Source organism: Salinicoccus jeotgali, assembly GCF_039538805.1.
In the GTDB taxonomy this organism is placed as follows: domain Bacteria; phylum Bacillota; class Bacilli; order Staphylococcales; family Salinicoccaceae; genus Salinicoccus; species Salinicoccus jeotgali.
On sequence record NZ_BAABCK010000023.1, the window covers coordinates 56,886 to 114,556 of the forward strand.

Genomic DNA, 57,671 nt, shown 5'->3' on the forward strand with positions numbered 1-57,671 from the left:
TAACCGTTTCATTCTTTATCATTCTAATTCTAATTACACCATATTTCAATTAAATTAAATATTTGGCCTAATAATACAACCATGGTCGTATTAGGCCACAGACCAGCTCTTTAAATTAAAATGAAAACATATTATACTTACATTGAGAAATATTGAAGTTCTGAGGAGAATGTATATGAAAGACGATTTCTATAAAGATATAAACCATAAGCGGACCCCCGATGAAAAGAAGGATGGAAAGCAGGAAAATGGACATAATGAAAAAAAAGATGCACCCCGATTAAGCCGTGCTGAGCGTCATAAACAAAAAAATAAAACTGATGCAAAAACCAAGCGGCAACCACTTGGAAAAACTATCGGCAACTACATCAACCGCGAAAGTATAGACAAACAGAAAACATTCTTCCTAGATAAATTTTCTTCCTATAAAGAAAGATTCAGAGATGAAATCAATGTCTCTAAAAAGAAATTTGGAGAGTTGAAAAGAAAACGTCCAAATGTCCCTAAAAATAAAAAGCAAGATGAGAATACGCATAATGAGCGCCGCCTATGGCCCATCATTGTGGCTGGTGTCTTCATACTGCCCATAACCATTGCCCTCGGCATTATGATCACAAGCAACTTCTGGCCTGATGACCCGTCAACCCAGATAGCTGATCAATCAGAAGAAAACAGCGAAGAGACTGCGCCTGAGGCACGTAAAGAATTGGAAAAGAAAAAGACACAAAAAGAAAAAGAGGTTGCCCAGGCCCAAAAAAGTGAAAATGAAGATGATGGGCAAAGTGAAGAAAAGAAAGATGACTTGGGCACAGGCACATCGGACTTCTCCTACTCAGAAGAACAGCAGTCTGAACTCGATGACGCCGCTGATGCAGCGATAGAAGAAAAAGAATCAGGGAATGCCAGCGACACCCCGGACAGCCCGGTCACACCACCGGAAGAGGAGTCTCTCGAGCAACCTGAAGAAGCGACACAGGAAACAGATGAAGAACAGTCTTCCGTAGAAGAATCGGCACAGGAAACTGAGCAGGGGCAATCAGGTTCAATCGGCACTTATACAGTAAGGCCCGATGATAACCTGTACCGCATTGCACTCAGATTTTATGGCGATAATAGCCAGGAAAATATAGATAAAATACTCGAGGCCAATGGCATTAATGATTACAGAGAATTATCGGTCGGTCAGGAACTGACCATACCCGAATAGAAAGGTGTAGAACATGAAACAGATTGACACGATTATAATAGGAGCTGGGCCCTGCGGCCTTTCCGCAGCCATAGAGCTGCACAAGCAAGACATGGATTACCTGGTCATAGAGAAGGGGAATGTCGTTGAAGCGATCTACAACTATCCGACACATCAAACATTCTTCTCGTCCAGTGAGAAGTTATCCATCGGGGATTTCCCGTTCATTACCGAGCAGCACAAACCCCAGCGGAATCAGGCACTCGTCTATTATCGGGAAGCAGTTAAACACTTCAATTTGAAGATCAATACTTATGAAGAGGTGACTTCAGGGCGTAAATCTGGAGACCAGTTCATTCTTGAGACCTCCAAAGGACAGTATGTATGTAATCATCTCATCGTCGCTACAGGCTATTATGGCCAGCCGAATCATCTTGATATACCAGGTGAGGATAAGCAAAAGGTGTTTCACTATTTTAAAGAGGCACATCCATTCTTCAATCAGAAAGTACTGGTGATCGGCGGGAAGAATTCTAGTGTTGACGCTGCCATCGAACTCGAGAAGGCAGGTGCTGAGGTCACGGTCGTCTATCGGCGCGATGCGTATTCGAAAAGTGTAAAGCCATGGATCTTACCGCAATTCGATTCACTCGTTAAGAATGACATGATCGATATGCATTTCAGTACTGAAGTAGTGGACATCAAAGATCAGAGCGTGGTGCTTGAGAAGAATGGGGAAACATTCGAACTGCCCAACGATTTTGTCTTTGCGATGATCGGCTATCATCCAGACTATCGCTTCCTGAGCTCATTTGGCGTTGAGTTGAATGAGAATGAATATGGTACTGCTCCTAACCATGACCCGAACACCATGGAAACGAATATTCCAAATTTATATATTGCCGGTGTCATAGCAGCTGGCAATGACGCAAATACGATTTTTATAGAAAATGGCCGTTTCCACGGTAAAATAATTGCTGATGAAATCGCAAAACAGCATTCAGAACGATAGGTTAAAATTTGTTGAAATAATAATAAAACAACTTGGAAATCCTGAATTCAATGGATTTCCAAGTTGTTTTTCTGTAACATCAGCATGCTGGCTGTCAATGCCTGAATACTTCTTCCAGGGCCTCATGGCCATAATCATTACATAGCGCAAGCAATAATTTTATGCGTGCTTTCTGCCCGTTTAGACCATTCGAGAAAATCACGCCCCTTTGTTTCAAATCATGGCCGCCTCCTTCGTAGTCATAATAGCTTCCGACGATACCGTTAAAGGAGCGGGAGACTAGAATGACCGGAATGTCCGCATCAAGTGCAGATTGGAGGCCTTCCAATGCTGTTGGTGGAATATTGCCTTGACCGAGTGCTTCCAGAACCAGGCCATCGTATCCAGCATCCACCAATGCTTTAAAGAATGTATCATCCAGATCTGCATGGGCTTTGATGAGTGCTACCCTTTTGCCTAAATCGACGGAATTGAATTGATCTTGCTTGTTGATGTAGTGATGGTAATGGATGTCGTCCTTTGTCAAGAAGCCGATGGGGCCATGGTTCGGACTCTGGAATGTCGCAATATTTGATGTATGGGTCTTCGTCACATTACGGGCTGTGTGGATTTCATCATTGAAGACGACAAGTACACCCCTCGCAGCAGATTCCGGGGTCATCGCAGTCTTCAGGCTTGATATATAGTTATATAATCCATCAGACCCTATTTCATTTGAGGACCGCATTGCCCCTGTGATGACGACAGGTTGATCGATATCAAGCGTGAGATCTAAAAAGTAGGCCGTCTCCTCTAAAGTATCGGTGCCGTGGGTAATGACGAACCCATCATGCCTGCCGTCATCCTGTAGAATGATGTCACGGATTATCATCATATCTTCTAGAGTCATATGCGGCGATGGCTTCTGCACCGGGTAGATTTCATCCAACACAATCCCAAGTGCGCCTGCACCATCCGTCTCCATCCTGAGTGGATTTTCAGAAGTTGGAGTGACGATGCCATCTGTTGATGACATGCTGATGGTGCCGCCAGTATGTATCGCTAAAATTTTATTCTGCACATGACTTCCTCCTAAACGAATTTATAAATCTATGATAGAATATACTGGAACAATGAACAAGGCGGGTTTATATGAAAAATAAAATTAATATCGCAATTGACGGCCCTGCGGCGGCAGGCAAGAGTACCATTTCAAAACGTGTTGCCAAAAAATTAGGCTACATATATATCGATACAGGTGCAATGTACCGCGCCATTACACTTCATGTTATAAGACATGGCGATGCAGTATTGGATCATCTAGAAGATGTGGACATACGGTTTGGTGCTTCTGGCACATCTGTATTCCTGAACGGGGAAGACGTTTCCCAAGACATCCGTAGCCAAGAAGTGACCCAACGTGTCAGTGAGGTCTCTAGTCAGCACCAGGTGCGCTCTTACCTCGTTTCAATGCAGAGGAAAATCGCAGAAGAAAAAGGTGTGGTGATGGATGGAAGGGACATAGGATCTACCGTTCTGCCCGAGGCTGAGTTGAAAGTCTATATGAAAGCTTCCGCTGAAATCAGAGCCAAGCGCCGCCTGGAGGAAGAAGAAGCGCGTGGAGTCAAGATTGACATCGACACCTTGACTGAGCAGATCATCCGCCGGGATGCCCTTGATATGAACAGGGAGATTTCGCCGTTGGTCAAAGCACCAGATGCGGTGCTTTTGGATTCCAGTTATATGAGCATCGATGAAGTTGAGGATAAAATCATAAAGCTGGCAGAAGACCTGATTAGGAGTTGAAGAGATGTTTTACAATGTAGTCAAATCTTTGGTGAAAGGCTTTTACTATTCCCGTTTCAAGGTAAGGGTAATTGGAGAAGACAGGATACCTGCTACAGGTCCGGTTCTGATATGCAGCAACCACTCTTCAGAATACGACCCTCCCCTCATAGCCATCAATGTAAAGCGAGAGATGTCGTTTTTCGCCAAATCTGAATTATTCAAGATACCTGTGCTCGGTTTTCTGATCAGCCATTTGAATGCTATTCCAGTCGATCGAGGAAAAGGGGACAGGGCAGCGTTGAAGAAATCTGTCGAGAAACTGAAGGAAGGCAATATGCTCCTCATCTTCCCTGAAGGGGGCAGAAACAAATCCGGCACTTTGAAAGATCTTCAACAGGGTGCCAGTTTCATGGCAGTCAAATCCGGAGCTGCCATTGTACCCGCGGCAATCAAAGGCAACTATGACAGAAAAAAGGGGATTACACTTGTTTTTGGCAAGCCGATCGATACGAAAGCACTAACGGAAGAAGGTAAAAACCGTAAGGAAATTACTGAAATCCTCAGGGAAGATATCAACAATCTTCTGATTTCAGAGACAATCACTTGACAAATTGTGATATTTATAAGAAGTTAGAGGTATACTTTTTAGTAATGTAATGGAGGCAGGCACATGACGACAGATAATTTTAAAGAACAAGAGAACAACGAAGAAGTAAACGAAACACAAGTGGACGAAGTGACAGAAGGCAACGTAGAAACAACCGACAGTCTTCCTGAAGAGAACACAACAGATTCTGTAGGTACATTCGAAGTTGGTGACGTTGTCAAAGGCACCGTCTACAAAGTAGAAGACAAATTTGTCAAAGCACACATTGAAGATTCTGATTTTGAAGGCATCGTACCAATCAGCCAGTTGACCAACAAGAGGATTGAACGCCCTGAAGAAATCGTGTCGGAAGAAGACACTATCGAGGGTGTCGTCATCAAGGTGGAAAACGAAGAAGATCGCAAGAATGTCATTTTCTCAATCAGGAAACTGGATGAGGCGAATGCCTACGAAAAATTGCAGGAAGCCAAAGACAATGATGAGACGATTACCGGGAAGGTCATGGAAGTCGTCAAAGCAGGTCTTGTCGTCGATGTGGGAGTCAGAGGATTTATACCAGCTTCTCTTCTGTCAGACGCTTATATTGAAGATCTCGATCAATTCGAAGGACAGGACCTTGAAGTCAAGGTTGAAGATATCGAATCTGAAAAGAATCGTGTCATCCTAAACCGTAAGCGCATCGTAGAATCTGAAAAGGCCGAAGAACGCAAAAAGCAACTTGAATCACTGGAGGCGGGAAGTATCGTCGAAGGTGAAGTAGTGCGCATCACTACATTCGGTGCTTTCATTAATCTGGGCGATGTTGATGGACTCGCACACATTTCTGAGCTGGATTACAGCAGAGTCGAAAAAGTCGAAGATGCAGTTAACATCGGCGACAAAGTCCAAGTGAAGATACTCGACGTTGACCCTGAGCAGGAAAGGATCAGCCTATCCCTTAAACAGGCAAAAGCTAGTCCTTTCGATTCCTTCATTGAAGAACATTCAGAAGGGGAAGTGCTTGAAGGGGAAGTTAAACGCCTCGTCGATTTCGGTGCTTTCGTAGAAGTAACTCCAGGAGTAGAGGGTCTCGTACACGTTTCTGAGATCAGCCACGAACACGTAGCGACTCCTTCCGATGTTCTAAAAGAAGGTCAGACCGTATCAGTCAAAATCCTTTCCCTGGACGAAGATTCCGAAAAAGTATCATTGTCCATCAAAGAAACATCGGAAAAGCCTGCTCGCGATCCTGAGCCAAAAGTCTATCGTGACGATACAGACGATGACGCACCAACACTAGGTGATGTATTCGGAGATCGTTTCAAAGATCTTGATATCTAAACGTTCAAAATAATATTGGATACGACCAGATAAAGAGCGATACCATCGCTCTTTATTTTTATTTTTGTGTTAAAATAAGCTTAAATATAGGAGGTTACTTATGTATAAACCGACAATTGCCGTAGTAGGTAGGCCCAACGTTGGGAAATCCACATTATTCAACAGAATAATAGGCGAAAGAAAAGCAATAGTTGAAGATACTCCCGGCGTTACAAGAGACCGTCTTTACGCTACAGGCGACTGGTTAAACTATGAATTCAACGTCATTGATACCGGAGGGATAGAGATCAAAGACGAACCCTTCCAGGAACAGATTAAAATGCAGGCGGAAATAGCCATTTTAGAGGCGGACGTCATAATGATGATCGTCAATGGCAGGGAAGGTGTTACGAATGACGACCTTTTCGTAGCCCGCATTTTGCAGCAGTCCAAAAAACCCGTTGTTTTGGCGGTCAATAAAATCGATAACTTCGAAATGAGAAGCGATATATACGAGTTCTACGAGCTTGGTCTCGGTGACCCCTACCCGGTTTCTGGCTCACATGGCCTTGGATTGGGTGATGTTCTCGACCAGGCGGTAGAGCATTTTAAAAATATTGAAACCGACGTGGCGGAAGATGACTCTGTCCGGGTCTCATTGATAGGGCGGCCGAACGTCGGCAAATCAAGCCTTGTGAATGCTATTCTTGGAGAAGAACGTGTCATCGTTTCCGACGTGGCAGGTACAACTAGGGATGCGATTGACACCGACTACCATTATGATGGAGAACATTATAAACTGGTTGACACTGCCGGAATGAGAAAACGTGGCAAGGTTTACGAGGCTACAGAAAAATATTCTGTTCTTCGTGCCAATCGTGCCATTGAGAGATCTGATGTTGTCCTTGTCATATTGGACGGGGAAGAGGGCATAATCGAGCAGGATAAACGCATAGCCGGATTGGCTCATGAAGCGGGACGAGCTATACTGATTGTCGTCAATAAGTGGGATGCAGTGAAAAAGGACGATAATACTATGAAGAAGTTTGAAGATCAGGTGAGACAGGAATTCCAATTCCTTGACTATGCACCAGTAGCTTTCGTATCAGCCCTTAAAGGATCACGGTTACCCACGCTATTCCCACTCATCCGACTGGCTAATGAATCCCATAAGAAGAGGGTGCAATCAAGCACACTCAATGAAGTGCTGGTCGATAGTGTGAGCATGAACCCCACTCCGACAGATAAAGGCCGCAGATTGAACATTTTCTATGGTACCCAAGTCAGTGTCGGACCACCTACTTTTGTACTTTTCGTCAATGACGTAGAACTGATGCATTTCAGTTATCGTAGATATTTGGAGAACCAGCTGAGGAAGGCTTTTGATTTTACGGGTTCCCCGATCCACATCATCAGCAGAAAAAGAAATTAGGAGGTTTGATTGACTTATGAAAATTTCATTGATCGGTACCGGCAGTTTCGGCACCAGTTTATCATTGGTACTTGCAGATAACGGCCACGATGTCATCATCTATGGCCGGAACAGCGAAGTCGTTGAAGAAATTAATACAAAACACACCAATTCTTCATATCTGAAGGAAGTAGAACTCCCTTCAAGCATCAAGGCAACTGTGGATTTAAACGAGGCATTGACCCATGCACAACTGGTGGTTTTGGCTGTTCCTGTCAAGGCTATACGGCTTGTCACTCGGGATATGCATAAGCTGTTGGAATCTTTGGGTAAGAAAGTTCAAATAGTGCATGTCGCCAAAGGACTCGAACTCGGCACCCATCTTAGAGTATCTGAAGTCATTGCTGAGGAAACCACTGCTGATACCGTTAAAGATATTTCAGTACTGAGTGGCCCGAGCCATGCGGAAGAAGTTGCCAAAAGATCACCTACGACCGTTAGTGTGGCATCTGCGCAGCCGGAATATGCTAAAATCGTCCAGGATGTCTTCATGAACAACTATTTTAGAGTCTACGATAATGATGATATGGTGGGTGTTGAAATCGGTGGTGCCCTAAAGAACATCATTGCCCTTTCCATAGGCGTCATCCATGGGTTGGGATTTGGCGACAACGCGAAAGCTGCAGTCATCACACGCGGACTTCAGGAGATTGCCCGCCTCGGGACACGTATGGGTGCTGATCCACTCACATTTACAGGGCTTGCTGGCATGGGGGACCTCATCGTCACAGCAACAAGCATGCACTCCAGGAACTATAGATGTGGCATAATGCTGTCTGAGGGCAAGAGTGTAGAGCAAGCCCAAGAAGAGATGAACATGGTCGTTGAAGGCGTCAATACGACACGTGCCGCTTATGAACTTGCTGCAGAATACGAAGTCGAGATGCCGATAACAAAAGTGCTTTATCAGTTCCTATTTGAAGAAATGAGCGAAGAAGAGGCGATTTATGCCCTGATGCTCCGTGAGAGGACTGGAGAGACAGATAAGCTGAAAGAAGTTATGGGAAAACAAAACAAAGAATGGACTAGAGAGTGATCAAATGTTTGATATATCAAGAATGGATCTTATGTGGATATCTTTCTATTCAATAGGTGCGATGGCCCTGGCGGCTGTCCTCATTTATTTAGCGAGGTATAAAATGAATCAAGGGATTTTCAGTTTCATCATCTCAATGATTGCATGGGCCCTTCTGATCATTGCATTTCTGTTGATGATTCCTGTACTGGGGGGTAGTACCCATGCATAGATGGAGATTGATGGTGATGATCATCATCAGTACCATACTCATGGCCGGTTGCCTTTATCCGGAATCCGAAAAGGCAGAGCGCCAAATGCCTGATGAAGCACAGATCCAGATGGTACAGAACGCAGTGGATCTATTCAGTCAGGATTCCGGAGGACTTTTGCCCATTAAAACTAAAGAAGGTCAGCGCGAATACTTGGAATACCAAATCGACTTTGAGAAACTCGTTCCGGATTATTTGGAGAAAAGACCGGAAAATTCCTATGAAATGGGTGGACACTATCAATATGTCGTCATCGACGCTGAAGATGACCCGAAAGTTAAGCTTGCCGACCTGAGAATCACCGAGGAAGTACGTTCTCTACGTCTGCGGTTAAATGCAATGGGAGAACATGTTGAACTGGATGAACAGATTGGTCCGAATGTATACCCACTCGATTTGAAATTCTACAACTTGGAATCAAACCCTACGATAAAAAGCCCTTATACTGGAGCGGCATTGAATGTTTACTATAACGGTGGGGAGGAATTCATTGTAGACTACAGGGAGGACGTCGGAAAGATAATCAAGGAGAATGATCTCTCTTTTGAAACCGGAGAAGATGTACGCAGTGTATTGTACGAATACACACCCATAGTTCCGGTCTATTCCCCAGAAATCACAGTTGATGAGAATAATAACCCAATCTTCATGACAAACCGGTCAAAAGGTGATTAATACGCCTTTTTTTGGCCATAAAACTTCCAAATGCGTTGCAGTGCCCCAGTCACTGTGTTAAAGTCAAAACATAATGATAATGAGCATTATCATTATAGTTATATAAGGAGGTGGACCTAATGAACAAAACAGATTTAATCAATGCTGTCAGTGATCAGGCTGACTTGACTAAAAAAGAAGCAGGTGCTGCTGTAGATGCAGTATTTGACACTATTCAGGAATCACTTAAAAATGGTGAGAAAGTACAACTGATTGGTTTCGGTAACTTCGAAGTACGTGAACGTTCTGCAAGAAAAGGACGCAATCCACAATCTGGAGAAGAGATTGAAATCGCAGCATCGAAAGTTCCAGCTTTTAAAGCAGGTAAAGCACTCAAAGATGCAGTAAAATAATTAATCATTTTAGGCCTAACATATGGTTAGGTCTATTAATTTATAAGGTGATATTTTTCATGGATGCTCTAAGAAAAGAACTCATATCAGACCTCGGTTACCATTCACATATACTTGATATACATAATGATCCTTTCTTCGATTTCTTTTCAGATAATGCTCATACTTTCCGAAACCCCCATGTGAATCAAGCGGTCCTCTTCTTTAATACTGCTCTCAATTTTCTGGACACACCATCTGACGACAGTAGGGAACTTGGTGTGCTCGTAGGAGACTATCTCTTCAGTAAATTTTATTTGAAGCTCGCTGAGCATGAGGAATATGAAGTGCTCCATGATATGATGAACATGTCGAAGTCTTTGAGTTCTACAAAGTCAGAAGTGGCGCTCAAGGAGTCCAGCCCTCAACTTGAAGAGCTTAAATGGCTCCTGTATGGTCCGATGCTGTACTTGATCAAGCATGGCTATGCGGATGATTCACTCAATGATGTCATTGATGAACAGATTGAAAATCTGGACATCACTTCATTGCCATACATAAATCATAAGTAAAGGTGAGGTCAATGGATAAAGAGAAAAAAGTACAAAACATATTCAACACCATCTCAGGCGACTATGACAGGATGAACGATATCATCAGCTTCAACCAACATAATATCTGGCGCAATCGCACAATGAAAGAAATGTTCGTTAAAAATGACCACCGGGTGCTCGATGTCTGCTGTGGCACCGGCGATTGGACCATACAGCTTTCTGAAGTGGCCCCAGGTGCCCAGATTACCGGCTTGGATTTCAGCGAAAAAATGCTTGAAGTTGCTGCGCAAAAAGTTGAAGGGTATGAAAATATAGAATTGATCCAAGGCAATGCCATGTCACTGCCTTTCGATGACGATTCTTTCGATTACATCACCATCGGTTTCGGTCTGAGAAATCTGCCTGACTACTATAAAGCAATCACGGAATTTTATCGCGTACTCAAACCTGGCGGCAAATTGGTGATACTAGAGACATCCAATCCTGAAAATTATCTCATCAACAAAGGCTTCAACCTATATTTCGGTAAGGTGATGCCAGTATTGGGCGGAATTATTGCAAATCGTACTAAGGAATATGAATGGCTTTACGAATCGACAAGCACCTTCCTTACAAAGGACGAACTAAAAGCATTGATGGCTGAGAACGGTTTTGTAAATATAAAAGTTATCAGGCACACTTTGGGCACAGCAGCTACCCATATCGGATATAAGCCCATCGAATGGACGGGGTCGCTGTGAAAACAGTTAAAGAGTACCTTTCCTCAGATTTCGAGGAGATAAATGCATTGATTAAAAAAAGCCTGGCTCCAAGTGATGTGCTTGTCAATAATAAGAGTTATGAGCTTTTTATGTCGGGCGGAAAAAAAATTAGGCCCACGTTCACACTTCTCGCAGGAAAGCTTGGCGATCCGGGTAAATTTGGAGATGTGCTAAAAGCGGGTGCTAGTCTGGAACTCATCCATATGGCCAGTCTGGTGCATGATGACATCATCGACAACAGCAAAATGCGCAGAGGCAAAACGACGGTGTACTATGAACATGGTTATCTTCAGGCCATAAATACGGGTAACTATCTGCTGTCCACTTCAATCTCGCTCGTCAGCACGATAAAACATAAAGAATTGCATAGATCTTTTTCCGAAACGATAAGAGACCTGGTCGATGGAGAACTATTTCAGCTTGACCAGCAGTTCAATGCGCAACAGACGCTTGATGACTATTATCGAAAAATATACCGAAAAACTGCACTTCTCATCGAACTCAGCATCAAAATGGGCGGATATGCTTCTGGCTTATCTTCTTACACACTCAATCATCTGATCGAATACGGTTATCATATAGGGATGAGCTTCCAGATTATAGATGACTGCCTCGATTTCACGGGGGATGAAAAGAATCTGGGGAAACCGAAGTTTTCGGATATGGAGAATGGCCATTATACACTGCCCGTCCTTTTGCATCGGAATCGTGATGCCTCTTTCAGGGATAGGCTTGAAGCATTCAGTAAGGATGGAAAGCACCTTGAAGATTTGATAGAAACGCTACTTGCCTCAGACGCAATTGAACAATCCTTGTCAATCAGCTCCCAACATATTGAGAAAGCCCGGGAAGCCATAAGAGATATTGACTCCCCAATCAAGGAATATTTGATGGAAATAGCAGAAAAGCTTGCGAATCGTCCAAATTGAATTGAAATAACAAAAATAATAGTGTTAAAATGATGAAGAATAGAAAAAAAGGAGTTTTTGAATAATGGAAAAGACATTTCTAATGATCAAACCTGACGGGGTACAAAGAAATCTTATCGGTACCATCGTCGAACGCCTCGAAAACAAAGGTTTTAAAATTGCTGGTGCTAAATTGATGCATGTATCTGAAGATCTTGCGAAGACACACTATCAGGAGCATGCAGATAAACCATTCTTTGGAGAGTTGGTGGACTTCATCACTTCAGGTCCAGTTTTCGCCATGGTACTCGAAGGTGAGAATGTAATCGATACTGCTCGCCTTGTGGTAGGCTCCACAAACCCTCAACAAGCAGCACCGGGCACAATCCGTGGAGATTTCGGCCTTACAGTCGGCAAAAACATCATCCACGGTTCTGACTCAAAAGAGAGTGCAGAACGAGAAATTTCTCTATTCTTCAACGACAGTGAAGTATTGGATTACAACTTGTCCAACACTGACTGGATCTACTAGTAGATCTTAATACAAGCTGGGTAATCTACTCAGCTTTTTTTAGTATAAAAAATTAAATGGGAGGCTATTTACATGAGATTTTTAACAGCAGGGGAGTCGCACGGCCCAAAATTATCCGCAATAGTTGAGGGTTTTCCATCCAATCTTCCGATTGATAAGGAGAGGATGACGCAAGAATTGCTCAAACGTCAGGGTGGTTACGGCAGGGGACGTCGCATGCAGATCGAAAAGGATACCTTCCAGTTCGGAAGTGGCATCAGACACGGCAAAACACTCGGCAGCCCGATAATGATTGAAATCATCAATGATGACTTCAAACACTGGAGTAAAATCATGGGAAGTGAGCCTCTCACTCCAGAAGAACAGGAATCGCTGAGGCGTGTCATCACCAAACCGCGTCCCGGTCATGCAGATCTGGTTGGCGGGATGAAATACAATGTACGGGACCTCCGCAATATACTTGAGCGGTCTTCCGCCAGGGAAACTGCTGCACGTGTAGCGGTAGGCGCGTTGAGTAAGGAACTGCTGCATGCACTCGATATCCGCATCTACAGCCGCGTCAATCAGATCGGCAGCGTCGAGGATTCAGGCGACTACAGTATGGAAGAGCGCCGCGACCGTCCAGCCGAATCATCAGTCCGCATGGTGTCAGAAGAGAAGACCAAGGAAGCGGAAACTCTGATAGACGAAACAAAAAAACAAGGGAACTCGATCGGCGGTATAGTGGAAGTCATTGTTGAAAATCCACTTCCTGGGCTTGGGAGTCATGTCCATTATGATCGTAAACTCGATGGCAAGATTGCAGGCAGCATCATCAGCATAAATGCCTTCAAAGGTGTAGAATTCGGCATCGGCTTCAGGGCAGGGTCCACTCCAGGTTCTGAAGTCCAGGATGAGATCCTCTATACCGAGGAAAGAGGGTACCATAGACGCACCAACAACCTCGGCGGTTTTGAAGGCGGCATGACAACAGGAATGCCGATTATCGTAAAAGCTGTAATGAAGCCTATTCCAACATTATACAAGCCTCTATTCAGTGTAGACATCAACACTAAGGAACCATTCAAAGCAACGATAGAACGTAGTGACGCTTGTGCAGTTCCTGCTGCATCTGTAGTGTGTGAACATATGGTGGCCATTGAAATGGCACGCGCTGTGCTCGAGAAATTCCCTCATGATGACTTCAGCGAACTCCTCGCTGCTGTAGAACGATACAAGGAAAGAACAAAGGAGTACTAGATGGATATAGAGACCACCTATAATGACAACAACTATACGATTCATATAGGCTGGGGGATATTGGAAGAGAAACTTTTGAAGTACACGGCGCACTATGGAACAATCCACACATTGGTGGACCAGAGCGTCTACACCCTCTACTCCAGCACCATTGATGCTTTGGTCTACCAACCCATTATATTGGAAGGTGGCGAAAAATCCAAAAACTTCCAATCCTATGCCCATGTTATGGAAACACTCCTCTCTAAAGGCATCCACAGAAATGATCTGATCATTGTGATTGGCGGCGGTGCTTCTGGTGACGTTGGTGGTTTTATTGCATCTACTGTATTGAGGGGCGTAGACTATATCCAGATACCGACAACGCTTTTGGCACATGATTCATCAATAGGCGGAAAGACTGCTATAAACAGTGCCCACGGCAAAAACTTAATTGGTACATTCTATAGGCCTCAAGCAGTCATATATGATTTGAGTTTCCTGAAGACATTACCCCAGGAAGAACTGAGAAGCGGATTTGGGGAAGTCTTCAAGCATGCATTGCTCGACGGAGAGGACACTGTTCATTCATTGATGTCAAAAACCACCGAAAACATCCAGTTAGAGAGTCTGGAACCGTATATCATAAGTGGTATAAGAACGAAGATGCGGCATGTCACACAGGACGAAAAAGAGGCAGGTATAAGAAGATACCTTAATCTTGGACATACATTCGGCCATGCAATAGAATACAATGACAAGCTACCCCATGGCGTAGCGGTGGTACTTGGCCTCTACATCATGATGCATGTGTCAAATTCAAACTCAAACGCTCAAGTGTTTGAGCTATCGTCCTATTACAGGTACTTCAAACGGCTCGGTTATCCGATGGATACTCTAAAGCATATGGATGTCGAAAAGCTGATCGCCCTTATGTCGAAGGACAAGAAAAATCAGGATGACACGAGCATCGGTTTCATCTTAATGACGGAGATAGGGGTATGCCACTATCAACAAATCGCAAAGGAGCACCTGATCCAGCTTCTTGAAGAGTTAAAGGAGACATTATGAAAACATTGATGAACAGCCGGTTTTACGGCACCCTGAAAGTTCCAGGCGACAAATCGATCACCCATAGAAGCCTTATGTTCGCTTCATTGGCGAAGGGGACCTCTCATGTGAAAGACCCCCTCCTCAGCGAAGACACATATGCTACGAAAGCATGTATGGAGTCTCTGGGCGTCGAAATAGTGACTGAGGCCGAAGGGTGGAGAGTCGATTCTCCAGGAAGAAAGCACCTCCACTCCCCTAGTGCACCATTATATGCCGGTAATTCCGGAACTACCGCCAGGTTGTTGACTGGAATGATTGCCGGAATTGGACTGGAAGCTGAAATAATAGGGGATGCCTCCATATCGAAGCGCCCGATGGACCGCATTAAAGAACCCCTTGAACAGATGGGCGCACGCATTGCCCTGAAGAATGACAAATATCCTCCAATCGAGATAAGCAAGGCTGGGCTGTCACCCATCTCATATACTATGCCGGTCGCAAGTGCACAAGTTAAAAGTGCACTGCTTCTTGCGGGATTGTTTGTTGAGGGCAAAAGCGTCATAACCGAACCCTCGCCGTCCAGGAACCACAGTGAGCTCATGTTGGAGGAATTTGGGGCCGACATCTCGGTTGATGACCAAGTAATCACATTGGATGGTGGTAAAGAGTTGAGCCCTGCCGATGTAGTAGTACCTGGAGATATATCTTCGGCGGCGTTCCTACTGGTGTTGGCAATTCTCAAACCAGGTTCCGACATCACCATCGAGAACGTTTCCCTCAATGAAACACGTTCTGGCATTATAGATGTGTTGGAGATGATGGAAGCTGACATCACCGTTGAACCCACTTCGATGACAGGTGAACCCATTGGAAACATCCGCGCTATCTATACCCCCAAATTGAAAGGCTTTGAAATCTCAGGAGCACTCATCCCAAGATTAATTGATGAAATTCCGATCCTGACACTACTGACCGCCCATAGTGATGGACCATGCACGGTAAGGGATGCTGTAGAGCTCAGATATAAAGAGACAGATCGGATTCGCGCCGTCATCGATGAGTTATCAAAATTCGGATTCGAATTTACGGAATACAATGATGGATTTACAGTTTCCCTAGAAAAAATTCACCTGGCTGAGGGAGTGTCCATGAGAGGATATGACGACCATCGGATCATCATGATGCTGATTGTGTTGGGAATCGTGATGGACCAACCACTTGATATAGATGATATGACGGCCATAGATATTTCCTATCCGGATTTTATGGCAGACCTCGAGGCGTTAAGAAAGGATGCATAGCATATGCAAAATCAGATTTATGAAGTAGTTGACCTTTTGAGGAAAGGGGAACACCCGGAATCAAAATTGAATGAGGTATTGGCTGAAGTTCCCAAGCTGACGGAAGAGGAAGACCTGGAAGCCTTATTCATACTTGGCGATGCCCTCATGTCATTAGGTCTCCATAAAGAAGGGGAGACCGTATTCACCCATTTGAACGCGCATGTTGGGCATGATGATGAAGTGTTGTCTTACCTTATAGACATCATGATAACTGACGGCCGACTGGATGAGGCTTTGAGCTTGGTGAACAGCGCTGAGAAGACGCCTGCTATCCTTATATTGAAAGCTGAAATATTCCAGCAGCTCAACATGAATGACGTAGCCGTCAAATCGCTTCACGAAGCTAAAATGCTTTCTGATGACCCGATACTGGATTTCGGTTTGGCAGAAATCCACTATCAGGATGGACAATTCCCGGAAGCGATCCGCTTCTATGAAATGCTCACCGCAAATGATATCAATGAAGTGAATGGTATCGAACTTAATCTACGCTTGGCAGAACTTCATATGAATCAACTTGAGCTCGAGTCCGCCAAAGACTATTTTGAGGCTGTAGACGAGTCCAAATACACCAATGACGACCTTTACCGCAAGGCATTGCTCAACTATCAGCTCCAATCATATGAATCTGCCAAACAACTACTCGGTAAGGTCATCGAGAACGAACCTTACTTCGTCAACTCCTATATTCTACTGATGAACATATATGAAACGGAACATGATCTCGAAGCGGCTAAAGATCTGCTTAAAAGATATATTCTGGAAGATGATACGGATGCGCTCTTCTTCTTCCATTTGGGCCGTCTGCATTTCAGGAGTGGAGAGTCTGACGAAGCTATCACAAACTTCAGTCGTGCAATAGCACTCGATGAAGATTATGATGATGCCTACCTGATGCTTTTTGAAACCTTATTGAAATCATCAAGGACAGATGAAATAGGGGCCTATACCTCGCATCTCGATATCCATGCGTTGTCTGGAGAAAGTCTGTATCTGTTGGCCAAGATCCAACAGGAAAATGAAAATGACGATGATGCTTTATCGCTATATCAGGAAGCCGCAATGCTCATCGGAGACTCGCTGGAATTCTACACGGATTATTATGGTTACCTGACAGAGATCAGGCATCCTTCAAGAATGGAAGTATTGGATAAACTCAGGTTGATTGAACCTGACAATGTCGAATGGCAGTTTGAAAAGGAGAGGTTGGATGACGAATACGATGAAATATAGAAAAGACTTCATTGACTATATTTTATATAATTATGATTTTGATGACCGTATTGCGGTATGGATCTTAAACTTCATCAAATCGCATCCAGATATCTCAAGTAACATCCACTTTCAAGATGACCAGGAGATAGAACGTCACCTTAAAGTCGCTTCATCAGGACAAGGTCCAACGCTCATGCTTGAGAAGGGGAATACGATCACTGTAGATGGTGAAGTAATATTCCATGAATTGAATATGAATCAGGACGAGCCTTTACTGCTTACTTTCAGGTTAGGATATGAGGATAACCGTTATGAACAAATAAAGGAACTTGAATCCTCTCTGGACGAAGAGTTGATGGCCCTCAGCCGTACTGCCGTGCTAAGTCAGATTGATGAGGCCCTAGACAGGAAAGACCACGACCGTTTCATAAAATTGACCGATTACTTGCAGAAAACAAACCGATAGGAGGGCACCTGATGCTTTATAACCATCAAGATCTCAATGTGCTCAAAGATGAAATTGAATTTGTGGATACGGCTGTCATTCCCTTTGCGTATGGGGATATGAACGAAGATCCTAAAATGCACGCAAGCGATATGGAAATGATGCAGATGATCACTGTTCATCTTGAGAAACAGTTCAAAGGCAGACTCTTCATCACACCTGCAGTCGTTACCGTCAATGGCATCACGGCTGTTGTAGAGGACTATTCTGAGCAGCTCCGCAACTATGGCTTCAAGAAAATCATCATTCTTTCCCATAATGTGCCTCAGGTAGAAGGAACACATGGCATACAATTGAACCACATCCCCTTGGAGGATATGTCTGCAGATATGAAGATGAGCCTCATCGATGATGAGGTCAAAGATACGATGAAACAAATCATTGCGGTATGGAACAATAAAAAATAGGTGTTTTTACACCATTATGCTTTAGGCCGTTGTCAAAACTTGATATACGTTATTGACCGGCCTCATCTAATAGGCTAAAATTGAACTGTCCTAGTTATATTAATATGTAAAAGAACGCGCGTTTGAGGGGGGAAATACGAATGTCGCAAAAAGTAACAAGACGCCAATTTCTGAACTATTCCCTGATGGGGGTCGGTTCATTCATGGCTGCCGGCATAATACTACCTATGGGAAGATTTGCCGTCGATCCATTGTTCCAAGGTGAAGCAGAAGGTGCTATGATCACAACGAGCATCAAAGTCGATGAGATCACTGAAGAGCCTACGAAGGTCGACTTTTCCTTTGAGCAGCAGGATGGCTGGTATAAGAGTGAAGTGACTGACTTCGCCTGGGTGTATAAGGACGGAGATAAGCTCATAGCGTTATCACCGGTATGTAAGCACCTCGGTTGTACAGTGACCTGGGCGGGTGATGATGCAAACCCGAATCGTTTCTTCTGTCCATGCCATAATGGACTTTACGAGAAAAATGGTAAGAATGTTCCGGGTACTCCTCCAAGAGGACCATTGGATCAGTATGAAGTCGGCAAGTCCGATGGTTTTATTACAATAGGCGAATTGAAGCCTAACGAACTGGTGAATTAATATAGGAGGGAATAATGTGCTTAATAGAATCTATGATTGGATAGACGATCGCATGGACATCACTCCTATATGGAGGGATGTCGCTGACCATGAAGTGCCGGAACACGTTAACCCTGCCTACCACTTCTCAGCATTCGTCTATTGTTTCGGCGGGTTAACATTCTTCATCACTGTTATTCAAATATTGTCGGGCATGTTCCTGACAATGTACTATGTCCCGGACATCGTCAATGCTTGGAATTCCGTCTACTATCTGCAACATGATGTTGCTGCAGGACTTATAGTAAGAGGGATGCACCACTGGGGCGCAAGTCTGGTCGTAGTGATGATATTCCTACATACGCTCAGGGTATTCTTTACCGGATCGTATAAAGCACCACGTGAACTCAACTGGGTCGTTGGTGTACTGCTGTTCCTCGTCATGCTTGGGCTGGCGTTCACAGGCTACCTGCTGCCATGGGATATGAAAGCATTGTTTGCCACAAAAGTAGGTTTGGAAATTGCAGAGAGTGTACCGTTCGTCGGTGAATGGATTAAGACGTTGCTTGCTGGTGATGAACAGATCATCGGTGCCCAGACATTGACACGTTTCTTTGCCATCCATGTATTCTTCCTGCCTGCTGCTCTATTTGTACTGATGGCTATCCACTTCATCATGATACGTAGACAAGGCATCTCAGGACCACTATAGGAATCAAGGGAGGTAAATTGATATGAAACGTGGAAAAGGGCTGACTTTTGTCGGCGATTCCAGAATACAAAAGTATGAAAAGCCAAAACTAAATCGCGACTATTCAGAATTTCCTGGTCGCACGGAAGAATTCTATCCTGATTTCCTTCTGAAAGAATGGGTGACTGGTTCGGTTTTCCTTATAGGGTTCCTATGTTTGACAGTGGCCGATCCTGCGCCGCTTGAGCGTATAGCAGATCCTACCGACACTGGTTATATACCGTTACCTGACTGGTATTTCCTGTTCCTTTATCAGATACTCAAATACTCATACGCATCCGGCCCGTTCAACATCATCGGCGCAATCGTCATTCCGGGGCTTGGTGTAGGTGCATTGCTTCTTGCACCATGGCTTGACAACAATAAAGAACGCCTCTGGTCAAAACGTCCAGTCGCTTCTGCAATGATGCTGATTTCTTTTGCGATTATTTTCTATACTACATGGGAATCAGTGGCATACCACGACTGGGAGACACAGAATCAGCAAGGGGAGATCGTATTCTCCAACTTGGATACTGAAGACCCTGTCTACCAGAACCTCATCAAAACGAACTGTACAAGTTGCCACGGCGGTGAGCTGACCGGTGCTTCAGGTCCAAACCTGGTTGAAGCCGATCTCGCTCCTGAAACTGTACAGGCATTCGTAGAGAACGGCTCAGGGGATATGCCAGCATTCAAAGATCAACTTTCAGACGATGAAATAAAGCAAATCTCAGAATTTGTAGCAAACCTTGAAGAAACTTCAGAAGACGAATAAGTTCTTCTGGGAGCGTCACGCTACAGATCGATAAGTCAAAAAGCCCTAGGAATAGGGCTTTTTTTAATAAGGGAATGTTTATATGTATAAGCTACTGGACCTAATGTACAACAGGGCTTTTTTATTGCTCCTGCTCATTTCAAATATACTCGGGACTTTGTATGGGTATTGGTGGTATAGGGGACAGTTGGGTTCAACCGAATGGTACTTCATGCCTTTCGTCCCGGATAGTCCGACGGCCACGCTTTTCCTATGCATAGTTATCGTGCTGATTCTCCTTGGCAAAAGATGGGGGCTGATGGATGCGCTTGCCTTTACCACGCTTATAAAATACGGCGTATGGGCAGTGGTGATGAACTTCCTGACTTTCATAGAAACAGGTTTTGTTTCGTGGATAGGACTTATGCTTATAGCAAGCCACAGCATAATGGCTATACAGGCGTTCCTATTCCTGCCACATCTTGAAATAAAACAAAGTCATTTCTATATCACTGCAATATGGCTGTTCCATAATGACGTGGTGGATTATGTCTATGATCAGTACCCCGTATATGGTAATCTCGTCCAATACCAGGATCATATCGGGTATTTTTCGTTCTGGCTGAGTGTGTTGGTGCTGGTGCTGCTACATCAACTGGTAGAAAGGCGTTCTGATTGACGGGATACTGAAATTTGAAGTAAAATAAAGTATGTAAAAATAATGGAGGTTGGAATACACGTGTATATCATTCTATATTTTGTAATCCTTATGGTTGTTCCAATGCTCGCACAAATGAATGTAAAATCCACATTCAATAAGTATTCCCGTGTGCGATCAACCAGCGGCCTGACAGGACGTGAAGTCGCAGAGGAAATTTTGAAGGAAAATGGCATCTACGACGTGTCCGTTGAAAGAGGCAAAGGATTTCTGAGCGACTACTACGATCCCAAGAATAAAAAACTAGTTCTATCCCCCCACAACTATGATACGCCTAGTGTTGCCGGAACCGCGGTAGCAGCGCACGAAGTGGGGCACGCAATCCAACATGCAACAGGATATGCTTTCCTGAACTTCCGCTCCGCACTGTTCCCACTCGCACAAATTGGCAGTAATTTCTCGTACTTCCTCATCATTGCAGGAATGCTCATCACCTATGCACAAAGCAATGCAGGTGGTGGACTGGGTGAAATGCTCCTATGGGGCGGTATCGCACTTATGGCTTTTGCAGTACTCTTCCAGGTGGTCACGCTACCGGTCGAATTCGATGCTTCAAAACGCGCCATGAACCAGATAGAGACTTTGAATATCGTCAATGAGAAGGAATACCGTCATGCCAAGAAGGTCTTGAATGCAGCGGCCATGACTTATGTCGCCGCGACTGCTGTCGCTGTGGCAGAACTGGTCCGGTTCATCCTCATTGCACGTGGAAGCAATTGATAGTTTTTCTGGAACCCTTTTGGAGGGTTCCTTTTTTATTTGTCTTGAACTCTGGTAAAATAATGATGATATGAAGTAAACTCGACAATATATACTCTTTTGAATATCGATCATTGAATGATCAGAAAAGGATGATGAACATGAAGATTGCATTGATTGCACATGATAAGAAAAAGGATGACCTCTTACGTTTTATGGACATCCACTTGGATTTCTTCAAAAATCAAGAGCTCTTTGCGACAGGGACTACCGGAGGACGCATCATTGAGCATACAGGTTTGCCGGTCAACCGCTGTAAATCCGGTCCCCTAGGGGGCGACCAGGAGATAGGTGCTATGGTCGCGAATAAAGCCATAGACTGTATCATCTTTTTCAGGGATCCACTCACTGCCCAACCGCACGAACCGGATGTTACCGCCCTGCTCAGGTTATCCGATGTCTATGACGTGCCTCTAGCAACCAATGAGGGCACTGCGGAAGCAGTCTTGTACCATCTGACACGCACGGAAAGGGAGTAACACTATGAAAATTGGCATTACATGTTATCCAAGTGTGGGGGGCAGCGGAATCATCGCCACCGAACTTGGTATGCAGATGGCAGAGCGGGGGCATGAGGTCCATTTTATAACTTCCAACGTACCGTTCCGTCTAAGCACAAGCCATCCCAACATCTATATTCACCAGACGGACATCAATGATTACAGCGTTTTCCGCTATCCACCATATGACATAACCATCGCAAGTAAAATTTCTGAAGTGATTCTTGAGCACAACCTGGACATCATCCACATGCATTACGCAGTGCCCCACGCCGTATGTGGCATACTGGCAAGGCAGATGGCTGGACGGGAGGTGCCGGTTGTAACCACTCTCCACGGTACGGACATCACGGTGCTCGGCTACGATATGTCGTTAGTAAGCGCCATCCGTTTTGGCATAAACGGCTCTGATGCTGTTACGGCAGTTTCCGAGAGCTTAAAGGAACAGACGAAAGCTGTGATAGAGACGGAGAAAGAGATCCGCACTGTACATAATTTCGTCGATGAAAATTATTTTAATGTTGAACAGCGCATGATGACTAAGCAGAAGATGAAGGATCGTTTCAGTATAGATGAAGACACTGTCGTATTGATGCACACCTCAAATTTCAGGAAGATCAAGCGCATCGATGATATAGTGCGGGCCTTCCATACTGTGCATGAAGCACTCGATGGGGTGCTGATACTGGTGGGTGATGGTCCCGAAATGAACAGTGTCAAAAGGCTGGTAAAGTCACTGGGGCTAAAGGACCATGTCATCTTCGCTGGCCAGCAGACGGATGTACGATCATTCTATCTGATGAGCGACATCTTCTTGTTGTTGAGTGAGAAGGAAAGCTTCGGATTAGCCTTGCTCGAAGCGATGAACTGCGGCGCGGTCCCTATCGGCAGTGTGGCCGGTGGAATCAGTGAAGTGATCAGAAATGAAGACACTGGATTTCTAGTTGAGGTGGGGGACTACAGAAGTGCTGGAGAACATATCATGCAACTGGCGAAAGACCCTTCCTTATATAAGGAAATGCAAGAGAATATGTTGTCGGATATTGCATCAAGATTCCACTCAAATGTCATCGTCAGTCAGTACGAGAAGCTTTATGGAGATCTGTTAGGAGATGCAGACAATGCATGAGTTATTTACTTTAGGTGGAGAAATATTGAAGACATTGAAATCTAACGGGTTTGAGGGATACTTTGTTGGAGGCTGCGTACGGGATTACCATATGGGACGCACGGTAAATGATGTAGATATCACAACCAACGCTCTTCCAGATCAGACAGAATCATTATTCCCGCAGACGATCGACGTAGGTAAGGAACATGGCACGGTCATCGTAAGGATTTCAGGTGTCTCTTTTGAAGTCACGACGTACCGCACAGAAGAAGGCTACAGTGATTTCCGCAGGCCGGACCGCGTTTCTTTCACCAATCACCTTTATACGGACTTGGAGCGCAGGGATTTTACGATGAATGCGATGGCCATGGATGAAGATTTCAAGATTTTGGACCCCTATTCAGGCAAAGCCGATATAGCAGGTGGAATCATCCGGACTGTCGGATGCCCAAGGGAACGATTCGGTGAAGATGCCCTCAGGATGTTGCGGGCGGCACGCTTCTCTTCCCAGCTTCAGTTTGATGTCGAATCAGCCACACAGAACGCCATGACCAAGAGCGCCCAATACCTTGAACATGTGGCTGTAGAGCGAACAGTAGCAGAACTTGTAAAACTGTATGCTGGGCAGGATAATATAAAAGCAAAACACGTCCTTATCAAAACTGGAATTACAGCGCATCTCCCTTTCTTCAAGCTTGTGTGCGAAACATCGTTCCTCAAAACACGGCCAGGATCATTATTGGAAGAGATTGCACTGCAGATTTGGCTGGATGGAGATTTATATGATGCGCTCAATACTTTGAAACTTTCCAACGAGATGAAAAATGAAATCAACCAGATATTAAAATTGTCGGAGCATGCTGAACGAAAAGATTACTTGATGCTTGCATATAATTTTTCTGATAGAATACTATCTGTCGCTTCCTCCATGATGGGTGCCAATCCTTTTTTCTCCTCACCGCTGAAGGTGCAGAATATAACTGCCGCGATAGGGGTTAAATCGGATTTGCCGATACATTCACAAAAAGATATTGCCATCGATGGCAAACAACTTATGGCTTATTTTAATCTGCCTGGCGGCAAGTGGATCCGCACAATCATGGAGGCGCTTGAAGAAGAGATTCTACGTGGCAATTTAAAGAATGACAAGAATGAAATCATGAAATGGATGGGCGCCCATGTCGAAATCGAAACAGGACATATTAAGATTATTGAAGAGTGATGAATACATTTCGGGCCAGTCGATGGCGAATCAGCTTGGCATATCCAGAACTTCAGTATGGAAAAGCATTAAAGCGCTAAAAGCCGAAGGCTATCAGATTACTTCTGTCCCGAATAAAGGTCATCGGTTGATTGCTCCACCTGGCTACATAAATCAGACCGCCTTGGAAGTTCTGGTGGAGCACTCTGAAGTGTTCGGGCACATCGAATATCTGCAGACGGTCGACTCGACGCAGAATATCGCTTTTAAGATGCTCGATATCTATGACAGTGCATTTGTCGTGGTTTCAGAGGAGCAGACGAAGGGGCGTGGCCGATTCAATCGTGACTGGGCCTCCCCTAAACAGCGGGGGCTCTACATCTCACTCGTATTGAGACCGGACGTGCCGTTAACGGACATCATCCGGTTCAATTTGTTCATATCGTTGGCCATCTCCAGGTCCATTGATGAAACTTTTAATTTACCGAGCGGCATAAAATGGCCAAATGATATATATATCAATAATAAGAAAGTATGCGGATTCTTGACGGAAGTAGTGAGTGAAGGAAATGCCGTCAATGCTGTGGTATGCGGCATCGGCATCAATATATTCAAAGACGCGGCTTTGTCTTCCTTGCCAAAGGCAACTTCCATCGAAGCGGAGATGGCTGAAGGGGAAAGTCTGGATACAGATGTTTTCATTAAGACTCTCTTTAAAAACCTGGAACACTATTATGATCTGTTCCTCAAGCATTCATTCACTGCCATCAGGGACGAATGGAAGGCCAAGTCGATAATATTCGACAAATACTTAAAAATCAGCGAGACCGGAGATTCATACATGGCTAGGGCACTTGACATAAATGAGGATGGCTTCCTTGAAGTGGTGGATGAAAATGGTCGGCTCAGAAAAGTAATCAGTGCAGATATAGAATTATAGTGGGGAATCGGTGATAAGATGCAACATCAGAAATTTGCGGTTGTAGACCTTGAAACAACAGGCAACAATCGGAATAGGGACAGCATTATACAAGTAGGTATTGTAATAGTTGAAAACTTGAAGATAGTCGATCAGTATACTACATTCCTGTCGGATGAAGTCACGCTCTCTCCTTTCATCCAAGATTTGACGGGGATTGACAGCGGGATGCTTGAAGGTGCGCCAAAGTTTAAACAGGTTGCAAAGCACATCGCGAACATACTTGAAGGCTGCGTTTTCACAGCACATAATGTGGAATTCGACTACGGGTTTCTTGAAGTAGCCTTCAAGTCCTGTGGCATTTCCTTCCAACCATTATATCTTCTCGACACTGTTGAACTTTCCAAAATCTTCCTGCCCACGCTTGAGCGCTTTCAGCTCAATGAAATTGCGCAGGTATTGGATCTTGAACTGTCAAACGCTCATAGGGCTGATGAAGATGCGCGGGCAACCGCACGACTGCTTATCCATCTGCTCACTAAAATCACTGCACTTGATACAGAAACATTGAAGCTTTTGTATCATTTATCCAAACCCCTGAAATTTAACCTTTCAGATCTGATCTTTTCTGTAGCAGCAGAGTCTACATCATCAAAGACGACCCATCTCGAGCGGTATGGCACCTTCTATATCCGCAGAGTCAAAACGAAGACGGCAGACGCTATTCCCAAGTCAGTAGACGAAATATATAATGCCTACATACGCTGGTCACATAAAGACTTCAGGGCGGACCAGCTGCATCTTGCGAAAGAAATATTCGAAGCGATGGAACGATCTGAAAACCTCGCGGTGGAAGCGTATACTGGTATTGGGAAAACCATCGCTTTTCTTATTGCAGCCGTAAGCTATCATTCGTTGTATGGAAAACGGGTGTTGATATCCACGTCGAAGAAGATTCTGCAGAACCAGATCATCAAAGATGAATTGGCATCGCTGCAGGCGGCGCTTGGCAAAGATATACCGACAGCCAGCTTGAAGGGAAAAGATAATTACATTGATCTCGATGCCGTAGAACTTCTGCTCTCCGCTGAAGATGATAATACAGAAATCATACAGTTGAAGATGAAATTGCTCGTATGGCTTTTGGAAACTGAAACAGGGGATATAGCGGAAATACATTTAAGGGGACCTGAAAAATCCTACTACCGGACTGCGTCGATCCAATCCGGGACACTCGGGGAGATTTTCTTCAACCGTGCCCTAAAACGTGCCGAAGAGTCGACTTTGATAGTGACCAACCATTATTTCCTTACAGACTGTGCTGAATACCTACAGGATTTAGAAGTGCTTGTCATCGATGAGGCCCATCAGCTGAAGCGCGCGCTCGATGAGCGTCTGAAGGTCTCCTATGGCTATCAGGACATGAAGTTCTTCATTGGACAGATAGGCACCACCAATCAGGATAGATTACTCTCTACCTACCTTGAACAGAATGTTGCGGCGGATGCCGAAATGCTGGAGGATATATTAAAACGCATCAACCATAATATCGATAATATCTTCAGCGCCATCTCGGCCGGCAATAGAAACCAGCTTATGGCACATCTTGAGACAGGCTCAAGACATGCCTCGACATTCCTTGGCATCGTCAGGGACACAGGCGACTACCAGGCAATCTATAACCATATGCACCATTATGCTATGGTGCTTAAACAGATATACGAAGGGCTTCAAAATGAGCGCTTTTCTCTTGATGTTGACGTTAATTTCCAAAAGATAAAAATCCATATACAGCTTGATGATATGGAGACCATCAAAGAGAGGGTGGTGCGCGACTCGGCATCCATCCTGCTCTCAGGGACCCTCGAGGTGAACGGCGGCTTCAGCCACCTTGATTATTGGTTCGGAGAGCATGAGCCCCGCACCAAAGTTTTTGCGAATGATTCCCTGTTCAACAGCACGAAGCTCTTCATTCCTGAAGATGTGCCGGACTACAATATCAATGACGATGCCTTCATCTCGTCAATCGTGGAATACATGGCCGTCTATTTGAGTGAAACGGATCAAAAACTAATGATTCTATTCTCCAATTATGAACTGCTTGATAAGGTATATGAATACATGGAAGCCATCGAAACATTCGAAAGCTTCGTCATACTTAGGCAGACGAGAGGAATGGCCAGCGACAAGTTATTGGCCCAATTCAATCAGTTGGAACGCAGCATTTTGCTTGGCACTTCCAGTTTCAACGAAGGCATCAATATAGAGGGGGATGGACTGAAGAGCCTAATGCTGACAAAATTACCGTTCCCCGTGCCAAAACAGCCGGACTTCAGGCATTTCTATAAAAATGATCTGCCGGAAGCTGTTTTTCAATTCCGTCAAATAGCAGGGCGCATCCATCGCAAACCATCTGACAAGGGGCTTCTGTTCCTGTTCGATAAACGGCTGCTCAGCAGAAGGTATAAAAATGCCTTTCTGAAATACTTCCCTGACGAAAACGTCATAGAAGGAAACACTGAGTCTTTCAAAGCTTTGCTTCGTGACTTATAATGGATATAACACTATTAAAGGAGACAGACGATGCAACTCTCTAAAAAAATAAAGAACATCACACCAAGCCAGACATTGGCCATCACAGCCAAATCAAGAGAACTGAAAGCCCAGGGCGTTGATGTCATCAGCCTTGGAGCAGGAGAACCTGACTTCAATACACCAGATGAGATCATCGAGAAAACCTATCAGGCGCTAAAAGAAGGCCATACCAAATACACCGCTGCCTCTGGTGTTCCAGAGCTTAAAGAAGCCATTTCAAAAAAGATGAAAATGGACCATGACCTGCAATACGACACTTCAGAGATTTTCGTTGGAAGCGGTGCAAAGCATGTCCTCTACAACATCTTCCAGGCGACCTTGAATCCAGGGGATGAAGTCCTGATACCGACCCCTTACTGGGTAAGTTACACTGAACAGGTCAAACTGGCTGAAGGTAAGCCAGTCATCATGCATACAGATGAATCCACGTCCTTTAAAATGACGCCGGAAATACTTCAGCGCCACGTGACCGACCGTACACGCATGCTGCTCCTCAACTCACCAAGCAACCCAAGTGGCATGGTCTATACAGAAGACGAACTCCAGGCACTTGCAGATTATCTCGAAGAGACGGATATAATCGTAGTGGCTGATGAAATATACGAAAAACTCGTCTACGATAATGTACACATCTCGATCGCCTCGATGAGCGATAAGATGAAGCAGAACACCATCATCGTAAATGGTGTCAGCAAATCCCATGCGATGACCGGATGGCGCATCGGCTACGCTTGTGGCGATCGTGACCTCATGAAGGCCATGACTGACTTGACGACCCATTCGACATCAAACCCTGCCACACCCTCACAATGGGCTGCGGTGGCGGCTTACGAAATGGAAGAATCGTATCTGGTCGAATACAACAATACTTTCCGGGAACGCCGGGATAAAGCGTACAGTAAATTGATGGAGCTGCCGTATATAACTTGCATAAAACCAGAAGGCGCGTTCTACCTCTTCCCGAATTTCAAGGAGTGTGCTGTTAAATGCGGATTCGATAGTGTCGATGACTTCGTCGCACAACTGCTTGAAGAGCAACATGTGGCTGTAGTGCCGGGGTCCGGTTTCGGTTCACCCGACAACATCCGCCTGAGCTATTCATTGAGCGCAGAAGATATGGAAAAAGCGCTTGAACGCATCAAAAAATTCATAGCACAACATGCAAAAGGAGTTTGACATGAAGATTTCAATTAACCAGGCACCAAAACATGAAGGACAGAAAGTAACGATAGGATGCTGGCTGCTCCAGAAAAGAGGGAGCGGCAAGATTCAGTTCCTGCAACTTAGAGACGGGACAGGTTTCATGCAAGGCATCGTAGTAAAAGAAAATGACGAAAGTCTGTTCGAAACCGCCAAGGGCCTCAACCAGGAAACCTCCATGTATATTACCGGCACCATCAAAGCTGATGACCGCTCTTCGTTTGGATATGAGATGGAAGTCGAGGGCATTGAAATCATCCATGAGTCCCATGGATATCCGATCACACCGAAAAATCACGGCGCTGAATTCCTTATGGACAACAGGCATCTGTGGCTGCGTTCGAAGAAGCAGCACGCCGTCATGAACATCCGCAACCAGATCATCAAGAGCACTTATGACTATTTCTTCGACAACGGCTACAAAAAGATCGATCCGCCGATACTGACAAGCAGTTCACCGGAAGGTACGACAGAGCTGTTCCATACGAAATATTTCGATGAAGATGCCTACCTCTCACAAAGTGGCCAACTATATGCAGAAGCGGCAGCAATGGCACATGGAAAAGTGTTCTCTTTCGGACCTACATTCCGTGCCGAAAAATCGAAGACAAGGCGACACCTTATAGAGTTCTGGATGATCGAACCGGAAATGGCATTCTATAAGCATGAGGACAGCCTCGAAGTTCAGGAACAGTATGTAGAATACTTGGTTACGCAAGTTCTGGAACACTGCAAGCTCGACCTTGAACGGCTTGACCGTGATACAGCAGCGCTTGAGAGGATCAAAGCGCCGTTTCCGCGCATCACTTATACTGATGCGATAGAATTGTTGAAGGAAAAAGGTTTTGAAGATATAGAGTGGGGGGATGACTTCGGAGCGCCACATGAAACCGAAATCGCCAACCACTTCGATAAACCCGTCTTCATAATCAACTATCCAAAAGAGATAAAATCATTCTATATGGAAGAGAATCCCGAGGATCCACGTACCGTCCTATGTGCCGATCTGATTGCACCGGAAGGGTATGGAGAAGTCATTGGAGGCAGTGAAAGAATCCATGACTATGACACATTAAAACAAAGGATAGAAGAAAGCGGACTCAACCTTGATGCCTATGAATGGTATCTTGAATTGAGGAAGTACGGCAGCGTGCCGCATTCCGGCTTCGGACTCGGCCTCGAGCGTACTGTTGCCTGGCTGAGTGGTGTACAGCATGTCAGGGAAACAGCACCATTCCCACGCCTGCTCAACCGCCTCTACCCATAAAACCAATATCGCCGCAAGGCGATATTTTTATAAGGAGCTTTTATCATGCTTGCAGATTATATACAGTATATGAATGTGCCGGTCAATAAAATTCTACTCGACAATTACTCTAAACTCGGGTTGGATGAGAAATCATTGATCATCGTCATAAGACTGTCTGATATTCGTCAGAAGTCAGCAGAACTGCCTGACTTCAAACACCTTTCTGAAGGGATGACGATATCATTTGGAGAAGTTTCGGATGTCATCCAACATCTGATCGAAAACGGACTGCTTGAGGTCGAAACAGTCAAAGATGAAGGCCGGTATGTCGAACATTTCTCGCTCGAACCACTGTTCAGGAAACTTCCACAGTTCATCGAGGAAAAAGCAGCAGAGCCGGATCCTTCGGAAATACGCTCGTTATTCGAATATATTGAAGCACTGTATGGCCGTGTCATCAGCCCGAATGAATTCGAAAGGATCAACAGCTGGCTTGAAGACCCAGCAAATAGTGCTGAGTCAATAAAAGAAGCTGTCGATCTTGCCTATCAGAATCAAGTGACATCCCTTCAGTATGTCGAGCGCATCCTCAGTCAGCCGAGAAGCAAGAAGTCACCTCAAACCAGCACCCATATGCCCCTCAGATCTTGGTTGGAAGGAGAAGATGTCTTTGATTAGCCGGAAAAAAACCATAGAAATGATAGATAAGATTGACGCCATGTTCCCAGATGCCGAGTGTGAACTCGTCCATAAGAACCCGTTTGAACTGACTATAGCCGTACTCCTTTCTGCACAATGTACAGATAACCTCGTCAATAAGGTGACTCGTGAGCTCTTTAAGAAATATAAAGGACCCGAGGATTTTATTGCGGTCGAGCAGGCTGAGCTGGAACAGGACATCAGATCAATCGGCCTGTTTCGAAATAAAGCCAAAAACATCCAAAAATTAAGCAAAGATGTCATTGAGCGTTTTGACGGAATAATTCCTGATAATTACGATGATCTGGTCAGCCTTGCTGGAGTCGGCCGAAAAACCGCAAATGTTGTAATTTCAGTGGCATTCGGCGTCCCGAGAATTGCGGTGGACACGCATGTCGAACGTGTATCCAAGCGATTGGGCATTGCACGGTATAAAGACTCTGTGCTTGAGGTGGAACAGACCCTCATGAAGAAAGTCCCTGAAGATAGATGGAGTAGGACCCATCATCAGATGATCTTCTTCGGCAGATACCACTGCACCGCGAGAAACCCGAAGTGTGAAGCGTGTCCGCTTCTCGACGATTGTAGGGAAGGGCAAAAACGGATGAAGAAGGCAGGGCTACTGTGACGATCGAGGCAGTCTACGGTTCACTCATCAAAAATGCCCATCAGCCTGACCATGACCTTTACGACAAATACTATTCACTCGTCACCGATCATATCCAAAAGCACTTATCGGAACTAGAAGCAGACGATCACCCAGAAGTCCTCCCCCTTAATTACTGCGACAGGATTTCTTATATAAAAGCCAACCCCTATAAATACCACAGCATCGTCCAGTTGAATTTGATTTATACGGAATTCGTTAAAAAGCACGCCTCCTATTGCGTCAGGAGAAACAAAAAATAAGCACCCCAGCTGGGGTGCTTATTTTTTATGCCGCTTCATCTGTCTCTTCTTCCGTCTGTTCCTCCACTGGTTCTTCAACAGAAGGCGCCGCTTCTTCCGTCTGCTCCTCAGTCGGTTCAGAAGTCGGTTCTTCTGTCCGCTCTTCAGTGGCTTCTTCCTGGGTCGGCTCTTCAGTTGTTTCTTCCTGGACCGGTTCAGAAGTCGTTTCCTCAGTTGGCTCTTCGGTAGTCTCTTCCTGTGTTGATGGTTCAGTAGTATTTTCCTGCGTGCTTGGTTCTTCTTCACTTTCTGTAATGACCTGACTTGGTTCTTCTACTGTTTTCTCGGTTTCAGTGTTCTGTTGTTGTCTTCTGCCGGATTCTGTAGACTGAAGTCCTTCATTGCCCCGAACGGCGAGTTCATTGCCGTTCACCTGGACAACGCTATCAGGCCTTGCGAAATCTTGTCCATTATAGGTGCTGATCGACTGCATGATATCCCTGAAGAACCATTGCGGCGTAATGTGCTCATCCTGACCGACGAATGACGCCTCACCATTTTCAAGGGTTTTGTTGAACCCGGTCCACACACTCATCGTGTACTCAGGTGTGTATCCTACAATCCAGGCATCTTTCGCTGCATTGTCGGGCAGGTTATTTTCTTCCCTCAATTCTTTCGAGTAGGAAGTGGTTCCTGTTTTGGCGGCTATATTCAGGCCATTCATTGGAATGAAGTCTGCACTGCCGTAAGGTTCGAAAGTGCCTTTTAGCATATCCGTCATCATGTAGGCTGTATAATCTTCCATCGCCTTTTCGGATTCGCTCTCAAACTCTATGGTTTCGCCTTCATCGGTGACGACGTAGCGGATTGACTGCGCTTCATTGTATGTTCCGCCGTTGCCGAAAGAAGCGTAGGCTTGGGCCATTTCCAGTGGACTGAACTGTGAATGGTCACCGCCCCCGAGCACATCATTGAACGTCAATGACAGATCGTCTTCGTCCTCAGTGCTGTACTCAAGTCCGACATTTTCCGCAAATTTTTCGGGTGCATTCTCTCCCGCTTCTTCCTTTACGGCCTCAAAAGTCTTGACTGCCGGGATATTGAAGCTCTGCCTCAAGGCATCCCTCATCGTAACCTCCCCGTGATCCTTCATATCATAGTTGCTGATTGTATTGCTGAAGCCATCAGGTTGGTATTCCATTTCATCTTCAATGAGGTGATCCGTCCGCCACTTCATATGTTCTATGGCAGGGCCGTAGGAGAGGAAAGGCTTCATTGTGGACCCCACGTTCTTTTTGACCAATGCCTGGTTGTGCATGACGACTTCACGGTAATCGCGTCCGCCGGAGACGGCGACCAGGTTACCCGTCTCCGTGTCCAGTATAGTGGAAGCAATATTGAAGTGCTCGCTTTTGAATTTTTCATTATAATAATAATCTCTGTCATTGACCATAGTCTGAAGCTCTGCTTGGACATCACTGTCCATATTCGTGTAGATCGACAGACCGCTTGCCAGCGCTTCACCAAGCTCCATATCTTTGAATTTATCATTCGTCTGAAGTTCCTGCTTGACCATATTTATATATGAGGCGTATTCAGGATCTTCCGGCTCGCTCGAGGCACGCTCTTCTTCTGAACGGTTCACAAGATTTGCTGTGATGTCAGTATTAATCGCTTCATTGTACTGCTCTTCGGTGATGCGTTCATGATGCAGCATGAGATTCAGTACAGTGTGGGCCCGGTTGGTTCCCGATTCGCCATCTACATATAGATTATACCGGTTGGGCAGCTGCGGCAATCCGGCAAGGTAGGCTGTTTCCGCCAGGTTCAATTCATCAAGCTCTTTGTCGAAATAGTATTTTGAAGCTGTCCTGATGCCGTATATCCCATCCGAGTAGTAGATTTTATTCAAGTACATCTCGAGTATCTCGTCCTTCGAATATTCCTGTTCCAGGCGATAGGCGAGATACGCTTCCTGTGCCTTTCGGGCGATGGTCTTCTCTTCGGTCAGAAAGACCCGTTTGACGACTTGCTGCGTGATTGTACTCGCTCCCTGACTGCCGAAACCATCCGTAACGTTGTTGAGCACCGCTGCGCCGAGTCTCCGGAAGTCCACAGCCCCATGCTCATAGAAACGGTCGTCCTCAACCGACAGCACAGCGTCGGTGACGTATTCCGGCGTATTGTCGATGTCCAGCAGTTCCCGCTTTTGGCCTTCAAACAATTTCGTGACCAATTCATCGTCCTTATCGTATATTTTAGCAGGTATCGGGTCTTTCAGCTTCTCCTCGCTGAAGGCGGGGGCTTTCGATGCATAGTAGGCGAACAGGAAGGACCCGACAACCAGCATGACCAGGCCGATGAGCAGGAGCCATAAAACTATGCGTTTGATCATTGATGACCTGGAGCGTTTTCCACCTTTCTTCTGTGGCTTTCCAGAACTTCTCTTATAATTTTGTGCCATTGTCATTCTCCATTCTCGAAATAGAATTCATCTACAGCGTCCAAATATTGGATGCGCGGGTTTATGGCCTGCTTAAGCAGGATGCTCTCATCCTTGATGTCTTGATATCTGATTGATTTTCTGCCACCATCTTTATAAGCATCCCAAAACGGCAGGAACTTTTCAAAGGGCATCATATACGTCTCCCCATAGAATGAAAAGCGGAGGATGATAAAGACTAAGCCGCCATGCCTATGGCACCGTGTCATATGGTCAACCTGGTGTTCATGTATGTTGATGAAGGGGAAACGGGACTCGTTGTGCGTTTCCTTCGCTTCAAAGTCTATATATTTCCCTCGATATATGCCATTGTAGTCGCTTGTCGACGGTACTTTAAAGTAGGCTTCATCGATCTTGGCCCTGTTTCTTGACGGGTAGTCCACATTGACGATCTGCACGGGCGTCGGTTTCTTGTGTATGACGGCCCGTCCCGTCTCCAGGTAGAATTGATTGGTATGGTCAAGATCTTTTTCCAGCGTCATTCCCCGCGATCCGTAGCGGACCGTCCCGCTTCTCGACTTCTTCCGGGAAGCAGGATTGTTGTGCCGGGGCTTCGTGCCTTTAGGGTACTTCATGCCCATCACCTTTCGTTATTGTGTATGATGATATATCATTATACAATATTTACGCTGACTTAAACATTGATAATTATAGGAGGTGCAGCATTTTTGTCAAGAAACCCCTCTTTTTCCGAACTGCGCGCATTGCTTGATGAAGTTGCCCGGAGGTACGAGAAGGCCAGGGCAGGATATGAATTCGACTTCGATGAGGAGATCGAACCATTCCTTAAAGGAAACGAAGAAACAGTAATGTCCATAAGGAACATGAAGACGGACTTCCGCTTCAACGCTGCCACCCGTAAAAAAGCCGAAGAGGAATTCATGGAACTCCTGATGGCTTGCCATATGCGGCGCTTCAGTAAGAAAGTCTACCGCGAGAAATACAAATTCCTCAACATGTGGCTGGCCCACGCCGAAAGGGAGGCGTTATTCGGATGCGGACACTGATCGCCGGCTACAGGCCTTATGAGCTTGGTATATTCAAATCGTCACAGCCTGAAGCCCAGGTGCTTAAAGACTTCATGAAATTCAAATTGAAGGAATACATCGATAACGGCACCGAATGGTTCATCATCCAAGGGTACACCGGCATCGAGTTCTATGCCGCCTTGGCGATGATCGAGCTGAAAGAGGAATATACATTCAAATATTCTGTGCTGAAGCCCTTCCACGGGTTCGACGACCGATACAAAGAGGATGACGCGCTGCTGTTGCACCAGATTTTAGATAACAGCGATCATCATCAGTTCATCTTCGACAGACCTTACGAATCTCCGCGTATGTTCCCGATGATCAACCGATTCCTGATCGCCCATTCGGATCAGGCCCTCGTCGTCTATGATGAGCAGGCCGATTCAAAAACCCGATTCATATATGATCAAATGCTTGAACTAAAGGAAGATAGGCCGTATAATATTGAAAGAATACAATTTGACGAAATCAATGCTTTCATAGATTCCGCTTATGAGAGGTGATACAATGAGCGAGTACACGCTGAAGCTTTCAGCAAAAGATATATTCGAGAAAGAATTCGAAAAATCTATCAGAGGGTTCAAGCCGATTGAAGTAGATAGTTTCCTTGATGATGTGATCAGCGACTATCAGAAGATGGCTGACATGAATAATAGCCTCAAAAGACTGGAAGATGAGAATGTCCGCCTCAAAAAGGAAGTAGAGGAACTTAGGATCCGTGTAGCGACTAAATCACGCTCCGTTGATAACCAGACACAAAACCACCAGATCGACATACTCAAACGCTTGAGCAATCTGGAGAAAAAGGTGTTTGGACAGTCTAAAGTAAATTGATTCAAACCGGTACGTCTCGGATAATCGCTATGCACTCTGATGCATAGAGGAAAGTCCATGCTCACACACTTCTGAGATGAGTGTAGTGTTCGTGCTTGACGAAACAATAAGTCAGGGCAGCTCAAGGCTGACGGCGACGACAGGACCTAAGTGAGAATATGGTCCCAGTAGTCATAAATGTGCCACAGTGACGTAGCTTCTGCAGAAATGCAGAAGGTGGAACGCGGTAAACCCCTCGAGTGAGCAATCCAAATTTGGTAGGAGCACTTTCCAATGGGAATTCAACCGGCGGAGAGATACTACTTTGTAGTATAGACAGATGATTATCACCACTGTGCGAGTGTAACTAGTGCACATGACAGCACGGTGGTACAGAACATGGCTTACAGAGACACCGGACTAGACACGCTCTCCATTACGAAATGGGGAGCTTTTATTTTATAAATTATGGGTCATACATAAAAAAGAGAGGGTTTTTAGATGCAATTCAAACTGCTGGCAAACACACCAATGGGCGTAGAGAGGGTCGTCGCCGATGAAATAGAGGCACTTGGCTATCCTGCGACACTCGAAAATGGACGGGTCTATTTTGAGGGGGATGAAGCGGCCATCATCCGGACAAACTTGATGATGCGCACAGCCGACCGCATCCGCATCATAGTCGGGGACTTTGAAACGACATCCTTTGACGATCTTTTTGAACAGACGAAGGCATTGCCGTGGTCGGACATCCTCGGTCCGGCGGCTGCGTTCCCGGTTACAGGCCGTTCCCATAAGTCGACGCTGTACAGTGTACCCGACGTACAACGCATCGTGAAAAAAGCCATCGTCGAACATCTTAAAGAAGCATTCAACATAAAAGGCAAGCTGCCTGAAAACGGTCCAAGATACAAAGTGGACATCGCCCTCCTGAAAGACCGGGCAGTGCTGACCATCGATACAAGTGGCGATGCCCTCCATAAACGCGGCTACCGTACGGGACAAGGGGAGGCGCCGATCAAAGAAACGTTGGCCGCCACCATGCTCAAACTGGCCAACTATGACGGCTCGAAAACTTTGATAGATCCCTTTGCGGGTTCCGGCACCATCGCGATTGAAGCTGCATTGATGGCGCTTAATATCGCACCCGGTTCAAACCGTACTTTTGATGCTGAAAAATGGGATATCATCCCGGAGGCGGATTGGCAGAATATGCGTATGGAGTTGGAAGAGGCGGCTCTTTATGAGCGGGACATCAAAATCATCGCCGCCGATATCGACCCTGAGATGATATCTGTCGCTAAAGATAATGCCCTCGAAGTCGGCCTGCAGGATGACATCGAATTCCTGGTGTCCGACATCCATGATTTTGAGATTGAAGATGAAGATGCCCAACTGGTGACCAATCCACCTTACGGCGAACGCATCGGGGAGGCAAAAGAAGTCGAAGAGATGTACAGACGGCTTGGCGATATGATGACTGCCGACCCGACACTGAGCGTCTACCTGCTGACTTCAAATAAAATGTTCGAACATATAGTAGGGAAGCGCGCGACGAAGCGCCGCAAACTGTTCAATGGCTATATAGAGACCACATACTTCCAATATTGGGGAAAGCGGGGGAATGAATAATTGTCTGGAACCACTATCCTTGAAACCCTGTATAAATTACGGAAAGAGATCCTGAAGTCCAACAATGCATTTCTAGTGTCACAGATTGACCATGCCATTATGAAAACTTACAGGGACCAGCTTGTATTTTCATTCATCGGCCACTTCTCTGCAGGGAAATCCAGTTTGGTCAACCATCTTCTCGACCGCGATATCTTGCCTTCTTCGCCAGTGCCGACCACAAGCAACACCGTATCGGTGGAAATCGGTGAATCGGAGGAGATCCAGGCCTTTATCGACCAATATAGATATATTCCACTCGAAGACTACAGTGCGCTTAGGGAGTTGAACACCGGCGACTTGGACATCGCTTCAATTTCCATGACAGTCACCCACCCTGTATTCAAGGAAAAGACGGTCTTCCAGGATACGCCAGGTGTCGATTCCAGAACTGATAGTCATGAGGACAGTGCCAACCGCTTCCTATTGAACAGTGACTACATCTTTTTTACAGTCGAATACAATCATGTCGAAAGCGATCATAATTTAAGGTTGCTAAAAGAGATTTCAGAAATGAACATCCCGTTCTCCCTGATCATCAATCAGATTGATAAGCATGACGACCAGGAACTGTCGATGGACACTTTTATCGCGCGCATCAAAAAGACATTAAGTCAGTGGCGCATCATGCCGGAGAAAGTGTTTACAACCTCCATCTATGATTCTCCGCATAATGATGTAGAAGCACTGGTTGCGCACATCTCACAAGTCGAATCACACCGCGGGGCATATGAGGCGGCGTACCATGAACGCATTGTAGACAATATCGAGAGTCGTCAACTGCATTATCTGGATGACCAGATCTCTTCTCTGCAGGAGCGTCTGGGACTTGAAGAGGGTATTGAGAAGGATGTTGTAGAGGACCATATCAATTATCTCGAGAAGGAAGATGACCAGAACAAGATTGCAGCACTGCACTCCAACCCAGACCAATTGAAGACACATATACAGGAGAAACTGAAGGCGATCGCAAAGGACAGCTACCTATATCCCCACCCCGTGAAGTCTGCGATCACCGAATTTTTGAAGGTGTTATCCGGAGACATCAAACCAGGGGGGTTCTTTGGCAAGCAAAAGAAGTACCAATCATTATATGAGTCCCACCGCACAAAGATCGGTGAAGAGATCCAACCCGTCATCCAATCCGAAATAAACGCCCCGGTGAATGCCCTCTTTGATACGCTCGCTCTAGAGGGGCCCCCTTTCCGATACATTTGGAATGATGAACTGCTGTCTGAGGAAAACATCACCGCCCTGTCTTCCCAGTACATCATGAACTATTTGGATAAGTTGAAAGTCAGGATTGAAAAAGACGTCACCGCATCTGCATTGACCCATGCCGCCACATTATCCGCAACCACTGAAGGGGCGCGGACTGAAGACCATTCGGACGAGATTGATGAATCGAAACATCTGGCGGCATTGCTTGCCTTGAAGGAGTCGCTTGACACTGCCAACTACAGGCATTTCTATATCCATCTGGACGACGAAACCGAAAAACTTGAACTGACGGAAGCAGTGAGCCGTGATGTCGCCCACACCGAAGCGGAGCGCCCCGAATCGAAGGGGTATGAAGCACCTGCACCACAAGATATGGACATCGACCCGTTCGAACATATCCTAAAGATTCTAAAACCGCATCCGCGGTATGCGGAGTTCGCTGCAATAATCAACGATAAGCTCAAACGCATCCATGACGGTAAAGTCAACATCAGCGTCTTCGGTGGCTTCAGCGCCGGTAAAACGACGTTCATCAATGCATTGATGGGCCAGGCCCGGCTGACCGCAAGTCCGAATCCGACCACCGCCACGATCACTGAGATATCGAACGAAGGCGAGTCCCGGGCACTTTATAAGACAGAAGCGGATATCGTCCAGTCGCTGCAGGTGATCACCAATCAGGATGGTCAAGCCATCAATGATTTCATCCCTTGGATCAAACGCCATAAAAATAATGTCAAAGAAGCTTATATTCCGTTCCTAAATGGCATATTGACGCATTACGACGCCCATCGGGATGATCTGGGCAAGGAAATCAGCATGTCCGAGGATGCACTTATAGAAAAGATCAGCGCAGACGAAGAAGCTATCTTCATCCATAAAGCATACCTGTCCATCGATAATGAATTGACACAGCGCTTTTCCATCATCGATTCACCAGGCATAAACTCGATCAACGAACGCCATACAGAGGAGACGCACCGCATCATCTCAGACAGTGATATGATCATATACGTCTCCTACTACAATCATGTCTTCAGCCGTTCTGATGAGCGCTTCCTGCAGTATATAAAGTCGATAAAGGGCAGCGCCTTCCCGATCATCTTCATTATCAATGCGGTAGACCTGATGCGGACCGAGGCAGACTTGGAAAAAGTTATGGACTATACCCACGAGTCGCTTGATCACCTCGAGATCAGCCACAAAGTGTTTCCGGTCTCAAGCAAACAAGCAGTGGCGTCACATAATGATCAGTTTGAAGCGGCTAAGGCGGAAATCATCGAGATTGCCAACAGCAATGCCATCGGCATGCAGTATCAGTCCCTTAGGGAAACGGCCAATCAACTGGAAGCAGCAGTGGCTTCCAATATGCGGCGGTACCATAATCAGAATGAGGAAAAAGATCGCATTGAAACGCTGCGGCGCCGCCTCCTTGAAACACTTGCTGACTACAGTGCGCAGCAATTTGCCCAAACCTTGCATCAGGAGATCGACATCATCCTCTCCCATACTGAAAAGCAGCTGAAACTTAAACTCTATGATTACTTGAAATATTTGATATCGGTTGGGGACATAAAAGAACGGAATTTCATCGCCGACAATCTGACGGCGCTCTCCAATGACATCAATCAGCACCTTGGACTTGAACTCGCCACAAGTTTCAACGCAGTCTACCACAAGGCAGATGCCGAGCTTACGCAGTCCTTGACAACCATCAACGAAGACTTGGGCGCAGCCATGATCGCCAGTCGTATTGAAGACGGGCGTGTGCCGAGGCCACAGCCGGAACTACGCATCGATCCGCAAGTCCTGTTGGACCATCAAAAAGCACTTCATAAATCGAGGAGTCAGCCTAAAGCATTCAGGAGCCTCCTACTCGAACTGTCCGAGGCGATTGTCGCATCCATCGATTTCGAAACGCTAAAAAAAGAACTGATGCAGATGGCAGATGAGTATCTGAAAGCCAAAGACGCCGTTTTGGATGATGCACTCAACACTGTCTCACAAGCATTGAATGAACCGCTTGATGACATCAGTGAAACGGATTATGAAGAAGACCAGGCACTTTTCGAACAACTGAAAAGGCATAAAGGAGATTGAGAAATGATTATCGACAGTATCGAAAATAATCTACGCGGCACACAGTTCGTGCCCGTCGATTGCCGTAATGTCATGGATGATCTAGACGCATCCGCCGCGATGGTAGCGGACGAACCATATCTAGGCCGCCATGTCCCCCAAAAGCCATGGATGTTCACATCAGAAGGATTGAATGAAGGGCGTCATCCCATACCACCAGGCTCAGTGGTAGGCGCACTTTATGCTGCACTGAAGCAAGATGTGGATGCCGAGCTGCTTCTGTTGGATAAAGAGGACGCATTCTTCCATACGCGCCTCTATTATCTATTCAAGCTCTATGGCTTCCATGCTGTACTGTGGAATGACTCATGGGAGAATCTTAAAGATCCCGGCCTCACGCTACTGGAGCACACGCCTTCCTTACCGGATGAAGTTGATGAATCCCGTGATGTACAGCCTCCAGATGCATCGATGCTCGCCACACTCGAAGACGTAGAGCATGCCGTGGGCACTGATGATGTGCTGCTGATCGACGTCAGGGCACACAAACGCTACCTCGGTGACACTGAACCGATCGACTTTAAGAAAGGGCATATACCAGGGGCTGTAAATATCCCGTATTCCGACGTCTTCAGATCGGGCCGTCTGGATATGGGCAGCCTGGAACACCTCAGACCCTTCCTGTCGGAATTCAAGGAACTTATAGTCTATTGCGGCTCGGGCATGAGTGCGACTCCGCCATATTATGTACTCGACAACATGGGGGTGCCGGTGCGCCTTTATGGCGGCAGCTTCTCGGAATGGATCCTCCATCACGATGTGGAAATCGGTGAGTCGGATATGCATGAAAGGATGGCAAAATTTGAAGGATAAAAATCTGATAATAGACGGCATGGCCCTCTTGTTTCGCCATTTCTACGCGACCAGTTTCAGGCAGCAGTTCATGTACAGTGCTTTCGACAGACCGACCAACGGCGTGCAGGGTGTTGTGCGCCATGTCTTCAAACTGGTCGAAACCTTGCAGCCGACCCGGCTCATCATCACATGGGATATGGGATCACAGACGATCCGCAATGATTGGTATCCAGACTATAAAAAGAATCGCACAGCCCCGCCCGATGAGCTGATTCCGCAATTCGACCACATCAAGGAAGTATTTGATGACCTCGGCATCTTCCAGATCGGCATCAGAGGCTACGAAGCGGATGACATTATCGGTACGCTATCAACTGCGCTCGACGATGTCGTGATGGTCAGCGGTGACCGCGACCTTCTGCAGCTTTTGGATGAAGAAAATGAGTTGTGGCTGACTAAGAAAGGCTATACCGAATACCATCACTACACAAAAGAACGTTTTATAACGGAACATGGCATCACCCCTAGGCAATTCGTCGATGTAAAGGCGCTGATGGGGGATGCAAGTGACGGATATAAAGGCGTCAAGGGCGTGGGCGAGAAAACCGCATTCAAACTGATCCGGGAATATGGCAATATAGATAATATGCTGACTAATCTCGACACCCTGACTCCAGCACTGAAAAAGAAGATTGAAGTGGATATGGCATCTTTAAGGATTGCCCATCAGTTGGCGAAGATCATTACCGATGTCCCGCTTGACGCAAATGAGATAAGTGAATCGAGCATACTGCGCCTGTCCCTTCAGGACGTCGATCAGGTGCTCTTGGCACATGATTTGTCCATCGCCAGAAAATATGTAGGGAAGCTCGGTCTCTAGGAGGGTCTGTATGACGCGTGTATATATAGATGCAGCAGCAAGCACCAACCCGAAGGCCGCTGCCGGCGCTGTAGTCTTCAAGGATGACTCAGCACAAAAAGAATTCACCACGTATCTCGGGGAGATGGATAACCATGAGGCGGAGTGGGCGGTTTTGGAATTTGCTGTAGATAAGGCGCTTGAGCATGGTTTCCACTCATTGATCATCCACACCGATTCAAAAGTCATTGCAGATAGTTTCGATAAAAACCACGTCAAAAATAAAGTGTTCCGAAAATATTTTATGAGTGTTTCAGACAAGATAGGCGAATTGACATTGTTCATCATCAGCTGGACCCCGAGGAATAAAAATAGACATGCTGATGCACTCGCAAAAGATGCACTGTTCAGGCACCGGAAAAACTGATTGGGTGGCCTTGCCTTTTTTTATGGAAGGAACTTCGTTATAATCATTGGAGGAGGTTGAAAAGTGAATACAGATGTACTTGATAAAATTAATGATCTAGAAGAAAAGTACTGTCACGGCTGCCTTCTCAAAGAATTGAACCGTTCCGAAGGCACGAGGACAGCTGCACATAATTTCTGCATCCATGAGTGTTCGGTCGGTATTTCGATCCGTACACATGGCAATAAACTTCAATAGGAGGATTATAATGGAAATTGTAAAAATTGAACCTACACCAAGCCCTAATACAATGAAAATCACTGTGAGTGAAGAGAAGAAGGAAATGAAGTCATCGACTTATCGTGCTGTTTCAGATGATGCACCTGAGTTCATCAACCGTGTACTTGAATTGGAGGATGTGACCAGCGTCTTTCACGCCCTCAATTTCATATCAGTTGATAAGTCGCCGAAGGCAGACTGGGAAACGCTCATTCCCCAGATCGAGCAGACTTTCGATTCCAGCAATGACGACGAAGTAAAAAAAAACTAGAATCTGAAAATGCCTTTGGGTCCGTCTCGGCCCAAGTGCTTACATTCAAGGGCATACCTTACCAGATTAAGCTCAACGATGGCCAAGAACACCGCAAGCAGCTGCCAGAACGTTTCACCGATGCTGTTGAAGCGGCAACCCTTCCTGAAGACAACATCATCATGCTCAGGAAATGGGAGGATTATGGCACTAGGTACGGGGAGCCTGAATCAATCTTCCAGGAGTTGACTGAAGAGCTTGAAGCGCTTCATGATGATGAAGTGCTTAAGACCATGGTAGAGGAAGCAAAGACAAAGAAGACACCGGAACCAAAACGCTACTTCAAAGTAGAGAAGTCCGACTTCACTGCACGCGACAACTGGAAGGAACGCCTGTGGCTGCTCAATCATATGGAGACACCCACACAGGATGATTATCCCATCCTATCAATTGCCCTAGACGATGAGAAGATGCAGATCAGGCGGGAAGCGGTGAGCCTGCTGGCAATGATTGAGGAGCGTGAGACGCTGCCTTACCTTAAAAAAGCCCTGCAGGATCGTTCTGTACCTGTCAGACGGACTGCTGGTGATGCGTACAGTGACCTTGGATACAAAGAAGGGTTGCCGGACATCTATCCCTTACTCGGCGACAAGAGTCCGATTGTACGGTGGCGTGCAGCAATGTTCATATATGAGGTCGGCGATGAAGAAAGCTTATCTCATTTAAAGGCGCATAAAGATGATCCGCAGTACGATGTAAGGCTGCAGATCGAAATGGCCATCACCCGGATAGAGCAGGGCGAGGAAGCCCTCGGTAGCGTATGGAAGCAAATTCAGGAAAGGGAGCGATAATATGAACGCCTATGAAGAGTACATGAAGGAAATGGCACGTCCGATGCGAGAGGAATTGACTGGCATATCTTTCAATGACCTTACTACAGCAGAAGAAGTCGATCAGTTCATGAAGGATATCGGCAAAGATGAAACGGCATTTGTGGTTGTAAACAGCGTCTGTGGTTGTGCAGCGGGACTCGCACGACCTGCTGCCGTAACTGTAGCAGAACAGAACCCCATCAAGCCGGATCATAAAGCAACGGTATTCGCCGGCCAGGACAAGGAAGCGACTGAACGTATGCGTGATTACATTGGTCAAGCGCCTTCCAGTCCTTCCATGGCCCTTTTCAAAGGGGATGCACTTGTTCATTTTGTACCCCGGGAAAATATTGAGGGTCGGGATGTGCATGACATCATGATGGACTTGAAAGAAGCGTTTGATGAAAACTGTTCAAAATAAAAACAGGAAAGGCCAAGCCTTTCCTGTTTTTATTGGATAGGATCTACTCAAAAATACTCATCGACATCAAATAGAGAGCAAGAAGAGTGAGACCGACCGTCATAAATATTTCCATGATCGACACCCCAAATCAAATAAATTTTTTACTGTTTTAATTGTATTCAATGTATATTATATATAAAGACGTCCAAAAAGAAAAGGGGAGGATCTAATGAATACTTTTGATGATACTTATCATGAGCTTATGAAAAAAATCAAAAGCGAGGGCAGTTACAAGAATGACCGCACCGGGACCGGCACATATTCGTTGTTTGGTTATCAGATGCGCTTTGACCTTAAAGAAGGATTCCCGTTACTGACAACCAAAAAGGTGCTTTTCAAAATGCTTGCAACAGAATTGATATGGTTCATACGCGGGGATACGAACATACGTTTCCTGCTTCAATACAACAATAATATATGGAACGAGTGGGCGTTTAAAAATTGGGTCGAATCCGCAGAATATGAAGGCCCGGATATGACCGATTTCGGACGCCGTGCGCTGGAAGATGAATCATTCAATGAAACTTACAAAGAAGAGATGGCGCGTTTTAAAAATAAAATTTTGGAAGATGATGCATTCGCCGAGGAATACGGTGATCTTGGAAATGTCTATGGCAAGCAATGGCGCCATTGGCAAGGCCCGGACGGCTCGTTTACCGATCAGTTGAAGAACGTAGTCGAAAGCATCAAAAAGAATCCGGATTCAAGAAGACATATCGTTACGGCGTGGAATCCTGCCGAAATCGATGGTATGGCATTACCACCATGCCACGCCTTCTTCCAATTCTATGTAAACGATGGGAAGTTGAGTCTGCAGCTCTATCAGAGAAGCGGAGATGTTTTCCTGGGCGTACCATTCAATATAGCAAGCTATGCGCTATTGCTTGAGCTCGTTGCACGGGAGTGTGGTCTGGAGGCGGATGAATTCGTCCATACCTTGGGAGATGCGCATATCTACACTAACCATATGGACGCAGTAAATGAACAGCTCGCCCGTAAGAGCTTCAGTCCTCCTAAAATAAAAATAAAAGGCAATAGATCAATGTTCGAGCTGGAATATGAAGATTTCGAAGTCATCGACTATGACTGCCACCCTTATATCAAGGCACCAATAGCCGTCTAGGAGGAGAATCATGATATCTTTAATAGTCGCTTATGCCGACCAATCTGTAATTGGCTTTAAAAATGAAATGCCCTGGCATCTTCCCGAAGATCTTAAACATGTAAAGCAACTGACGGAAGGGAATACAATCGTCATGGGGCGTAAGACATTCGAGTCTTTGGGACGTCCCCTACCCAATAGGCGTAATGTGGTATTGACGCGCGATGAAACTTTCAGTGCAGAAGGCATCGATGTCATCAATCATATTGATGCAATCAATTCCTTGGAGGGAAAAGTATTCATCTTTGGAGGGAGCACCATCTATGATCAGACGATGCACCTTGTAGAGGAAATGCATATCACCCGCATTCACAGACGCTTCGCTGGTGATACATTCTTTCCCGATTATGATCCTTCCGAATGGGAATTGGTCGATAAGATTGAAGGGACTCAAGATGAAAAAAACAGATATCCTTATGAATTCCTGCACTATAGACGCAAATGAATAATGAGAGGAGTGGGGGCTTGAACGTCTGGAAATCTCTCTTCGCAATACTGCTGTCCATCAATATTCTGTTCATCATCTGGGTAACCATTACATTCAGCAATTCATACGATCTGCCTGATGAGAAAAACGGTAATTATAATACAGCAGAATCGGGTATAGAGTTGAAGATGACCAATCAGTCAGTGCAATCCATCCTCAACGATGTAATCGATGATGACTCCATTCAGATTTCTGTGGGTGAAGCAGGCATCTACTTTAAGGCTGTGCAGAGTGTCCTTGGCATTGACGTAGAGACTTCTCTGAACTTGGAGCCTGTCTCTATAGGTGAAGAACTTGTCTTTGCAGTAAAAGATATCGATGTTGCCGATCTGCCGCTCACCCAAGATATGTTCTACTCAATCATCAAAAATCAAAGCGACCTCCCAGAAGGCATCCGTTTTGATGAAGATGAGCGTGCACTATTAATCAACATCAAAGCATTAACGCAGGATTTTAAAATGGAAGTGGAAGTCGAAAAGATTGATTACCGGAATGACGAGTGGTATTTTTCAATAATAAATGATTAAGAGGTGAGTAATTTGTCAACAGCTACACTAGCAGGAGGATGTTTCTGGTGCCTGGTCAAACCATTCGACCAATTTGATGGTGTCAATTCCGTCGTGTCTGGCTATTCGAATGGACATGTGGAAAACCCTACGTACCAGCAAATCTCAACCGGCACAACAGGACATGTTGAGGCCGTTCAAATTGATTTTGATGAAACTGTAATGCCTTACGAAAAACTATTGAATATCTTTTTCCAGACTTTCGATCCAACTGATACAGAAGGTCAGTTTGGTGATAGAGGCCCGCAGTATGCACCGGCTGTTTTCTATCATGATGACAAGCAAAAAGAAATTGCAGAATCTGTAATTGCAGATTTGGACAAACAGAATATATTCAATGGTCCGATAAAAACACCTGTTTTACCTTACAAAAACTTCTATAGAGCTGAAGAAGAACATCAGGATTTCTATAAAACCAACAGTGCCCATTATAATGCGTACTTTAAAGGTTCCGGCAGAAAAGCATTCATAGAAAAGCATTGGGGGATGAAATAAAATGGCAATAGAACGTCATGAATCAGAGTTATCACCAGAAGAATATAGTGTAATGAAGGATAATGGGACTGAACCACCATTCCAGAATGAATATTGGAATCACTACGAGGATGGCCTTTATGTCGATAAATTAAAAGGCACACCGTTATTCACTTCGAGGGATAAATTCGCCTCCGATTGCGGTTGGCCAAGTTTTGCCAAAACAATTTCAGAGGATGTAAGTGAAAAATTCGATGAATCCTTCGGGATGCGTAGAACTGAAGTGAGGAGTGAAGCTTCAGACAGCCATCTTGGCCATGTCTTCGAAGATGGCCCTAAAGAATTGGGTGGCTTGCGCTACTGCATCAATTCAGCCGCTATGGACTTCATACCGAAAGATGAACTCGAAGAAAAAGGTTATGGGGAATACCTCAAATTATTCGATTGAATTTCAAATCCATTTTGATAGGAGAGTAAAATTATGTTCAAAAATCTATTTGGTAAAAAAGACAATGCTGAGAAGAAATTGGAAATCACAAGTCCGTTGAACGGTGAATATGTAAAACTTGAAGATATCCCAGACCCGGTCTTCGCCGAAAAAATGATGGGCGAAGGGTTTGGCGTCAATCCTTCCGACGGTGAAGTCGTTGCGCCCGTCTCCGGGACAGTCATGCAAGTATTTCCAACAAATCATGCAGTCGGACTCAGGACTGCCAATGGGCTGGAAGTTCTGATCCATATCGGTCTTGAGACTGTAGCTATGAAAGGTGAGGGCTTCACAGGCCATGTTTCAGAAGGAGATTCCGTCGAAAAAGGGGATCCACTTGTCACTTTCGATATGGAACTGGTAAAATCAGAAGCGAACAGCACCATTTCTCCTGTCATCATCACGAATAGTGATATGCTGGATGAATTCAAGGTTGAGGATGTCACCAACTTAAACAGGGCCGACACTGTAGTTGTGACCGCTACCGTCAAATAATGAAGAATCATTCGTTCTACCAGTACATGAAAATAAGAAAAGGTGAAAACTCACCAATCGGAGGTTTAGCCGAACATATCTTAAAAGATCCCATGTTCCCGAAATATTCCACTGAATATCCTGAGGTTACGGAATACCTTGAGAACAATCCATATGAAGATATGCCGCTTTCGCATTTTGATACTGCTTTTGACGATTACCTCAACTGGCTGCAGCATTAAGACAACTTAAGATAAAGGAGCAATAAAACAATGAGTATTCATATCAATGCCAAAAAAGGTGATATCGCCGATACTATACTACTGCCGGGAGATCCACTGCGCGCGAAATATATCGCTGAGAACTTCTTGGATGATGTCACTTGCTATAATGAAGTCCGTAACATGCTCGGATTTACAGGGTACTACAAAGGAAAACGCATTTCCGTCCAAGGGACTGGTATGGGAGTACCTTCAATTTCCATTTACATCCATGAACTTATGGACGAGTATGGCGTTAAAAACCTGATACGTGTTGGAACTTGCGGTGCTATACAAAAAGATGTCGAAGTAAGGGATGTTATACTTGCCCAAAGCGCATCAGGAGATTCGTATCAGAACCGTAAACTTTTCAAGAACATTGATTTTGCTCCAACATCCGATTTCGAATTGCTGCTCTCAAGTTATAATGAAGCGCAGAAAAAGGGCATGAATGTTAAAGTCGGAAACATATTCACAGCTGATTCCTTCTATGATGAGAATGGCAATATTGAACAGTTGGCGGAATATGGAGTATTGGCGCTTGAAATGGAATCCACTGCATTGTTTACAATCAGTAAAAAATTCAATGCCAGGGCGCTTTCAATTCTGACGGTTTCCGATCACGTGTTAACGGGTGAAGCAACTTCAAGTGAAGAAAGACAAACTTCTTTCAATGAAATGATAGAGGTTGCCTTAGAAGCAAGCCTGCCATTCATTGGAGAAGAAAAATAATTCCAAAAGAAAGGAAAGGTGTCGACACCTTTCCTTTTTACATATATTTGTTTAATTTTCATCTTTAAACTGGTAAACTGTTACTTAATTATTCAAGTAGAAATTAGGTGTAGATTTTGAAAGAAGAGCATGATTCAAATAATCCCCGAAAAGTCGGGGCCAAACATATAAATATCAATTTTTTCTGGTTCCTCATCATAATACTTACTTCCATCATACTTTCTGCAGTTATTACTGCGTTGAGCCTTGAAGCAGGCAATGAAAAAGCAGTGAATGTAGGTACTGATACCAGGAGTGAGTTTTCCAAACTCTATAGTGTCTATGACACCATCACTGACAACTACTACGATGATGTCGACAAAAACGCACTGATAGAGTCATCAATACAGGGAATGGTTGAAGGTCTCGACGACCCCTACAGCGAGTACATGAACAACGAGGAAATCGCTTCGTTCGAAGAATCCGTCAGTGGAGACTTCGAAGGTATAGGCGCAGAAGTGATGCAGGAAGGCAGTCGCATTATCATCACATCTCCAATGCGGGGTTCTCCGGCTGAAGAAGCCGGAGTCGAGCCTGGCGATGAAATACTTGCAGTTGATGATGAGCCAGTGGAAGGTATGAATGTACAAGAAGCAGTTCAACTTATCCGCGGGGAGAAAGGTACGGATGTCACCCTTACTCTTGTAAGAAATGAGGGGGACCCATTTGAGATTACGATTACCCGTGATACCATCCATATCGATAGTGTTACCTATGAAGAGGTAGATGGAGTCGGCCATATCAGCATAAACAGATTCCAAAGAGGCACCAATGATGAATTCGAAGCTAAATTGAATGAAGCTGCAGAAGCCGATATTGAAGACCTTATCATCGATTTCAGAAATAACCCGGGCGGTCTCTTGGATGAGGCAGTCGGCATGATCAACCAATTCATCGATGAAGGGGAAACTGTACTTTATCTAGAAGAGAATGGGGGAGAACGAAAAGAAATTACAGCACCTGGACCTTCAAATGAAAACACGGACGACTTTAATCTATATATAATGATTAATGAAGGTTCAGCGAGTGCTTCCGAAGTCTTCACCGGAGCAATGGACGATTTGACTGATGTCACAATTGCCGGCACAGAGTCATTCGGTAAAGGTATTGTTCAACAGACAATCGAATTCGGTGATGATTCCCTTCTCAAGTACACTGATACAAAATGGCTTACGCCAGAAGGCAATTGGATTCATGAGAAAGGTATCACACCGGATATCCGACTAGTGAACCCTGATTATTACAGAGTCGAAATGCTTGGGCCTGATGAAGTCTTTACAGAAGGCATATCCGATGAAACTGTTCCTTCCATCAAGGTCGCGCTCGATACTCTCGGATATGCAGTGGATGATTTTGATGAGTCCTACGATAAGAAGCTGACGAAAACAGTGATGAAGTTCCAGGCTGATAATGATCTCGAACAGACAGGCAACGTCACTGGCGAGACAGCCACTGCCATAATGAGTGAGCTGCGGACCTACATCAATGAAAACGATGCGCAACTCAATTATCTTGTGGATTATATCAATGGTGATTATACACGTCCTGAAATCGAAGAGTATGCAAAAGAACATGCGGAAATACTTGAAATGCAGAAACCAGAAGAAGACGATTCAGAAGAAAGTTCTGAAGAGTCCCCTGACGAAGAAGATACAGAAGAATAATCCAGAAGCCGTATGAACATAATGTTTATGCGGCTTCTGATTGTACAGCAAGTCAAAATAGTTTAAAGTAATTACAATAGAACAGTAATGGAGGAAAGTATGGAACTTAAAAAAAGAAAAGTTGCCCTTACCGGAGGCGGAACTGTGGGACACGTCATGCTTAATAAATTGATGATTCCATGCCTGATAAACCGGGGGATAGAACCTATCTACATCGGATCGAAAAAAGGAATTGAGAAAGAAATAATCGGTGCAACATCGATCAAATACTACAACATCTCGAGTGGTAAGTTAAGACGCTATTTCTCGATGGAGAACCTTAAAGATGTAACACGCGTTGCAAAGGGCATCGGTGATGCCAGAAAAATTCTTAAGAAAGAAAAGGTGGAATTTGTATTTTCAAAAGGGGGGTTTGTCAGCGTGCCTGTAGTACTGGCCGCCAGATCACTCGGCATACCTGTATATATCCATGAGTCTGACATTACACCTGGCCTGGCAAATAAAATTGCCGTTAAGTTTGCCACACAGATTTTCGTCACATTCAAAAAAACCCTAGACTATCTGCCACAAAATAAAACTGAATATCTGGGCCCTGTAATACGTGACGAATTGACACGTGGATATGATGAGATTGGGTATGAACTTACAGGATTCACTCCTGAAAAACCTGTAATGATAGTGATGGGGGGATCACTTGGCGCGAAATCAATCAACAACTTCATCAGGAAGAATCTCGACGTGCTGACTAACGAATGGCAGATTATCCATCTGTGCGGTAGAGGAAACTATATTGAGGGGCTGGATAATCCGAATTATAAACAATTTGAATTCGTCAAAAAAGAATTGCCGCATCTTATGAAAATTTCCAAGATTGCAGTTGGCCGTAGTGGCTCCAATGCAATCTACGAGTTTTTGCTGAATGAAAAACCAATGATCCTCATCCCACTTCCTAAAGGACAAAGCCGGGGAGATCAGGTTGAGAATGCAGATTATTTTAAAGAGAAAGGATATGCAGAAGTCATTGATGAAGAGGTACTCGGCATAGATACTTTCCAAGAGGCCGTGAACCGCATCCGAGACGATGAAGATGAGATACTTGCCAGAATGAAGCAATTTGATGCAGGTTTCCGTCCAAAGGACCTGGTGGATATGCTGGTGGATAAGGAGGCGGATTAATGAGCCGCACAAAGAAATTTTCGCTTTTCATGGTATTCGTTCTGATCTTCGGTACCATTGCACTATTCCATGAATCACGGGTCGGCCGCTGGGTGGACAAAGAAGTTTACGAACTTATATATGCTTCTGAGAGTTTCATCACTACAGCATTGATGCTTGGCTTTACCCAAGTCGGAGAAGTCCTCTCAATGATTATATTATCAGTGATGATGATTACTATATTGATGCTCTATAGATTAAAGTATGCGACTTTATTTCTGATCATATCCATGCTCTCCAGCAGCATACTTGTCCCAGTGCTGAAGAATTCCTTTGATAGAGAAAGGCCTTCGATGCTCCGGCTGATAGAAATTACAGGATTCAGTTTCCCGAGTGGCCATGCAATGGGTTCGACCATCTTTTTTGGCTCGTTGATGGTTCTGGTGAAAAACAGTTCCCTCAATCACAAGACCTTACTTTATAGTCTCGCGGCGTTTTTTATAATAATGATTTCATCATCACGGGTATACCTAGGCGTACATTATCCAACTGATGTAATAGCTGGAATTGTCGGAGGTATTGCTGTAGTGACAGGTACAAGTTTTATTATGCATAAAAAGCTTGACAGAACTCGTCTACAACGATAAAATTTTAATTGAAAATGATTCTCAATGAGAATAAGCCCCCCTTATTAATCTAATCATTTTCAAAAACTATATATCCTTTCTAAGTGGTATGGCTGTTTTTCAGCTATACCACTTTTTGTTGCTATCCTTTCTTAGAAATGAAGATTAGTGATATGATATGTAAAAAGAATGATAGGAAGATTACGATGAAACAAATACTTGTAGTCGAGGATGAGCTCAATCTTGCCCGTTTTATAGAACTTGAGTTGACGCATGAAGGGTATGGAGTCACATCAGCTTCGGATGGCGAAGATGGGTTGAGGAAAGCAATGGAAAATGATTATGACTGCATTCTCCTTGATCTCATGTTGCCCGGATTAAACGGTCTTGAAGTATGTAGAAGGCTAAGAAAGGAAAAAGACACTCCGATCATCATCATCACTGCGAAAGGGGAGACGTATGATAAAGTCATAGGTCTTGATTATGGTGCCGATGACTACATTGTCAAACCTTTTGAAATCGAGGAGCTTCTCGCAAGAATCAGAGTGATTATGAGACGCTCACCATCTAAAGGGAATGCAAGCGAGATACTCAGTACCAATGGCATCAAGATAAATTCCGACGCCCACCATGTCTCCGTTGACGGCAATCCAATCGAATTGACGAAGACTGAATATGATCTTTTGTATCTGCTGATGAAGAATGCCGGGATCGTGCTCCAAAGAGAGACTATTCTAGACCATGTATGGGGATATGAAAGTGAAGTTGAAACGAATGTAGTGGATGTCTACATCAGATACTTAAGGAATAAATTGAAGCCCTATAATAAGCACAAGCTGATTGAAACTGTAAGGGGAGTAGGGTATGTGATCCGAACATGAATAAGAAATCGTTGAAGTATAAATGGCTGAGGCTATCCACCCTGATTATATCAGTAACCTATCTGATCTTCAGTTCGATGCTCATATATTTCACCAGTATATATTTGAAGGATCAGGAGTACCGTTCAGTCGATAGAAGTATTGAAGAATTGGAAAGCTTATATGAAACGCAACCGATCAACACCATAAGCCAGGATGAAGTGTATTCAAGCCTATATGACAGACAGAAGATGATACTCTATACCCAAGGTGGCGAGGAGGTCTTCAGCGCCACTACCGGTATACCGATGAAGCTTGATATTGATTTGGAAGCTGTTTCTGAACGGGAAATAAAGGAGTCTGAAATCGATCAGGAAGATTTTCTTATAGGCAGCACCAAAATTGATTCACAGTATTGGGATGGTTACATTTCAGTCATCCATCCCTTGAACTCATACAATTCAGTGATCCGCATGATGATGTTCATAGCAACAGTAGTTGGTTTCATGTCGATTCTCTTCACCTCCGTCATCAGCTACTTCTTTTCCAATAGGATGGTGCGCCCAATCAGGAAGATTGCGAACCAATTGAAACGGATCGAAGAGCAAGGCTTTTCTGAACGTCTGAAGATTACAACCAATTCAGAAGAAACGGACTATATGATCGATTCATTCAACCATCTGATGGATTCACTGGAACAATCCTATAATCAGCAGAAACAATTCGTCGAGGACGCCAGTCATGAACTACGGACTCCCCTCCAGATTATCCAGGGGCATCTGAAATTAATAAGCAGATGGGGAAAGCATAAGCCTGAAGTTCTGGATGAGTCATTGGGCATATCCATCGACGAACTGAGACGGATTAATAAATTGGTCGAAGAACTCTTGATCCTTACAAAGAACGAAGGTAAACCCGATATGAATATGGAGAAGGTGGATATTAACGAAGAGGTCAGAAGCCGTGTTGAATCTATGAGGAAACTCCATTCTAATTATACTTTCACACTTGACTTGGAAGAAGAACCGATCAAATATATGATCAACCCCTACCACCTCGAACAGATACTCGTCATATTTCTTGATAACGCCATAAAATATGATAAAGATAGATGTCACATAATGATTACTACAGAAATGAAAGAAGATCATTTTGACATAGTCATCATGGATTATGGCATTGGAATACCGGAAAAGGAAATCGAAGCCATATTCGATAGGTTCTATAGAGTGGATAAATCAAGGAGCAGAGAAATGGGAGGCAATGGACTCGGCCTTTCAATTGCGAAAAAGCTTATTGAAAGCTATAGGGGAAATGTCTGGCTGGAAAGCGAAGAAGGACAGTTTACGAAGGTAACAATCCGTTTTTATATGAAAAAGTGACCTAAAGTAGCTTATTCTATGTTTTGCTCTTATTATTGGCTTTAAAACCTTATTCTATAGTGCTAAAATGGAGCTGTATAAGTTAAAAAGATTCTAAAGAGGGTGTGGCAAAATGCAGGAGAAAGAACTTGAGAATGCCCCGGTACGTTTCGGCGCTAACATGGGAATGCTTCTCGAGCTTCATGAAATGTATCAGGAAGACCCAAACAGTGTAAGCGAAGAAATGCGATTCCTGTTTGAAAATCTCAGCTCGGGTGGTGCTGTTGCCGATTCTTCGGGAACTGACCATAAGAAGGTGAAGAATCTACTTCACCTCATCGACAATATAAGGCTATTTGGACATTTGAAATCGGAAATCTACCCCGTGTATGACCCTGATATAAAAAATGTGCCAAGTTTGGATTTCAAAGATTACGACCTCACTGAAGAAGATCTGAAAAATATGCCTGCTACTGTTGTCAGCGAGTATCTGAGCGATGACAACGATAATGCATATGAGGCATTAATGCAGCTTCATGACCTTTACACTGGACCGATTGCATACGAATACATGCATGTCAATGACACTGAGGAACGCCAGTGGTTCAAAGAGATGATTGCAGATCAGCGTAATTTTGAAATGTCAGATGATGAAAAGAAGCACCTCTTCAAAATGCTGGCTAAAGTAGAAGGCTTTGAAAAGTACATTCATAAAAACTTCGTTGGTGCGAAAAGGTTTTCTATTGAAGGTCTTGACTCCATTGTCCCTATGCTTGATCACTTGCTTACGCTTATGGCGGGACAGGGGATACCAAACCTTCAGATCGGTATGGCTCACCGTGGGCGTCTGAATGTACTGACGCACATTCTTGAAAAACCATATGAAATGATGATCAGTGAATTCATGCATACCGATCCTATGAAATTCCTTCCTGAAGATGGTTCCCTGGAAATAACACAGGGCTGGATGCGCGATGTCAAATATCACCTTGGAGGCGCTAAAACGCGTTCTGATAAAGGTCTTGAGCAACGTATCACCCTCGCCAACAACCCAAGTCACCTTGAAGTCGCGGGCCCTGTAGTCCTCGGCAGAACAAGGGCACAACAAGAGACTGCGAACCTTGCTGGTCGTCCAGAACAGGATACCAACAAAGCAATTGCAGCCATCATACATGGAGATGCTGCCTTCCCGGGACAAGGAATTGTGTACGAATCACTTAACCTAGGTAAATTGAAGGGCTATTCAGTCGGTGGTTCCCTGCACATCATTGCAAATAATAGGATTGGCTTCACCACTGAAGAAACAGATGCAAGGTCAACTGTCTATGCTTCAGACCCTGCACTTGGTTTCGACCTGCCTGTGATACATGTCAATGCGGATAAGCCAGAACATGTCTTGCGTGCAATGGAAATCGCCCTGAGATATAGGCAGCAATTCGGTAAGGATATCGTCATAGATGTAATCGGCTACAGAAGATATGGCCATAATGAGATGGACGAACCTTCCGCTACAAACCCACTGCTCTACAAGGAAGTCAAGTCGCGTGAAACTCTTGAAGAACTTTATGGTGCCAGACTCGTTGATGAAGATATTCTTTCTGAAGACGAGAAGCAGGAAATTATCCAGAGTGTCTTTGATGAAATGAGAGCAGCGCATGATGCCATCGATAAGAATGATACAAATATAGATGGTGACCTTAAAGCTCCGGACTCGGTGATGGAAGGTCAAGATAGTAACTCCGAAGACAATATTTCAAGGGAGAGACTCCAAAAGATTAATGATGCGCTCTTGGATTATCCAGAGAATTTCACCGTATTCAAAAAACTTTCCAAAGTCTTAGACCGTCGAAAAAAACCTTTCGAGGATGATAAAGAGCTCGTGGACTGGGCACATGCTGAAGC

The 57,671-nt window shown here is 44.9% G+C and carries 64 protein-coding genes and 1 other RNA gene (1 of these 65 only partly in view); 62 read left to right on the forward strand and 3 right to left on the reverse strand.

What is annotated here, in order from left to right; genetic code table 11:
- Positions 1-175 precede the first annotated feature (175 nt).
- Positions 176-1,207 carry a LysM peptidoglycan-binding domain-containing protein gene (locus tag ABD734_RS07275; protein WP_344702934.1) on the forward strand — a complete coding sequence of 344 codons (1,032 nt, stop codon included), beginning with the start codon at positions 176-178 and terminating at the stop codon, positions 1,205-1,207.
- 13 nt (positions 1,208-1,220) lie between these two features.
- A complete protein-coding gene (locus tag ABD734_RS07280; protein WP_344702936.1) occupies positions 1,221-2,198 on the forward strand; it encodes a YpdA family putative bacillithiol disulfide reductase in 978 nt (325 codons plus the stop codon).
- Positions 2,199-2,292: 94 nt separating this feature from the next.
- On the opposite strand, the gene ABD734_RS07285 is transcribed toward ABD734_RS07280, so the two are convergent.
- Positions 2,293-3,258, reverse strand: coding sequence for an asparaginase (locus tag ABD734_RS07285; RefSeq protein WP_344702940.1), 966 nt, complete (start codon positions 3,256-3,258; stop codon positions 2,293-2,295).
- Positions 3,259-3,329: 71 nt separating this feature from the next.
- Between ABD734_RS07285 and cmk the strand changes: the two genes are divergently transcribed.
- The 33 genes from cmk (at position 3,330) to ABD734_RS07450 (ending at position 32,141) form a co-directional block, all read left to right on the forward strand.
- Entirely contained in the window at positions 3,330-3,983 is a 654-nt protein-coding gene (cmk, locus tag ABD734_RS07290) for a (d)CMP kinase (RefSeq protein ID WP_344702942.1), read from the forward strand.
- A 4-nt stretch (positions 3,984-3,987) separates the two neighbouring features.
- The gene (locus ABD734_RS07295; RefSeq protein WP_344702945.1) at positions 3,988-4,572 is read left to right on the forward strand and encodes a lysophospholipid acyltransferase family protein; all 585 of its coding nucleotides are present in this window, start codon (positions 3,988-3,990) and stop codon (positions 4,570-4,572) included.
- Positions 4,573-4,635: 63 nt separating this feature from the next.
- The gene (rpsA, locus tag ABD734_RS07300; RefSeq protein ID WP_344702948.1) at positions 4,636-5,892 is read left to right on the forward strand and encodes a 30S ribosomal protein S1; all 1,257 of its coding nucleotides are present in this window, start codon (positions 4,636-4,638) and stop codon (positions 5,890-5,892) included.
- Positions 5,893-5,992: 100 nt separating this feature from the next.
- On the forward strand, positions 5,993-7,303 hold the full coding sequence (der, locus tag ABD734_RS07305) for a ribosome biogenesis GTPase Der (protein WP_344702950.1): 1,311 nt from the start codon (positions 5,993-5,995) through the stop codon (positions 7,301-7,303).
- 16 nt (positions 7,304-7,319) lie between these two features.
- Positions 7,320-8,378, forward strand: a complete 1,059-nt coding sequence (locus ABD734_RS07310; RefSeq protein WP_344702952.1) for an NAD(P)H-dependent glycerol-3-phosphate dehydrogenase — start codon at positions 7,320-7,322, stop codon at positions 8,376-8,378.
- 31 nt (positions 8,379-8,409) lie between these two features.
- Entirely contained in the window at positions 8,410-8,589 is a 180-nt protein-coding gene (locus tag ABD734_RS07315; protein ID WP_344703098.1) for a DUF2768 domain-containing protein, read from the forward strand.
- Positions 8,582-9,304, forward strand: a complete 723-nt coding sequence (locus tag ABD734_RS07320) for a hypothetical protein (RefSeq protein WP_344702954.1) — start codon at positions 8,582-8,584, stop codon at positions 9,302-9,304. Before ABD734_RS07315 ends, ABD734_RS07320 begins: the two co-directional genes overlap by 8 nt.
- A 119-nt stretch (positions 9,305-9,423) precedes the next feature.
- Positions 9,424-9,696 carry an HU family DNA-binding protein gene (locus ABD734_RS07325; RefSeq protein ID WP_031544853.1) on the forward strand — a complete coding sequence of 91 codons (273 nt, stop codon included), beginning with the start codon at positions 9,424-9,426 and terminating at the stop codon, positions 9,694-9,696.
- A 59-nt stretch (positions 9,697-9,755) separates the two neighbouring features.
- Complete coding sequence (locus ABD734_RS07330) at positions 9,756-10,247, forward strand: hypothetical protein (protein WP_344702957.1); 492 nt, start codon at positions 9,756-9,758, stop codon at positions 10,245-10,247.
- Between the two features lie 11 nt (positions 10,248-10,258).
- Entirely contained in the window at positions 10,259-10,969 is a 711-nt protein-coding gene (locus ABD734_RS07335; RefSeq protein ID WP_344702959.1) for a demethylmenaquinone methyltransferase, read from the forward strand.
- A 47-nt stretch (positions 10,970-11,016) separates the two neighbouring features.
- Positions 11,017-11,919, forward strand: coding sequence for a polyprenyl synthetase family protein (locus tag ABD734_RS07340; RefSeq protein ID WP_344702961.1), 903 nt, complete (start codon positions 11,017-11,019; stop codon positions 11,917-11,919).
- A 64-nt stretch (positions 11,920-11,983) separates the two neighbouring features.
- Positions 11,984-12,430, forward strand: a complete 447-nt coding sequence (gene ndk, locus ABD734_RS07345) for a nucleoside-diphosphate kinase (protein ID WP_344702963.1) — start codon at positions 11,984-11,986, stop codon at positions 12,428-12,430.
- Positions 12,431-12,502: 72 nt separating this feature from the next.
- Positions 12,503-13,669 (forward strand): chorismate synthase, encoded by a 1,167-nt coding sequence (gene aroC, locus ABD734_RS07350; RefSeq protein WP_344702965.1) that lies wholly within the window; start codon positions 12,503-12,505, stop codon positions 13,667-13,669.
- Positions 13,670-14,719, forward strand: a complete 1,050-nt coding sequence (aroB, locus tag ABD734_RS07355) for a 3-dehydroquinate synthase (RefSeq protein WP_344702967.1) — start codon at positions 13,670-13,672, stop codon at positions 14,717-14,719.
- Positions 14,716-16,002, forward strand: a complete 1,287-nt coding sequence (aroA, locus tag ABD734_RS07360; protein WP_344702969.1) for a 3-phosphoshikimate 1-carboxyvinyltransferase — start codon at positions 14,716-14,718, stop codon at positions 16,000-16,002. Before aroB ends, aroA begins: the two co-directional genes overlap by 4 nt.
- Positions 16,003-16,005: 3 nt before the next feature.
- The gene (locus ABD734_RS07365) at positions 16,006-17,277 is read left to right on the forward strand and encodes a tetratricopeptide repeat protein (protein ID WP_344702971.1); all 1,272 of its coding nucleotides are present in this window, start codon (positions 16,006-16,008) and stop codon (positions 17,275-17,277) included.
- Positions 17,255-17,725, forward strand: a complete 471-nt coding sequence (locus tag ABD734_RS07370; RefSeq protein WP_344702973.1) for a YpiB family protein — start codon at positions 17,255-17,257, stop codon at positions 17,723-17,725. The genes ABD734_RS07365 and ABD734_RS07370 overlap by 23 nt, the downstream gene beginning before the upstream one ends.
- An 11-nt stretch (positions 17,726-17,736) precedes the next feature.
- Positions 17,737-18,171: a DUF2487 family protein gene (locus ABD734_RS07375; protein ID WP_344702975.1), complete on the forward strand. Its 435-nt coding sequence runs from the start codon at positions 17,737-17,739 to the stop codon at positions 18,169-18,171.
- 140 nt (positions 18,172-18,311) lie between these two features.
- A complete protein-coding gene (locus ABD734_RS07380; protein ID WP_344702976.1) occupies positions 18,312-18,815 on the forward strand; it encodes a Rieske (2Fe-2S) protein in 504 nt (167 codons plus the stop codon).
- 16 nt (positions 18,816-18,831) lie between these two features.
- The gene (gene qcrB / locus ABD734_RS07385; protein ID WP_344702978.1) at positions 18,832-19,506 is read left to right on the forward strand and encodes a menaquinol-cytochrome c reductase cytochrome b subunit; all 675 of its coding nucleotides are present in this window, start codon (positions 18,832-18,834) and stop codon (positions 19,504-19,506) included.
- A 22-nt stretch (positions 19,507-19,528) separates the two neighbouring features.
- Complete coding sequence (locus tag ABD734_RS07390) at positions 19,529-20,302, forward strand: menaquinol-cytochrome c reductase cytochrome b/c subunit (RefSeq protein WP_344702980.1); 774 nt, start codon at positions 19,529-19,531, stop codon at positions 20,300-20,302.
- Positions 20,303-20,384: 82 nt separating this feature from the next.
- Entirely contained in the window at positions 20,385-20,960 is a 576-nt protein-coding gene (locus ABD734_RS07395) for a DUF1405 domain-containing protein (protein WP_344702982.1), read from the forward strand.
- Between the two features lie 42 nt (positions 20,961-21,002).
- Positions 21,003-21,719: a zinc metallopeptidase gene (locus ABD734_RS07400; protein WP_344702984.1), complete on the forward strand. Its 717-nt coding sequence runs from the start codon at positions 21,003-21,005 to the stop codon at positions 21,717-21,719.
- 140 nt (positions 21,720-21,859) lie between these two features.
- Positions 21,860-22,237, forward strand: coding sequence for a methylglyoxal synthase (locus ABD734_RS07405; RefSeq protein WP_344702986.1), 378 nt, complete (start codon positions 21,860-21,862; stop codon positions 22,235-22,237).
- Positions 22,238-22,241: 4 nt separating this feature from the next.
- Entirely contained in the window at positions 22,242-23,387 is a 1,146-nt protein-coding gene (bshA, locus tag ABD734_RS07410; RefSeq protein ID WP_344702988.1) for an N-acetyl-alpha-D-glucosaminyl L-malate synthase BshA, read from the forward strand.
- Positions 23,380-24,591, forward strand: coding sequence for a CCA tRNA nucleotidyltransferase (locus ABD734_RS07415; protein WP_344702990.1), 1,212 nt, complete (start codon positions 23,380-23,382; stop codon positions 24,589-24,591). Before bshA ends, ABD734_RS07415 begins: the two co-directional genes overlap by 8 nt.
- Positions 24,548-25,510 carry a biotin--[acetyl-CoA-carboxylase] ligase gene (locus ABD734_RS07420; protein ID WP_344702992.1) on the forward strand — a complete coding sequence of 321 codons (963 nt, stop codon included), beginning with the start codon at positions 24,548-24,550 and terminating at the stop codon, positions 25,508-25,510. The genes ABD734_RS07415 and ABD734_RS07420 overlap by 44 nt, the downstream gene beginning before the upstream one ends.
- A gap of 18 nt (positions 25,511-25,528) precedes the next feature.
- The gene (locus tag ABD734_RS07425; protein ID WP_344702994.1) at positions 25,529-28,042 is read left to right on the forward strand and encodes a helicase C-terminal domain-containing protein; all 2,514 of its coding nucleotides are present in this window, start codon (positions 25,529-25,531) and stop codon (positions 28,040-28,042) included.
- A 30-nt stretch (positions 28,043-28,072) separates the two neighbouring features.
- Positions 28,073-29,260, forward strand: a complete 1,188-nt coding sequence (locus tag ABD734_RS07430) for a pyridoxal phosphate-dependent aminotransferase (RefSeq protein ID WP_344702996.1) — start codon at positions 28,073-28,075, stop codon at positions 29,258-29,260.
- 1 nt (position 29,261) lies between these two features.
- Positions 29,262-30,551, forward strand: a complete 1,290-nt coding sequence (gene asnS / locus ABD734_RS07435) for an asparagine--tRNA ligase (RefSeq protein WP_344702998.1) — start codon at positions 29,262-29,264, stop codon at positions 30,549-30,551.
- Positions 30,552-30,596: 45 nt separating this feature from the next.
- The gene (locus ABD734_RS07440; RefSeq protein WP_344703000.1) at positions 30,597-31,211 is read left to right on the forward strand and encodes a DnaD domain-containing protein; all 615 of its coding nucleotides are present in this window, start codon (positions 30,597-30,599) and stop codon (positions 31,209-31,211) included.
- A complete protein-coding gene (nth, locus tag ABD734_RS07445; protein WP_344703002.1) occupies positions 31,204-31,860 on the forward strand; it encodes an endonuclease III in 657 nt (218 codons plus the stop codon). The genes ABD734_RS07440 and nth overlap by 8 nt, the downstream gene beginning before the upstream one ends.
- A complete protein-coding gene (locus ABD734_RS07450; RefSeq protein WP_344703004.1) occupies positions 31,857-32,141 on the forward strand; it encodes a YpoC family protein in 285 nt (94 codons plus the stop codon). The genes nth and ABD734_RS07450 overlap by 4 nt, the downstream gene beginning before the upstream one ends.
- Positions 32,142-32,166: 25 nt before the next feature.
- Here the strand turns inward: ABD734_RS07450 and ABD734_RS07455 are convergent, their stop codons facing one another.
- A complete protein-coding gene (locus ABD734_RS07455; RefSeq protein WP_344703006.1) occupies positions 32,167-34,584 on the reverse strand; it encodes a transglycosylase domain-containing protein in 2,418 nt (805 codons plus the stop codon).
- 2 nt (positions 34,585-34,586) lie between these two features.
- The gene (gene recU / locus ABD734_RS07460; RefSeq protein ID WP_425568373.1) at positions 34,587-35,204 is read right to left on the reverse strand and encodes a Holliday junction resolvase RecU; all 618 of its coding nucleotides are present in this window, start codon (positions 35,202-35,204) and stop codon (positions 34,587-34,589) included.
- Positions 35,205-35,291: 87 nt separating this feature from the next.
- Between recU and ABD734_RS07465 the strand changes: the two genes are divergently transcribed.
- From ABD734_RS07465 to ABD734_RS07590, 27 genes are all read left to right on the forward strand, one after another.
- On the forward strand, positions 35,292-35,630 hold the full coding sequence (locus ABD734_RS07465; protein WP_344703010.1) for a hypothetical protein: 339 nt from the start codon (positions 35,292-35,294) through the stop codon (positions 35,628-35,630).
- A complete protein-coding gene (locus ABD734_RS07470) occupies positions 35,618-36,157 on the forward strand; it encodes an SLOG family protein (protein WP_344703012.1) in 540 nt (179 codons plus the stop codon). Before ABD734_RS07465 ends, ABD734_RS07470 begins: the two co-directional genes overlap by 13 nt.
- A 4-nt stretch (positions 36,158-36,161) precedes the next feature.
- Positions 36,162-36,488, forward strand: coding sequence for a cell division regulator GpsB (gene gpsB / locus ABD734_RS07475; RefSeq protein WP_344703014.1), 327 nt, complete (start codon positions 36,162-36,164; stop codon positions 36,486-36,488).
- Positions 36,489-36,500: 12 nt separating this feature from the next.
- Positions 36,501-36,879, forward strand: an RNA gene (gene rnpB, locus ABD734_RS07480) — RNase P RNA component class B.
- 89 nt (positions 36,880-36,968) lie between these two features.
- Positions 36,969-38,099, forward strand: coding sequence for a THUMP domain-containing class I SAM-dependent RNA methyltransferase (locus ABD734_RS07485; RefSeq protein WP_344703016.1), 1,131 nt, complete (start codon positions 36,969-36,971; stop codon positions 38,097-38,099).
- Entirely contained in the window at positions 38,100-41,459 is a 3,360-nt protein-coding gene (locus ABD734_RS07490; protein ID WP_344703018.1) for a dynamin family protein, read from the forward strand. It begins immediately after the preceding gene.
- A gap of 3 nt (positions 41,460-41,462) precedes the next feature.
- Positions 41,463-42,311 (forward strand): sulfurtransferase, encoded by an 849-nt coding sequence (locus tag ABD734_RS07495; RefSeq protein WP_344703020.1) that lies wholly within the window; start codon positions 41,463-41,465, stop codon positions 42,309-42,311.
- On the forward strand, positions 42,301-43,173 hold the full coding sequence (locus tag ABD734_RS07500; RefSeq protein WP_344703022.1) for a 5'-3' exonuclease: 873 nt from the start codon (positions 42,301-42,303) through the stop codon (positions 43,171-43,173). The genes ABD734_RS07495 and ABD734_RS07500 overlap by 11 nt, the downstream gene beginning before the upstream one ends.
- Before the next feature lie 10 nt (positions 43,174-43,183).
- The gene (locus ABD734_RS07505) at positions 43,184-43,579 is read left to right on the forward strand and encodes a ribonuclease HI family protein (protein WP_344703024.1); all 396 of its coding nucleotides are present in this window, start codon (positions 43,184-43,186) and stop codon (positions 43,577-43,579) included.
- Between the two features lie 63 nt (positions 43,580-43,642).
- The gene (locus tag ABD734_RS07510; RefSeq protein WP_344703026.1) at positions 43,643-43,816 is read left to right on the forward strand and encodes a zinc-finger domain-containing protein; all 174 of its coding nucleotides are present in this window, start codon (positions 43,643-43,645) and stop codon (positions 43,814-43,816) included.
- A 10-nt stretch (positions 43,817-43,826) separates the two neighbouring features.
- The gene (locus ABD734_RS12020) at positions 43,827-44,108 is read left to right on the forward strand and encodes a NifU N-terminal domain-containing protein (protein WP_425568375.1); all 282 of its coding nucleotides are present in this window, start codon (positions 43,827-43,829) and stop codon (positions 44,106-44,108) included.
- Between the two features lie 35 nt (positions 44,109-44,143).
- Positions 44,144-44,938, forward strand: a complete 795-nt coding sequence (locus tag ABD734_RS07515; protein WP_425568376.1) for a virulence factor — start codon at positions 44,144-44,146, stop codon at positions 44,936-44,938.
- Position 44,939: 1 nt separating this feature from the next.
- A complete protein-coding gene (locus ABD734_RS07520) occupies positions 44,940-45,380 on the forward strand; it encodes a BrxA/BrxB family bacilliredoxin (protein WP_344703028.1) in 441 nt (146 codons plus the stop codon).
- A 211-nt stretch (positions 45,381-45,591) separates the two neighbouring features.
- Complete coding sequence (locus tag ABD734_RS07525) at positions 45,592-46,545, forward strand: thymidylate synthase (RefSeq protein ID WP_344703030.1); 954 nt, start codon at positions 45,592-45,594, stop codon at positions 46,543-46,545.
- Positions 46,546-46,552: 7 nt separating this feature from the next.
- Positions 46,553-47,029: a dihydrofolate reductase gene (locus tag ABD734_RS07530; protein ID WP_344703100.1), complete on the forward strand. Its 477-nt coding sequence runs from the start codon at positions 46,553-46,555 to the stop codon at positions 47,027-47,029.
- A 20-nt stretch (positions 47,030-47,049) separates the two neighbouring features.
- Positions 47,050-47,598, forward strand: coding sequence for a DUF2140 family protein (locus tag ABD734_RS07535; RefSeq protein ID WP_344703032.1), 549 nt, complete (start codon positions 47,050-47,052; stop codon positions 47,596-47,598).
- 12 nt (positions 47,599-47,610) lie between these two features.
- Positions 47,611-48,132, forward strand: coding sequence for a peptide-methionine (S)-S-oxide reductase MsrA (gene msrA, locus ABD734_RS07540; RefSeq protein ID WP_344703034.1), 522 nt, complete (start codon positions 47,611-47,613; stop codon positions 48,130-48,132).
- Between the two features lies 1 nt (position 48,133).
- Positions 48,134-48,559, forward strand: coding sequence for a peptide-methionine (R)-S-oxide reductase MsrB (gene msrB, locus ABD734_RS07545; protein ID WP_344703036.1), 426 nt, complete (start codon positions 48,134-48,136; stop codon positions 48,557-48,559).
- A 33-nt stretch (positions 48,560-48,592) separates the two neighbouring features.
- Positions 48,593-49,093 carry a PTS sugar transporter subunit IIA gene (locus tag ABD734_RS07550; RefSeq protein WP_344703038.1) on the forward strand — a complete coding sequence of 167 codons (501 nt, stop codon included), beginning with the start codon at positions 48,593-48,595 and terminating at the stop codon, positions 49,091-49,093.
- Complete coding sequence (locus tag ABD734_RS07555; RefSeq protein WP_344703039.1) at positions 49,093-49,314, forward strand: YozE family protein; 222 nt, start codon at positions 49,093-49,095, stop codon at positions 49,312-49,314. The genes ABD734_RS07550 and ABD734_RS07555 overlap by 1 nt, the downstream gene beginning before the upstream one ends.
- A 30-nt stretch (positions 49,315-49,344) precedes the next feature.
- Positions 49,345-50,064: a purine-nucleoside phosphorylase gene (deoD, locus tag ABD734_RS07560; RefSeq protein ID WP_344703042.1), complete on the forward strand. Its 720-nt coding sequence runs from the start codon at positions 49,345-49,347 to the stop codon at positions 50,062-50,064.
- 116 nt (positions 50,065-50,180) lie between these two features.
- Positions 50,181-51,767, forward strand: a complete 1,587-nt coding sequence (locus ABD734_RS07565) for a S41 family peptidase (protein ID WP_344703044.1) — start codon at positions 50,181-50,183, stop codon at positions 51,765-51,767.
- A 99-nt stretch (positions 51,768-51,866) separates the two neighbouring features.
- The gene (locus tag ABD734_RS07570) at positions 51,867-52,943 is read left to right on the forward strand and encodes an undecaprenyldiphospho-muramoylpentapeptide beta-N-acetylglucosaminyltransferase (protein ID WP_344703046.1); all 1,077 of its coding nucleotides are present in this window, start codon (positions 51,867-51,869) and stop codon (positions 52,941-52,943) included.
- Positions 52,943-53,569, forward strand: coding sequence for a phosphatase PAP2 family protein (locus tag ABD734_RS07575; RefSeq protein ID WP_344703048.1), 627 nt, complete (start codon positions 52,943-52,945; stop codon positions 53,567-53,569). The genes ABD734_RS07570 and ABD734_RS07575 overlap by 1 nt, the downstream gene beginning before the upstream one ends.
- A gap of 185 nt (positions 53,570-53,754) precedes the next feature.
- Positions 53,755-54,429, forward strand: coding sequence for a response regulator transcription factor (locus tag ABD734_RS07580; protein ID WP_344703050.1), 675 nt, complete (start codon positions 53,755-53,757; stop codon positions 54,427-54,429).
- A complete protein-coding gene (locus tag ABD734_RS07585) occupies positions 54,426-55,790 on the forward strand; it encodes a HAMP domain-containing sensor histidine kinase (protein WP_344703051.1) in 1,365 nt (454 codons plus the stop codon). Before ABD734_RS07580 ends, ABD734_RS07585 begins: the two co-directional genes overlap by 4 nt.
- 112 nt (positions 55,791-55,902) lie before the next feature.
- Positions 55,903-57,671 carry the 5' portion of a 2-oxoglutarate dehydrogenase E1 component gene (locus tag ABD734_RS07590; protein ID WP_344703053.1) on the forward strand. It continues 1,006 nt past the right edge of the window, so the window shows 1,769 of its 2,775 coding nt (coding positions 1-1,769); the start codon lies at positions 55,903-55,905; the stop codon falls past the right edge of the window.

Excerpts from the sequence above, each read along its gene's own strand:
- ABD734_RS07420 (WP_344702992.1), top strand. The coding sequence starts at position 24,548 with ATGTCGAAATCGAAACAGGACATATTAAGATTATTGAAGAGTGATGAA.
- ABD734_RS07400 (WP_344702984.1), top strand. The coding sequence starts at position 21,003 with ATGGAGGTTGGAATACACGTGTATATCATTCTATATTTTGTAATCCTT.
- ABD734_RS07505 (WP_344703024.1), top strand. The coding sequence starts at position 43,184 with ATGACGCGTGTATATATAGATGCAGCAGCAAGCACCAACCCGAAGGCC.
- aroA (WP_344702969.1), top strand. The coding sequence starts at position 14,716 with ATGAAAACATTGATGAACAGCCGGTTTTACGGCACCCTGAAAGTTCCA.
- bshA (WP_344702988.1), top strand. The coding sequence starts at position 22,242 with ATGAAAATTGGCATTACATGTTATCCAAGTGTGGGGGGCAGCGGAATC.
- ABD734_RS07395 (WP_344702982.1), top strand. The coding sequence starts at position 20,385 with ATGTATAAGCTACTGGACCTAATGTACAACAGGGCTTTTTTATTGCTC.
- ABD734_RS07525 (WP_344703030.1), top strand. The coding sequence starts at position 45,592 with ATGAATACTTTTGATGATACTTATCATGAGCTTATGAAAAAAATCAAA.
- ABD734_RS07455 (WP_344703006.1), bottom strand. The coding sequence starts at position 34,584 with ATGGCACAAAATTATAAGAGAAGTTCTGGAAAGCCACAGAAGAAAGGT.
- ABD734_RS07325 (WP_031544853.1), top strand. The coding sequence starts at position 9,424 with ATGAACAAAACAGATTTAATCAATGCTGTCAGTGATCAGGCTGACTTG.
- msrB (WP_344703036.1), top strand. The coding sequence starts at position 48,134 with ATGGCAATAGAACGTCATGAATCAGAGTTATCACCAGAAGAATATAGT.
- ABD734_RS07440 (WP_344703000.1), top strand. The coding sequence starts at position 30,597 with ATGCTTGCAGATTATATACAGTATATGAATGTGCCGGTCAATAAAATT.
- ABD734_RS07335 (WP_344702959.1), top strand. The coding sequence starts at position 10,259 with ATGGATAAAGAGAAAAAAGTACAAAACATATTCAACACCATCTCAGGC.
- ABD734_RS07575 (WP_344703048.1), top strand. The coding sequence starts at position 52,943 with ATGAGCCGCACAAAGAAATTTTCGCTTTTCATGGTATTCGTTCTGATC.
- ABD734_RS07550 (WP_344703038.1), top strand. The coding sequence starts at position 48,593 with ATGTTCAAAAATCTATTTGGTAAAAAAGACAATGCTGAGAAGAAATTG.
- ABD734_RS07555 (WP_344703039.1), top strand. The coding sequence starts at position 49,093 with ATGAAGAATCATTCGTTCTACCAGTACATGAAAATAAGAAAAGGTGAA.
- rpsA (WP_344702948.1), top strand. The coding sequence starts at position 4,636 with ATGACGACAGATAATTTTAAAGAACAAGAGAACAACGAAGAAGTAAAC.
- recU (WP_425568373.1), bottom strand. The coding sequence starts at position 35,204 with ATGGGCATGAAGTACCCTAAAGGCACGAAGCCCCGGCACAACAATCCT.
- ndk (WP_344702963.1), top strand. The coding sequence starts at position 11,984 with ATGGAAAAGACATTTCTAATGATCAAACCTGACGGGGTACAAAGAAAT.
- aroC (WP_344702965.1), top strand. The coding sequence starts at position 12,503 with ATGAGATTTTTAACAGCAGGGGAGTCGCACGGCCCAAAATTATCCGCA.
- ABD734_RS12020 (WP_425568375.1), top strand. The coding sequence starts at position 43,827 with ATGGAAATTGTAAAAATTGAACCTACACCAAGCCCTAATACAATGAAA.
- ABD734_RS07380 (WP_344702976.1), top strand. The coding sequence starts at position 18,312 with ATGTCGCAAAAAGTAACAAGACGCCAATTTCTGAACTATTCCCTGATG.
- cmk (WP_344702942.1), top strand. The coding sequence starts at position 3,330 with ATGAAAAATAAAATTAATATCGCAATTGACGGCCCTGCGGCGGCAGGC.
- ABD734_RS07275 (WP_344702934.1), top strand. The coding sequence starts at position 176 with ATGAAAGACGATTTCTATAAAGATATAAACCATAAGCGGACCCCCGAT.
- ABD734_RS07315 (WP_344703098.1), top strand. The coding sequence starts at position 8,410 with ATGTGGATATCTTTCTATTCAATAGGTGCGATGGCCCTGGCGGCTGTC.
- ABD734_RS07470 (WP_344703012.1), top strand. The coding sequence starts at position 35,618 with ATGCGGACACTGATCGCCGGCTACAGGCCTTATGAGCTTGGTATATTC.
- ABD734_RS07280 (WP_344702936.1), top strand. The coding sequence starts at position 1,221 with ATGAAACAGATTGACACGATTATAATAGGAGCTGGGCCCTGCGGCCTT.
- der (WP_344702950.1), top strand. The coding sequence starts at position 5,993 with ATGTATAAACCGACAATTGCCGTAGTAGGTAGGCCCAACGTTGGGAAA.
- ABD734_RS07495 (WP_344703020.1), top strand. The coding sequence starts at position 41,463 with ATGATTATCGACAGTATCGAAAATAATCTACGCGGCACACAGTTCGTG.
- ABD734_RS07415 (WP_344702990.1), top strand. The coding sequence starts at position 23,380 with ATGCATGAGTTATTTACTTTAGGTGGAGAAATATTGAAGACATTGAAA.
- asnS (WP_344702998.1), top strand. The coding sequence starts at position 29,262 with ATGAAGATTTCAATTAACCAGGCACCAAAACATGAAGGACAGAAAGTA.
- ABD734_RS07320 (WP_344702954.1), top strand. The coding sequence starts at position 8,582 with ATGCATAGATGGAGATTGATGGTGATGATCATCATCAGTACCATACTC.
- ABD734_RS07520 (WP_344703028.1), top strand. The coding sequence starts at position 44,940 with ATGAACGCCTATGAAGAGTACATGAAGGAAATGGCACGTCCGATGCGA.
- ABD734_RS07405 (WP_344702986.1), top strand. The coding sequence starts at position 21,860 with ATGAAGATTGCATTGATTGCACATGATAAGAAAAAGGATGACCTCTTA.
- gpsB (WP_344703014.1), top strand. The coding sequence starts at position 36,162 with ATGAGCGAGTACACGCTGAAGCTTTCAGCAAAAGATATATTCGAGAAA.
- ABD734_RS07570 (WP_344703046.1), top strand. The coding sequence starts at position 51,867 with ATGGAACTTAAAAAAAGAAAAGTTGCCCTTACCGGAGGCGGAACTGTG.
- ABD734_RS07390 (WP_344702980.1), top strand. The coding sequence starts at position 19,529 with ATGAAACGTGGAAAAGGGCTGACTTTTGTCGGCGATTCCAGAATACAA.
- ABD734_RS07425 (WP_344702994.1), top strand. The coding sequence starts at position 25,529 with ATGCAACATCAGAAATTTGCGGTTGTAGACCTTGAAACAACAGGCAAC.
- ABD734_RS07310 (WP_344702952.1), top strand. The coding sequence starts at position 7,320 with ATGAAAATTTCATTGATCGGTACCGGCAGTTTCGGCACCAGTTTATCA.
- ABD734_RS07375 (WP_344702975.1), top strand. The coding sequence starts at position 17,737 with ATGCTTTATAACCATCAAGATCTCAATGTGCTCAAAGATGAAATTGAA.
- ABD734_RS07365 (WP_344702971.1), top strand. The coding sequence starts at position 16,006 with ATGCAAAATCAGATTTATGAAGTAGTTGACCTTTTGAGGAAAGGGGAA.
- ABD734_RS07330 (WP_344702957.1), top strand. The coding sequence starts at position 9,756 with ATGGATGCTCTAAGAAAAGAACTCATATCAGACCTCGGTTACCATTCA.
- ABD734_RS07295 (WP_344702945.1), top strand. The coding sequence starts at position 3,988 with ATGTTTTACAATGTAGTCAAATCTTTGGTGAAAGGCTTTTACTATTCC.
- ABD734_RS07485 (WP_344703016.1), top strand. The coding sequence starts at position 36,969 with ATGCAATTCAAACTGCTGGCAAACACACCAATGGGCGTAGAGAGGGTC.
- ABD734_RS07585 (WP_344703051.1), top strand. The coding sequence starts at position 54,426 with ATGAATAAGAAATCGTTGAAGTATAAATGGCTGAGGCTATCCACCCTG.
- ABD734_RS07370 (WP_344702973.1), top strand. The coding sequence starts at position 17,255 with ATGACGAATACGATGAAATATAGAAAAGACTTCATTGACTATATTTTA.
- aroB (WP_344702967.1), top strand. The coding sequence starts at position 13,670 with ATGGATATAGAGACCACCTATAATGACAACAACTATACGATTCATATA.
- ABD734_RS07580 (WP_344703050.1), top strand. The coding sequence starts at position 53,755 with ATGAAACAAATACTTGTAGTCGAGGATGAGCTCAATCTTGCCCGTTTT.
- ABD734_RS07430 (WP_344702996.1), top strand. The coding sequence starts at position 28,073 with ATGCAACTCTCTAAAAAAATAAAGAACATCACACCAAGCCAGACATTG.
- deoD (WP_344703042.1), top strand. The coding sequence starts at position 49,345 with ATGAGTATTCATATCAATGCCAAAAAAGGTGATATCGCCGATACTATA.